This is a genomic window from Gordonia sp. 852002-50395_SCH5434458, assembly GCF_001665905.1.
Taxonomy (GTDB): domain Bacteria; phylum Actinomycetota; class Actinomycetes; order Mycobacteriales; family Mycobacteriaceae; genus Gordonia; species Gordonia jacobaea.
On record NZ_LZTC01000091.1, the window covers coordinates 1 to 43,780 of the forward strand.

Below are 43,780 nucleotides of genomic sequence, written 5' to 3' on the forward strand. Positions count from 1 at the left end.
CCCCCCCCCCCCCCCCCCCCCCCCCCCCCCCCCCCCCCCCCCCCCCCCCCCGCCCCCGCCCCCCCCCCCCCCCCCCCGCCCCCCCCCCCCCCCCCCCCCCCCCCGACTGGATGGATGGTGGGTGGCTACTTGATCTCGAGCAGCACGGTGCCCTGGGTGACGGCTGCGCCCGCCTCGATGGCGAGGCCGGTCACGACACCGTCCTTGTGCGCGGTCACCGGGTTCTCCATCTTCATCGCCTCAAGCACCACGACGAGGTCGCCTGCGGAGACCTCCTGGCCCTCCTCGACGGCAATCTTGACGACGGTGCCCTGCATGGGCGCGGCAACCGAGTCGCCGGACGCGGCAGCACCGGCACCCTTGCTGCGAGTGCGCGGCTTCGGCTTCTTGCGGACAACGCCATTGCTCGACGACCCTCCGCCGAGAGCGAGGTCGCCGGGCAGTGAGACCTCGACGCGGCGGCCACCGACCTCGACGACCACGTTCTGGCGCGGCGCCGAATCGTCCTCTTCGATGGCTGCGCCACCGGTGTAGGGCTCGATCGGGTTGTCCCAGTCGGTCTCGATCCACTTGGTGTAGACGTCGAACGTCTCGACGCCGTTCTCATCGGTGTGGCCGACGAACGCGGGGTTGGTGACGATGTGACGGTCGAAGGGGAGGACCGTTGCGAGTCCCTCGACCTCGAACTCGTCGAGGGCGCGGCGCGCACGCTCGAGTGCCTGCTCGCGGTTCTCGCCGGTGACGATGAGCTTGGCGAGCATCGAATCGAACTGTCCGCCGATGACGTCGCCCTGCTCGACGCCGGAGTCGACGCGCACACCGGGACCCGATGGCTCCTTGTAGACCGTGATCGGGCCGGGGGCGGGCAGGAAGTTGCGGCCGGGGTCTTCGCCGTTGATCCGGAACTCGATGGAATGTCCGCGCGGTGCGGGGTCTTCGGAGAACTCGAGCTTCTCGCCGTTGGCGATGCGGAACTGCTGGCGGACGAGGTCGATGCCCGACGTCTCCTCGGTGACCGGGTGCTCGACCTGCAGGCGGGTGTTGACCTCGAGGAACGAGACCAGGCCGTCGTTGCCGACGAGGAATTCGACGGTGCCCGCACCGTAGTAACCGGCCTCGCGGCAGATGGCCTTCGCCGACGAGTGGATGCGGTTGCGCTGTTCGTCGGTGAGGAACGGTGCGGGTGCCTCCTCGACGAGCTTCTGGAAACGACGCTGCAGCGAGCAGTCGCGGGTACCGGCGACGATCACGTTGCCGTGCTGATCGGCGATGACCTGCGCCTCGACGTGGCGCGCTTTGTCGAGGTAGCGCTCGACGAAGCATTCGCCGCGACCGAACGCGGAGATGGCCTCACGGGTGGCCGACTCGAACAGCTCGGGGATCTCCGCAATGGTGTAGGCCACCTTCATGCCGCGGCCACCGCCGCCGAACGCCGCCTTGATCGCGACCGGCACGCCGTACTCCTCGGCGAATGCGACGACCTCGTCGGCGTTCTTGACCGGGTCCTTGGTGCCCGGAGCCATCGGGGCGTCGGCCTTCAGTGCGATGTGGCGCGCGGTGACCTTGTCGCCGAGGTCGCGGATCGACTGCGGTGACGGTCCGATCCAGATGAGACCGGCGTCGAGCACTGCCTGGGCGAAATCGGCGTTCTCGGACAGGAACCCGTAGCCGGGGTGGATGGCGTTGGCGCCCGACTTCGCGGCGGCGTCGAGGATCTTGTCGAAGACCAGGTACGACTCTGCGGAGGTCTGACCGCCGAGGGCGAAGGCCTCGTCGGCGAGCTTCACGAACTTGGCGTTCGCGTCGGGTTCCGCGTAGACCGCGACACTGGGGATTCCGGCGTCGCGCGCGGCGCGGATGACGCGGACCGCGATCTCTCCTCGATTGGCGATCAGGACCTTGTTGATCGTCGAGTTGGAGCTGATCGTGGAGTTGGGCGCTTGTTCACTGGGCACTTGCTTGATCTCCTGGGCCTGGCTCTGTGCTGAGCTGTCTTCACGGGGTGCTGCCGCCGGTGTGCGACGTCCCCCTCGTCTCACCACTCGTTGTTGATCGTGCGGCTTCGTCGTACCGGTGTCACGCCTGGGCGGTGTTGTCACGTTGACTGTGCTCTCACCTGGCGGGTGTCACCTGGGCGACGTCAACCACTCGAGTCTATCGGGTGGGTTCCGCGGTTCACCCTAGCCCACCGAGCAATCGTTCGGTTGCGGTCGGGGTCACACCGTGGAACCGAATGTGCTTGCGTCACCGACGGACCGGACGAACTCGGCGAAATTATGCAGGTAGGCGTGCACCGGACCCTCCTCGCGCGCGATCACACCCGGCGCAGTACGTGCTTCGGGGTCGGCGATCAGCGTGGGGCCGACGACCTCGCCGACATGGCTTTCTCGGGGGAATCGTGCCGAGAAGCGCATACCTGACGGTGTGCGGTTGATCCAGATGAAGACTTCGTTGCGCGCGTAACTGTGGCTTCTGATCACCGTGGCGCGGCCGCTGTCGGCCTCGGCGGCGCCGGGAGCGTAGCGCGTGTCGATGAACGAGATGACGAACTGCGGTTCACCCCGATAGCCGATGAGATCCGCAACACGCAGGAAGGGCAGCGATGCGCCCTGACGTGCGCGTTTGAGCTCTTCGGTCGCGCGGGACACCGCTTGGTCGAAGGTGGGCGAATCCGACATGTCGAGGCAGAAGGGGGCGACGGCGACGAACCACCCCAGCGCGGTGAGCCATCGCTGCTCGTTTCGTGTGTGCCGCGGCAGGACGCAGCGGAACTCTCGATCACCGGTGCGACGGTGATGGACGATCGCGAACGCGGCGAGTATCCCGGCGGTGAGCGTGCCGCCGGCCTCCGAGCACACCGCCGTGAAGCGGTTCGCCGAGTCGTCGTCGACGATCACACCCGACAGCGACTCCTGCGGGACGTCGACAGCGGGATCGGGCGGCTCGTCGACGGCGGTGTTCGCCGCTGGTGTCTGGAACGCAGGCATGTCGCCTGCGCCTGTCTTCAGAAACGACGTCCAGGTGGACACGCTGGGATGGTCGGCTCCCGTCTGGTCGGCGAGTCGACGCTCCTGGGCGCTGAAGTCGACATAACTACCGACCTCGGGCAGTGCGGGGTCGGTGCGGTCGCGTGCGGCTCGATAGAGCGTGATCAGCTCGTGCTGGGCCATGATCAACGAGTAGCCGTCGACCAACGAGTGGTCGGCGGCGAACAGCAGCGTGAACGACGATTCGCGGCCGACGGTGGCGAACATGTAGGCGGGCCATTGCATCGGCGCGGTCGCGCGGTCGAAGGCGCCCGCGATCTGTTCGAGGAGCGGACCGGACTCGGAATACCACCCGATTCGGCCCATCTTCAGTCGGACGGTGCCCGGCGGCGTGCTCAACCTGTGCAGACCGTCGGCCTTGATGATGACGTGGCTGCGCAGTACCTCGTGGCGATCGATCCACTGCGACAGCGCGGCGCGGATAGCGGGAATCGAGAGCGGTTCGTCGAAGTGGATCGACAGTCCGAGCCACGACTCGCGACCGCCCTCCTTGCGGGTGCGCACGCGGTAGTCGAACGCGTCACGCAGATGTTGCTCGTGGTTGTGTGAGGTCAGCCGCGTGTCGTCGAGCCAGCCTCCGAGTCCGCCGGGAACAGAAGGAACCCACTTGACGAGACCGCCCGGTTCGATCGGCTCCTCGAGGATCTGGATGAACTTCACTGATGGCCGGTCTGACTGCGTACCTGGCTCTTCACCCGGCCGAGCATCCCGGCCATACCGCGAAGACGCAGTGGACTGACCGCGGCGTCGAGTCCGAGGTCGTGGTAGAAGTCGCCGGGCACAGCGAGGATTGCGTCGGCGGATTCGCCGTCGAGCCCCTGGGCGAGGATGGACGCGAAACCGCGGGTCGTCGGGGCCTCCGGCGGGGCGCTGAAATAGAGCCTCACGGCGTCGGCGTCGGCGGCGTCGACCGATAAGAACACCGGAGATTGGCACTCCGGTACCGGTTCCATCGCCTCGGTCGCGAGGTCGTCGGGGAGTGCGGGGAGTTCGCCCGCGAACTCGAGCAGGAGTGTCACCTTGTCCGAATCGCCAAGTGCGGCAAAGTCGTCGACGATCTCGGCGAGGGATGCGGGGAGTGTGCCCATCGGGACTCCTATGCGGGTGCGTCGCCGGGTTCTTCGCCGACCGCGATGGGGACGCGCACGGCGTTACCCCACTCGGTCCACGACCCGTCGTAATTGCGCACGTGTGTGAATCCGAGGAGATGGGTCAGCACGAACCAGGTGTGGCTCGACCGCTCGCCGATGCGGCAGTACGCGATGGTCGGGGTTACGGGGTCGAGGTCGCCGTAGATCTCGTCGAGTTCGGCACGTGAGCGGAATCGGCTGTCGGCGCGTGCGGCCTTGGCCCACGGGATAGAGATCGCCGTCGGGATGTGGCCACCGCGCAGCGCACCCTCTTCGGGGTAGTCGGGCATGTGGGTGCGTTCGCCGGTGTACTCCTGTGGCGAGCGCACGTCGACCAGCGGCTCGGTGCCGAGGGAGTCGCGTACATCGGCCTCGAAGGCGCGGATCAGCGAGTCGTCGCGCTCGACGACGGGGTAGTCCGACCGCGGGTACTCGGGGACGTCGAAGGAGGTGTCGCGATCCTCCGACATCCATGCGTCGCGACCGCCGTCGAGTAGGCGAACGTCCTCGTGACCGAACAACGTGAAGACCCACAGTGCGTACGCGGCCCACCAGTTGCTCTTGTCGCCGTAGATGACGATGGTGTCGTCGCGTTCGATTCCCTTGCTGCGCATCAACTCTGCGAACTGCTCGCCGTCGATGTAGTCGCGCACCACCTGATCGTTGAGGTGAAGGTGCCAGTCGACCTTCTGTGCGGTCGGGATGTGACCGATGTCGTAGAGCAGGACGTCTTCGTCGGACTCGATGATCTTGAGACCCTTGGCCCCCAGATGCGCGGACAGCCACTGCGTGGTGACCAGACGCTCAGGGTGCGCGTAACCGGCGAAGGCCGGGTTCGGATCGGTTTCCACAGTCACGGTGAGATTCTCCAGCTCGGATCGGGCCACGGCGCGGGCGGCGCAGGACGGCGAAATTCAGCCTAGTCGACAACACTCCGTCCGCACGGTTGGGCGGGCGCGGTTCACCAGTCGTTTTGTGACGACCTAGACACGTTTGGGGCACTCGTGTCGGGGACGACTCGTGCCCGGATATCAGTCCGGCGCGGGTGCTAGGAAGACGCGTTGGGAGACCACAGGGCCGCGACCGGGATGTCCAGTCGGCGCAGAAGGTGACGGACGGTGGGCAGTCCTATGCCGATCACCGACGACGGGTCGCCCTCGATACCCGCGATGAACCACCCGCCACGGCCGTCGAGCGTGAACGCGCCCGCGACCTCGAGCGGTTCGCCCGTCGACACATACGCCTCGATCTCGTCGTCGTCGACGTCGGCGAACCGGACCACCGTCGACGCGGACTCCGCCGAACGTCCGACCACATCGAGTCCGCTGATGTGCGCCACGCAGTGGCCCGTCACGAGCTGGGCCTCGTCGCCGCGCACTCGCTTCCACTGCTCGATCGCCACCTGCGCAGAGTGTGGTTTACCCGTCAGCGTGCCTCGATACAGGAGCATCGAGTCGCACGTGAGCACCACGAGGTCGGGGAGGGTCTGCGCGTCGTCGGTGGCGGCGTGGTCGATGCGTTCGGCCAACAGGGTCGCGATCACCGAGTCGGCCTTCGCTTCGGCCAGTCGCGTCACGGCGTCGCCCGGATTCTCGGCAGCCATGGTTTCGAGGAGGTGGTCCTCGTCGACGTCGGCTACGACGACTCTCGGGTCGAGACCCGCATGACGCAGCACCGTCAGGCGCGCGGGCGACGCCGAGCCGAGGATCACCTCGTAGCGTCGACCGGCTCGGGTCGCGTCGGACTCCTCGCTGGACACGTCGGCGTTCCCGTCAGAAGCGCAGGAACGACGACGCCGAACCACACACAGGACGGAGGCGGTCGATCGGACGGCCCCAGTCGTTGCGCGGCTCCGCGCTGTGCGGTTCCGGAGCGCCACCGCCACCGGTGGCGAGCAGTGCCACCAGAACTGCGACGTCCTCGTCGGTCGGATTGCCCTTCACGACACGCAACACGGAGCGGGCCGATTGCTGCCCGGCTTCGGCGTCGGCAGGCGTGTTGTCGTCAGGTGAGCTCACAGCGGAATGTTCCCATGCTTCTTGGGTGGTACGTTGACGACCTTGCGCTCGAGGAGCTTGAGTGCGGTCGCGATCTGGCCGCGTGTGTGGCTCGGCGGGATGACCGCATCGACGTAGCCACGCTCGGCGGCGACGTAGGGGTTGACCAGCGTGTCCTCGTACTCCTCCTGCAGTTGGAGGCGCAGCGCGTCGACGTCCTCGCCGTTGGCCGCGGCCTCCTTGAGGCGCGCACGATAAACGAATCCGACGGCTCCCGATGCGCCCATCACGGCGATCTGAGCGGTCGGCCACGCAAGGTTGACGTCGGCACCCATGTGCTTGGAACCCATGACGTCATACGCACCGCCGTACGCCTTGCGGGTGATGACGGTGATCTTGCCGACGGTCGCCTCGCCGTAGGCGTAGAGCAGCTTGGCCCCACGACGGATGATGCCGTTGTATTCCTGGTCGGTGCCGGGGAGGAAGCCGGGAACGTCGACGAGGGTCACGATCGGGACGTTGAACGCGTCGCAGGTGCGCACGAAACGCGCGGCTTTCTCCGATGCGTTGATGTCGAGGCAGCCCGCGAACTGGGTCGGCTGGTTGGCGACGATGCCGACGCTGCGTCCGTCGACCCGGCCGAAGCCGACGAGGATGTTGGTCGCGTACTCGGCCTGCACCTCGAGGAACTCGTCGTCGTCGAGGATGCGCCGGATGACCTCGTGCATGTCGTACGGCTGGTTGGGTGAGTCGGGGATGAGCGTGTCGAGTTCGAGATCCTCGTCGGTGAGGGTGTCCTCGATCGAACCGGCGGCGGGTTCGTCGACGGGCAGCCGTGGCGGATCTGCGCGGTTATTGCTCGGCAGGTAGGCGAGCAGGTCGCGGACGTACTCGAGTGCGTCTTCCTCGTCAGACGCCACGTAGTGGGCCACACCCGACTTGGTCATGTGGGTGTTGGCGCCGCCGAGCGCCTCCATCGTCACGTCCTCACCGGTGACCGTCTTGATGACGTCGGGACCGGTGATGAACATCTGGCTCTGCTGGTCGACCATCACGACGAAGTCGGTCAGCGCGGGCGAGTAGACGTGGCCGCCGGCAGCAGGTCCCATGATCAGCGAGATCTGGGGGATCACGCCGGATGCGCGCACATTGCGATAGAAGATGTCGGCATAGAGACCGAGGGAGACCACGCCCTCCTGGATGCGGGCGCCCGCACCCTCGTTGATGCCGATCAGTGGGCGGCCGGTCTTGATCGCGAGGTCCATGACCTTGACGATCTTCTCGCCGTAGACCTCGCCGAGGCTGCCGCCGAAGACGGTGACATCCTGGCTGAAGACACAGACCTCGCGGCCGTCGACGGTGCCGTACCCGGTCACGACACCGTCGCCGACGGGGCGGCGTTCTGCGAGACCGAAGTTGGTGCTGCGATGACGGGCGAGCGCGTCGAGTTCGACGAACGACCCCTCGTCGAGAAGATGGGTGATGCGCTCGCGGGCGGTGAGTCTGCCCTTGTCGTGGATCTTCTCGATGGCGGCCTCACCGACCGGATGCAACGTCTCGTCGAGACGCTCGCGCAGGTCGGCGAGTTTGCCTGCGGTGGTGTGAATGTCTGGAGCAGCGTCGGGCTGCTGCGGCGCAGAGGTCATAACAGCCGATGCTATCGAGCGCTCGGTAGCCCGCGTCAACCACCCCAATATGAGACCGCCCTCATCTTTCTCGTGATCGGTGCCACGTCGAGGTGTCGAAGTGTGCCATGACGACACTGCTCGGGTGACTAATCTCGATACCTGTGAGCGACGAGCAGACACCACAGGATTCCCGACCATCTGACGACGCCGACGCGTTGCGCGCTGCCATCGTGGAACGCTACGGCTCGCCCGCAAACGGTGTGGGGTCGACGATCGAGGTCGTCGAGTCGACGGGGTCGACCAACGCCGACCTCGCAGCGCGTGCGGGGGAGCCGGGGATCGTCGGAACGGTGCGCATCACCACCGACCAGACGTCGGGGCGCGGCAGGCACGCGCGGGTGTGGTCGGCTCCCGCGGGAGGACAGGTGGCCATCTCGGTGGCGCTCGACGCGGGCGATCAGACCGAGCAGCTGGGCTGGTTGTCGCTGGCGACAGGGGTGGCCGCGGCGTCGGCCATCGAGTCGGCAACGGGTGTACGCCCCACACTCAAGTGGCCCAACGACGTGCTCGTCGACGGGAAAAAGGTGGCGGGCATCCTCGCCGAGTACATCCCGGCGTCGACGGGCGGGGTGGTGGTGGTCGGGATCGGAATCAACACCGGCATGACCGCCGACGAGCTTCCGGTGCCGACGGCCACGAGCCTGCGGGTGGAAAGCGGCCGCCCGGTCGACGTTGCCGCACTGGTGGCGGAGTACCTGCGGGCGCTGGCCGACGCGCCGTGGCCCGACGACATCGCCGAGGTCGCGCGACGTTATCGAGATCGCTGCGACACGCTCGGGCGTCGTGTTCGGCTCTCGCTGCCGGGGGACCGTGACGTCGAGGGCGTCGCCGACGACATCGATGAGCAGGGGCGGATCACAGTGCGCACCGATGATGGCCAGAAATTCACGGCCGCCGCGGGCGACGTGCTGCACCTGCGTCCCGCGCAGGACTGAGCACAATTCCGACAGTGCCTGCGGGGTTCAGCGCACACGGGGTTCAGCGCTCACGGGTTCAGCGCTGGATGCTCTTCTCGCCCATGGCGGGAATAAGCGACAGTACAGGGAGTCCGATGACGAGATGGACGACGGCCGTACCGATCCCGGTGGATATCTGCGCCGACAGCACAAGCGGGATGATCACCGCTGCGGCGATCAGTAGCCCGACGATCCAGCGGTAGAACTGGTTGGGCGACGGGGTCGTCAGGTAGAGGACGTACCAGAGGGCGCCGCCCGCGAGTGCGCACAGGAATCCGGTGATCGCGAACCAATACTCGTCCTGCGCGAGTGGATTCCAGACGCCGAGATTGCCCGCCTCGTTGACGCGCTGGGCGATGGCCCGGATGATCCACGCCACCAGCCAGGCGGCCAGGCCGGTCACGACGCCCGTCATCACGACGCCGCCCGCGTAGAGACCCGCGTTGATGTTCGGTCGTTGACGCTGCTTGGGCTGATTCCCGTACGAGCCCGCGGCGGCGTATCTCGGGTCGTACTGGCCGGTGTCATAGCGAGGGTCGGCGGGCTGCTGATTGCCGTACTGCTGGTACCGATCGGTCGGCTGGCTGTATGCACGCGACTGCGGCGAGTAGCCGGTCTCGTAGCGCGCCGTTCCCTGATCCCTGGGATCCTGATCGCGGGGGTCGCGGTAGCTCATGGTTCTCCTGACCTGTTGCGCGTCGTGTGCACGCAGTCTACCGAGCGGGCGCCAGGAGCCGGGCCGGGTTGACCGACCGCCCGTTCATCTGCGGATATGCTGAGATTCATGTCGTTTCCCAGGGACAACCTCGCGAGTGGTGAGCGCGTCGTCGTGCATCACCACCCGCACTGGAAGTGTCTGATCGGCCCGTTCTCGATCTTCGTCGTGTGCACAGGACTCGCAGGACTCGCGGCGGGGGCGATCGGGGCGTCGACGATGAACACGACGCTCGCGCTGATTCTCAACATCGTTGTCGCGGCGTGCTGGGTCGCTGCCGCGGTCTGGTTCTTCGTCCGTCCGCTCATCGCATGGAAATCGACTCACTTCGTACTCACCGACCGTCGCGTGATCTTCCGCAGGGGAGTGCTCACCCGCTCGGGTATCGACATTCCCATCCGACGGATCAACACCGTCGAATTTCGACACGGACTCCTCGACCGCATGCTGCGCACCGGCACCCTGGTCATCGAGTCGGCGTCCGATGAACCGCTCCTGTTCGACGACGTGCCGCAGGTCGAACGGGTGCATTCGCTGCTGTATCACGAGGTGCTCGACGAACACGAGGATGACTTCGGCGACCGCTTTGACCTGGCCGACAGACACGAGGGTCGCCGACACGACGGCGACTCCGCGTACTCTCGCCGCGTGGAGGTCGACAGGCGATGACGGACGTATTGCTGGCAGAAGACGACGCGGCGATCGCCGAACCGCTGGCGCGTGCGCTCGCCCGCGAGGGCTACGGATGCGACGTCGTCGGGACGGGATCGGCTGCGCTCGAGCAGGCCCGCGATCAACGCTATGAGTTGCTCATCCTCGACCTCGGGCTTCCGGAGATCGACGGACTCGAGGTGTGTCGGCGCGTGCGCGTCGAACGTCCCGAGCTCGCGGTGTTGATGCTGACCGCGCGCACCGACGAGGTCGATTTCGTCGTCGGACTCGACGCGGGCGCCGACGACTACGTGGGCAAGCCCTTCCGGTTGGCCGAACTGCTCGCGCGGGTGCGCGCGCTGCTGCGGCGACGGCAGACCGTCGACGTCGTGCTCACCGGCGGCGACGTCCAACTCGACGCGCGCGGGCGGCGGGTGCTCGTCAACGGAGAAGACCTGGTGCTCGCGAACCGCGAGTTCGATCTGCTGCGCTTCCTCATGGAGCGTGCCGGTGAGGTGGTGTCGCGCGACGAGATCCTGACCGAGGTGTGGGGTTCTGCGGACCTGCGTTCGTCGAAGACCCTCGACATGCACATCTCCTGGTTGCGTCGCAAGATCGGCGACGACCGTCACGACCGACCGCGCCACATCGTGACGGTGCGCGGCGTCGGCTTTCGGTTCGACGCCTAGGGAGAGACCTTCCAGTGCGCCGTCGAATCCTCTACACGATGATCGCCATGCTCATGGCGGTCGGCGCGCTGCTGGGAATCCCGCTCAGCGTCATCGCATGGTGGTGGGTGGCCGACAGCGCGCACCAGTTGATGGATTCGCGTCTGAAGACGATCTCCGATCAGATCATCCGCCAGGCGGAGATGGGCGAACACCTCAACAACGCGGCCATCGACTCGGAGTCGATTCGGCTCATGCTTCCCGAGGACGGCAGGCTCACCCTGCGCTATCAGGACGCCAACGGTAGGCGGGCCATCACGTCGATCGGCGCCGACATCACCGGCGCGACGATGTCGGATTCGATCGGCCTCGGCGCTGCGGGCACGTTGATTCTCGAGATCCCGATGGACAGCGTCCGCAGCGACCAACTCGCCGCTGTCGGCATCGTCTGCCTCGTGGTCGCGGGATCGATGGCCGCCGGCACCGTCGCGGCTGCGGTGACGGCCGGGCGCATCGCCGACCCTCTCATCGACCTCGCCGACCGTTCGGAGGCCATGGCTCGCGGCGACTTCCGGTCGCGGTGGAAGACCTACGGTATCGACGAGCTCGACCGCGTCTCGCGCGCGCTGGGCGACGCGAACGCCGAGATCGCACTGCGGCTCGAACGCGAGGGCGAGATCGTCGGCGATGTCTCGCATCAGATTCGATCGCGCCTCACCGCGATCCAACTGCGACTCGACGAACTCTCGCTGCACGACGATCCGGCCGTCGTGAGCGAGGCCGAAGCCGCGCTCGGGCAGGTTGAGCGTCTCGCCGCGGAACTCGACGAACTCGTTGCGGCCTCACGCGACGAACCGGTACAACCCCACAGCATCGACGTGTCGTCGCTGATCATGACCCTTGTCGGTGACTTCGATCAGGCCTTCACCGCCGAGGGCCGCACGTTGGCCGCATCATTCTCCGGCGACGCGATTGCGCGCAGCGCCGGTCCCGGTCGGCTGCGGGAAGCGGTCAGCGTGCTCGTCGACAACGCGCTACAGCACGGCAGCGGGGAGTGTCGAATCTCCGTCAGCGACCTCAAAGGCGACATGTTGCGCATCACCGTGTCCGACGAGGGCCCCGGCGTCGCCGACGACGTGGCGACCGACATCTTCCGCCGAGGGTTCTCCGGCGGCGCGGGCAACGGTGTCGGACTCTCACTCGCCCGAGCACTCGTCGAGGCCGACGGCGGACGACTCGAACTCACGTCGCGACGGCCGCCGGTGTTCGCGATCGTGGTGCCCGCGGCCGACCACGAGAACGCCCGACCCCAGGGCGCCGGTGCATCGTCGACGTCGCGCGATGTCGGCGCACGGGTGGGGCTGCGGCGCGACCGGGTACCTCATCGGTGACGTGGGTGGATGCCCATTGCATGGTCGGTGAAGCGGCAGTCACGCCGGCCATGCCACGATGTATCGCGTGACTGCCCGAGATCCAGATACCGGCGCAAACGCCGCGGCACCGCCCGATGCGGCCGCCCGAGCGATTCCCGAACGCGACATCTTGCCGACCGTGACGATGATCGGTGGTGGTCAGCTCGCCCGGATGACTCACCAGGCCTCGATCGCGCTCGGCGAGTGTCTGCGCGTGCTCGCCGCGAGTGCGACAGATCCCGCCGCCCAGGTCAGTGCGGACGTCGTGCTCGGCTCGCACGACGATCTCGACGATCTCCGACGCGCCGCCACTGGTGCGGTGGCGCTGACCTTCGACCACGAGGGGGTGCCCCTCGAGCATCTTCGGGTGCTGGAGTCCGAGGGCGTCGCGGTGCGGCCACCGTCGGCCGCGCTGGTGTTCGCGCAGGACAAGCGGGCGATGCGGGTGAAGCTGAGCGAATTGGGGCTACCTGTACCCGATTTCGCCGACCTCGCAGGTGACCTCGGACTGGCTCGCGGCCGACTCGTCGAATTCGGTGAACGGCACGGCTGGAACATCGTGTTGAAGGCCGTACGCGGCGGATACGACGGACGTGGCGTGTGGATCGTCGACAACGGGCCGGACGCGCTCGCGGTGTTCGACGAGCAGTTCGCTGCCGGCGTCGACCTGATCGCCGAGGAAAAGGTGCAGATGCGCCGCGAACTGTCGGCGATGATCGCGCGCTCGCCGTTCGGGCAGGGTGGCGCATGGCCTGTGGTCGAGACCGTGCAGCGTCGGGGACAGTGCGCGGTGGTCATCGCTCCCGCACCGGATCTGAGTGCCGAGACCGCCGAACGTGCACAGGAGATGTCGCTGCGGCTGGCATCGGAACTCGGCGTCGTCGGTGTGATGGCGATGGAACTCTTCGAGACCACCGACGGCGAGCTGCTGGTCAACGAGCTCGCGATGCGTCCACACAACAGTGGCCACTGGACGATGGACGGGGCTGTGACGTCGCAGTTCGAACAGCACCTCCGGGCCGTTCTCGACTACCCGCTCGGCGACACCTCGCCGCGCGCCGAGGTGACCGTGATGGCCAACATCCTCGGCGCACCACAGGCGCCGGAGATGTCGATGGATGAGCGCACCCACCATCTGATGGCACGCATGCCCGACGCGCGAATTCACCTGTACGGAAAGGGAGAACGCGCCGATCGGAAGATCGGCCATGTCAACATCGTGGGGAAGCCGGGCGAGGATGGCGCTGCGGTTCGCGAGCGTGCCGAGCGCGCGGCGCACTGGATGTCACACGCCGAGTGGACGGACGGTTGGGACCCGCATTCATGAACGACGAATCCGTGAACGACGAGACCGTGAACGACGAAACGACAGGCGACCTGGTGGACCACGAGACAGACACGACCGAGGCTGGGGCAACGGAGACCGCGGCAGCGGAGGCTGGGACAACGGAGACTGGGACGACCCAGGCAGGCGCTACATCTGCGCCGGACGTGGCCGGCGAGTCCGGCGCCGCTCCCGAGTCCGACACCGCCACGGAGGCGGGCGCCGCTTTTGAAACCGGCACCGCTTTTGAAGCCGAGCCGGCGTCGCCGCCGATCCGCAGCCGGGCCCGCGTCGGACTGATCATGGGCAGCGACTCGGACTGGCCGACGATGGAGGCCGCGGCCGAAGCGCTCGCGGAGTTCGACGTCCCGTTCGAGGTCGGTGTCGTGTCGGCGCATCGCACCCCGCAGCGCATGCTCGACTACGCGAAGTCGGCTGCGGGCGAGGGCATCGAGGTCATCATTGCGGGCGCGGGAGGCGCGGCACATCTCCCGGGAATGGTCGCCGCTGCCACCCCGCTGCCCGTCATCGGTGTGCCGGTACCGCTGCGCTACCTCGACGGCATGGACTCGCTGCTGTCCATCGTGCAGATGCCCGCTGGCGTCCCGGTGGCGACCGTGTCGGTGGGCGGCGCGCGCAACGCGGGGCTGCTCGCGGTACGCATCCTCGGTTCATCCGACCCCGTGCTGCGGGCACGCATGGAGGCCTTCCAGCGTGGACTCGAACAACTTGTGCTCGACAAGGACGCCGCCCTGCGTCAGCGGCTGCTCGGCGGCGACTGAGAAGCTGGGCTGACCAGCTACTGATCAGCGGCTACTGATCGTCCGCGACCGGCTTGGTGATCCCGAGCCGCTCGGCGAAGAAGTCGAGTACCGCGACCAGGGCGTCGTGCGTCGGTTCGCCCGGAACGTCGACGAGGTCGTTGGTGAGCGCGGAATGCGGTGTCGGCAACGGTGATTCCGGATTGGCCGCCGAATCGGGCAGTTCGATCGCGAGGAATGCGTCGCCGAGGACTTCGCGTAGGAACCGAAAGCGCGACGGTGGCGACATCCGATCGCCCTCGAATCGCACGCCCATGACGTCGAGTCCGCGTGCGCACCGTCCGACGACCGTTGCGAGGTCGTCGTCGGAGATGTCGAGTGATCGTGCACGACGGGGGCTGATCGCGAACGGCAGCGACGGTTGAGCCAGGACGGGCGCAAGGATGCGTTCGTCGGTGGCCATCGCGAGGGCGAACCCGCCGGTGAAGCACATGCCGATCGCGCCGACACCTGGCCCGCCGCAGCGCTGGTGTTCCTCGGCGGCCAATGCCCGCATCCACTCGACGGCAGGTGAGGTCCTGCCCGTCGCCAGGATCGTGAAATCCCTGCTGATGCAGGCGCGTCCCATCGTGCCGAGCATGTTCGACGCGCCCCGATGACCCCGAGATTCGACGGTGACGGGTCCTGACCGTCGACACCGTAGATCGACGGCATGACCGCGGTTGCTCCGATACCCGCGACCCGTCTGGCGCAGTCGGCGACGGCGGGACTGATACCGGGCATCTCGGTGATGATGATCACGGCGGGTCCCTCGCCGATGCTGTGGACGCGGCGAGGGGTGCCGTGGTGGGTTGCGATCCGTACGTCGAAGTCGGAGAGCGGGTCGTCGGCGGTGTGTCGGGTCACCGCGACGTGCCTGTCGACCACGCCTCGCGTCCGTCAGGGGCGACGAGGGTGCCCTGGAGTGCCCACTCGAACGCGCGGCCTGCGAGACCGGCTGCGAGCGGAAGGTCGGGTGAGTCGGCGGGAATGATGGTGGGCCGGACCAGTGTGTACTGCTTGCCTTTTCGAGTGATCCCGGCCGAGCCCGCGGCGAGCGTGTTACGTACCCAGTCGGTGTCGCGCCCGTAGGTCAGGATGATGTAGATCTTCTTTTCGTCGCCCGTCTCACTGACCCACGCGAGCACCGGGTTCGAGTAGATTCGCCCACTCTTGCGTCCGACGTGATGGATCATTGCCCACGGCGCCAGATAGGGCGCCCAGCGTCGTTGCAGGGGATTGGTGATCTTCTTGTTGGCGCGGGCCAACCAGTCGGGTAGCTGCATGTGGCCCACTCTGCCGCATGAGGCGCCCGCCGTGAACCACTCCGGAACAAGTGTTCACCTCGAGGGCGTCGTGGTCAGTCGAGAACGACGTCTGCGCGCTCGGAGGCCGCACGCGCCGCAAGGTCGGTGTCGGGGGTCGGGGAGACCCACACGAGACTGGCGCCGACGCTCAGCGGCGCGATGAGATTACTCAGAATGCCTGCACCCGTGCGCCATTCACGTGTCGAGAGCACCCGGCTGTGTGCGGAGACCCCGTCGGCGGATGCTGTGGCCGATGCGGTGGCGAGGATGTCGGCCGCAGGGGCGCCGTCGAGCGCAGGCCCCGAATATCGAGGCGGCGAGTATTGATCGCCGTGCACGCGGACCGCCGACGCATAGTCGGTGACCCCCGGTGGAAGGTCGCCGACGCCGAGCGCGAACGGATCGAGCGAGGCGACGACGAGTTCGTCGGCGTCGGGGTGCTCGTCGATTCCCGCGGCGCTGGTGAACGCGACCCGCGGGACGTCGACCTCGGTGGTGACATGCACATGCGCGCCTGCCCACCACGCGCCCAACAGGATTGCGGCGCTCTGCCAGTGTTCGGGCAGATCGACGACGACGTCGTCGCCGGGTGCGAGACCGAGTTCGACGACGAGATAGTTGGCGGTCTTCGCCGCCCAGTTGCCCAGCGTCGCACCCGACAACTCGGTGCGTTCGCCGGTGTGGTCGTCGTAGTAGGTGAGCAGTGGGCGGGCCCAGTCGTCGATACGCCCGAGCAGGGAGGTGGTCAGCGTGTCGTCGGCCATCAGTTCACACACACCGGTCCGTCGGTACCCGCCGTGATCGGTGGGGCGTTGTTGCCCACGCGCTCGCTGGCGGGTGTGTTGTTGGTCTGTGGTCCGGTGTCGTTGATCGATCCCGGACCGGCAAAGGTGTTGGTGAGCACCAACTTCAGGTGATGCTCGTCGAGGTCTGGTTGCGCCTCGACGCGCACCGCACGCAGATCCTTCGCGAGCAACTGTGCGCCGGGGTTGTCGGCGCTGTGTGCGTAGATCACCGAGTCCTTGATGTCGGCGGGCGTGCTGCTGGTCTTGCCCGCCTGGAATCCCTTGTTGGTCAAGATGTTCGAGACGTTGCTCGCCAGTCCGTCGATGGTGCCCGCGTTGTCGACGTCGACGGTGTAGTCGCCGCGTCGTGATTGTGACTTGGACGCACCGTCGTTGAGCAGATTGCTGGTGAAGGTGTGCACGGCATTGGGGTCGACCGTCACGACGCTCTGCTGTCCGTCTTCGCTCCAGCCCTGTTCGTCGAGCACGGGAATGGTCGCGAACTTGACGCGCCCGCCGCTGAGATCCTTGAGCTGCTCGGCGAATTGCACGACGTTCCAGTCGTCGTCGATCACCACGGAGCGCGACACGGCGTTCTCGAGGTCGTCCAACTTCGACGGATCGGTGAGGGTGTGCGCCGAGAGGATCTTCTGCGTCAGCGACGCCATGTAGACCTGCTGGCGGGTGATGCGGTCGAGATCACCGCGGGGGAGCTCGTGGCGTTGGCGGACGAAGCTCAATGCCTGTGGGCCATTGAGGGTTTGGCGTCCGGCCTTGAAACGCGCACCCGAAAGCGGTTCGTTCACAGCATCTTTGAGGCATACCTCGACACCACCGACCGCCTTGGTCAGCAACGCGAAGCCGAGCAATCCGACCTCGGCGTAGTGGTCGACCTTGACGCCGGTGAGGTCGGCAACCGTGTCGATGAGCGCCTTGCGGCCCGCGAGGGTGCCCTCGCGCTCGGCGTCCTCTTCCGGCTTGCCCGCTTCGACCGCTCGTTGGCGCGCACCCTCACGGGTGGTGCCGTACGCGGCGTTGATCTTCGACATCCCGATGCCGGGGACCGACACGTACGAGTCGCGTGGGATCGAGATGGCCGTGGCCGACGATCCGTCGTTGGGGATGCGAATGAGCAGGATGGTGTCGGTGTTGGTGGAGATGTCGTCGCCTGCCCGCAGCCACTTGAGTTCCTCGGACGACAGCGGGTTTCCCTTGGCGTCCGTGCGGGAATCGGTGCCGACGAGCAGGATGTCGGTTGCGCCGTCGTCGCCTCCGCCGAGACCGAGGCCCCCGAGCTGGGTGATCTTCGACGTCAGTCCGTTGACGCTGCTCCACGCGTACCCGGTGCAGACCAGCACGGCGACCGAGACCAGCGCGATCAGTCCGCGCCCCCAGGCTTTGCGTCCGAATCCGCCGACGGCCGCGAGGGTTCCGCGGGCGGGCGTAGGTGGATCCTGGTTCGGGGTCTTCTTGTCGGGAGTCTTCTGGTCCGGTGTGGTGGGGCTCGAGTTGGGAATGGCCGAGCTCTTGGTGTGAATCTCTCCGGAGCGACGCTGCCGAGGCCGTCGCTTCACGCCTGGCTCCGCGGGTGCGCCGACCTTGTCAGCGGCCGCGGCGGACCGGCGTGAGGTCGGTGCTTGCCGAGGCGGTTGCGGCGTACGCGGGCGCTGTCCGTCGGGACCTTGTCGACGAGACGCCTCGGGATTGCCCCGACGCTCGCCGGTCCGCTGACGCTCGGAAGTTCGCTGGCCCGTGCTCCGCTGGCCCGTGCTCCGCTGGCCGGTACTCCGTCGGCGCGGATCTCCCGTGCCTTCGCGCCGCGGCGCGTCTGATGGCGCGCCGTCGGGGCGGGGTCGTTTCGGGCGGGTCGCGCGTTGCTCGTCGTGCGCGTCCTGGGCTGGGCGTCGGGGATGGGCCGCCCGGGACTCGTCGTGCGCGTCCGAGGTTGGGCGTCGAGGGCCGCTGGGCCGCCGACGCGCGCCTTCGGGTCGTGACTCCACGAGTGGTCAGGTCCTTTGCGATCGTCGAATCCGGCGTTCGGCTCCCGGCTCAGGGGATCGCGTCCCGTTCCCCGCGGGACGCATGTGAATGCCGTTATTCAAGAGGTTGACGTTACTGAAGTTGTTGTACTGACGTCAGGCTACTGAAGTGGCGCCCAATATCGCGGTTGCAACGCCGACGCGATCTCGTCGTCGGAGGTCCGCGTGACGTGACGATCGACACCCCGTGTGTCAGGTCACGTGCGCGAGGCTGGGATCAGTGCGGCACGATGAGGCCATGCACAGTGGTGACGACGTCGGTACGAAACCATCGGACAGCGGCAGCGCACCGAAAGCGCGCACGGTGTGGATCGTCGGAGCGGGCGGTCAGCTCGGCGCGGCGCTGCTCGATTCCGCGCACCGACCGCCGCACGTGCGGGCGCTGACGTCGCGCGACATCGACATCTCCGATGCCGCGTCCGTCGGGCGGGCACTCGCCGACCTCGACGTCGGGGACGTCGTGGTCAACTGCGCGGCCTACACCAACGTCGACGCCGCGGAGTCCGATCGCGAACGTGCCGCCGCGGTCAACGCCGGCGGCCCGGCAAATCTGGCGACGCAGACCGCGGGAGCCGGCGCGTGGCTGATCCACATCTCCACCGACTACGTCTTCGGTGGGGTTGCCGCCGGCAGCCCACGCGAGGGCGAGACGCGGCCCGCGCCGCGGACCACGCCATACGAAGCGATCATGATCGACGACGGTCCCGCTCCCGAAACCGTGTACGGCGCAACCAAACTCGAGGGCGAGCGTGCTGCGCGAGCCGCCGATCCGACCGCCACGATCGTCCGCACCGCCTGGGTGTACACAGGAGGCCGCGACAGCCCCGACTTCGTCGGCACGATGCGGCGTCTCGAGGCGACTCGCGATGCGATCACCGTCGTCGACGACCAGACGGGCTCACCGACCTACGCGCGTGACCTCGCCGACGGCCTGTGGGAATTGGCGGCACGCGTCGGCGACGACGCCGTGACCGGGGCAGTGCTGCACGCCACCAACACGGGTGCCGCCACGTGGTTCGACGTCGCGCAGGCCGTCTTCGCGGAAGTGGGCGCCGATCCGGCGCGGGTATCGCCCGTGACCACAGACGAGTTCCCGCGGCCCGCACCGCGGCCGGCCTATTCGGTCCTCGACGCGTCGTCCTGGGCAGGCGCGGGGCTGACTCCGCTGCGGGGATGGCGGGATGCGCTGGCCGCGGCGATCTCGGAACCCGGCGTCGGCGACGAGTGAGGTTCCGCTGATCGGCAGACCACTGTGACGAACGCGGGAGGACGCACCCGGGAGGGACGTCGGGGATCCTGCCTGCCGTTCGTTACCCTGACCGGGTGACTTCTGCCCTCGGTGTCGTGACGGTGACCTACTGGTCCGGCGGCCACGTGGAGACCTTCTTGAAGAGTCTCGACCACGCGACCTCCGCTGTACCCCGCGTCATCATCGCCGACAACGGCTCCGGCGACGGCGCGCCCGAGGCCGCCGCCCGCGACCACGACAACGTGACGTTGGTGCACACCGGCGGCAATATCGGCTACGGCGGAGGCATCAACAGGGCGGTTGCCGAACTCGGCGCCGACGTCGACTTCATCGTGATCGCAAACCCCGACGTCGAGTGGTCGCCGGGTGCGATCGACGAATTGGTCGCAGCCGCCGCACGGTGGCCGCGGGCCGGCGCGCTGGGACCCCTGATCTACGAACCGGACGGTTCGGTGTACCCGTCGGCACGCAGTGTCCCGAGCCTGGTCTCGGGAACGGGTCATGCGCTGCTCGGGACCGTGTGGAAGTCGAATCCGTGGACGGCGGCCTACCGCGCCGACGACGTCGCGCCGAGCGAACGGCCCGTCGGGTGGCTGTCGGGATCGTGCCTGCTGGTGCGCCGCGAGGCGTTCGAGGCGATCGGTGGCTTCGACGAGCGGTACTTCATGTACATGGAAGACGTCGACCTCGGTGATCGGCTCGGCAAAGCCGGATGGCTCAACCTGTACGTGCCGGGCGCCGAGGTCACTCACACCAAGGGCCACAGCGCAGGTCGCGACCCCGGCGCGATGCTGCCCGCACACCATCGCAGCGCTTACATGTTCCAGGCTGATCGCAACCAGGGACTGCTGCGCGCACCGCTGCGCCTCGCCCTGCGGCTCGGACTCGCTGTTCGCTCTCGCCTCGCAGTCCGCGCTGCGGGGCGCGCCCTGATCGATGATGATGATTCGACCCACCCGAGAGGACACGACCAGTGACCGGATTCACCGTGCCGAGCACGGCCACGTCGACTTCCGCGCCCAGTGCCGACGTCGACATGTCGAAGACCCAGGCGGTGATCCTCGTCGGCGGTAAGGGCACACGGCTGCGCCCGCTGACGCTGTCGGCGCCCAAACCGATGCTGCCCGTCGCAGGCCTGCCCTTCCTCACCCATATGTTGTCGCGAATCCGCGCTGCAGGGATCACCGACGTCGTACTCAGCACCTCTTTCAAGGCGAGTGTGTTCTCGGAGTACTACGGCGATGGCTCGAAGCTCGATCTGAGCCTTCGCTACGTGACCGAGGACGAGCCGCTCGGCACCGGCGGTGGCATCCGCAATGTGCTCGATCTGCTCACCGCCCAGGACATCGTGGTGTTCAACGGCGACGTGCTCAGCGGAACCGACATCAGCCAGGTGGTCGCGACACACCAGAGCACCGAGGCCGATGTCACGCTGCATCTTGTGCGCGTCGGTGATCCGCGTGCCTACGGCTCCGTGCCCACCGACGAGAACGGGAGGGTCACGGCGTTCCTGGAGAAGACCCAGGACCCGCCCACCGATCAGATCAACGCGGGCACCTATGTGTTCCGCCGCGAGGTCATCGAGCAGATCCCCGCGGGCCGCGAGGTGTCTGTGGAGCGCGAGGTGTTCCCGCGCCTACTGGCCGAAGGCAAGCGCGTCCAGGCCTACGTCGACAACACCTACTGGCGTGACATGGGTACGCCGGAAGACTTCGTGCGGGGCTCGGCCGACCTCGTGCGCGGAATCGCGCCCTCGCCTGCTCTGGGTGACCGTCACGGTGAGTCGTTGGTCCACGAGGGCGCGGGCGTTGCGCCCGGTGCCGTCCTCGTCGGCGGAACCGTCGTGGGTCGCGGCTGCGAGGTCGGCCCACGTGCCCGACTCGACGGCGCGGTGCTGTTCGACGGCTCGGTCGTCGAAGCGGGTGCGGTCGTCGAGCGCAGCATCGTCGGCAAGGGTGCGCGTATCGGCCCGCGTGCGCTCATCCGCGACACCGTCATCGGCGACGGCGCAGAGGTCGGCGCGCGGTGTGAACTACTGCGCGGCGCGCGCGTGTGGCCGGGAGTGCAACTGCCCGACGGCGGCGTCCGCTTCTCCACCGACGTCTGAGAGTCCGTCGAGTTCGTCAGCGGGCTTTCGCCGCTGCGAGTACCTGTCAGCGGGCTTTCGCCGCTGCGAGTACACCGCCTCCGAGGGGAACGACGACGGGCAGCAACTGATCGTCGTCGGCGATGCGCAACGCGGCGGCTCGTGCTGCGCTCGTCACCGGGTCGGTGCGCGTCGGGTCGCCGACCGCTCCCGACGCCGTGGCGTTGTGTACGACGACCACACCGCCCGGCCGCAACATCCGGACGGCCTCGTCGACGAAGGTCGGGAGGTCGATCAGCGGACCGTCGATGAAGACGAGGTCGTAGGAACCGTCGGACAGCCGCGGCAACACCTCACGCGGAGTGCCGTTGATCAGCCGGGTCCTGCCGGGCGGAATGTCGGCGCCTGCGAAAGACGCGCGCGCAGCTCGGTGGTGTTCGGGTTCAGGGTCGATGGTGGTGAGGACCCCGTCGCCCGACATCCCGTTGAGGAGCCAGAGGCCACTGACCCCCGTACCGGTCCCGATCTCGGCGACGGCGTGTGCGTCGCACGAGCGAGCCAGCAACGCCAGCAGTGCACCCACCGCCGGGCTGACGGGATCGGTCCCCAGTTCCTCTGCGCGTGCCCGCGCGGCGGCCAGCGCGTCGTCTTCGACGATCGCCGATTCGGCGTAGTCGATCAGGGCCGCGGCAGCGGCGTCGGTACCGGTGGGTGCATCGGTCATTCCATGAGATTAGGCCGCGCACCGCCCTCGATGTCAGTGGCACGCCCGATTCCGGTGTTCACGGAGGTCGACGCGCCGCAAACTCGACCCATCCGAATCGTCGCGGGCTCCGACCTACTTCTGTGACGACGTGCTCGGCAGTGAAGACCTATTCGGCCAGCACGTCTCAGCGAAGACTTACTCAGTGAAACCTCAGCCGCCTCACACTGCGACCACACCGCGATGGGAGAAGGTGAGACAACAGCACGGGCGCGGTGGTCGGAATAGCCGGCGATGCGCAGGTGTTCAAGATAGCGAATTCGTGTCGAATCGGACTTGCGCCGCTCGACAGTCAAAGAAGGGAACCGGCCACACGCGATGACTGATCCCCAGGCGTCCACCACCGCAGAACTGAATACGGGAGTCGAGGCGATCGACGTCATCCCCTCGGGGACCGCAGGCTTCGACGCGACCGGCGACGAGTTCTTGATGCCGACGTGGGATGAGTTGGTCCGTGAGCACGCTGACCGCGTGTACCGGCTGGCCTACCGTCTGTCGGGCAATCAGCACGACGCCGAGGATCTGACGCAGGAAACCTTCATCAGGGTGTTCCGGTCGCTGTCGAATTACCGGCCGGGCACGTTCGAGGGCTGGCTGCACCGCATCACCACCAACCTCTTCCTCGACATGGTTCGTCGTCGCAACAAGATCCGTATGGAGGCGCTGCCCGAGGAGTACGACCGTGTCCCCGGCGACACCCCCGATCCTCAGCAGATCTACGCCGACGCCAATCTCGACCCGGACCTCCAGGCGGCACTCGACTCGTTGACCCCCGATTTTCGCGCCGCGGTCGTCCTCTGCGATATCGAGGGACTGTCCTATGAGGAGATTGCCGCGACGCTCGGCGTCAAGCTCGGTACCGTGCGCAGTCGTATCCACCGGGGAAGGCAGACGATCCGTGATCACCTCGCGGCTCGTGGCCACGACAATCGACGCTCGGTAGCCGTCGGAAGCTGACGTTTTCACCCGTTTCGGGAACCCCGGGCACCGTCGTGCCGTTTGGGATTCGGATAGGCTGTGGTGCCGGCACGGGCACGCAGCGCCCTCCGTCTCGCGGACCCGACCGGTTCGCCCACGGAGACCGACCTGTGAAGAGGGGTGAATCACACATGATGGACGGCCGACGGGATCGACGAGATTCCGCAGCGGACGCCGACAAACGAGCGCACGTCGACAACAGCCCGCCTGCCACCGGCGCGCCTGCGGACGATGGGTTTGCTGATGGGGCGTTTGCTGATGGGGCACCTCATGTCGACACCGCGGGGCACGCCGACGGTGTGGTTGCATCGCCGGGCATGCGGGGCCGGAGACGTTCTCCGTGGAACCCCGCCACGTGGTCGCCGGCGACCTCGTCCTTCGCGCCCAACCCCGCTTTCCGACGCCCCCGCCCACGTCGATTCGCATCAACCGAGCATCTCGCACCCGAGGCAGTCGCGGCATTTGTCGACGGCGAGCTGGGCATGACCGCGCATGTGCGGGCGACCCATCACCTCGCGCTGTGCCGTGAATGCATGGATGCCGTCGACGCACAGCTCGATGCCCGTACCCGGCTGCGTGATTCCGGCACCGTGGCCATGCCCGCGGATCTGCTCGGCCAGCTGAGCCAGATCCCCACGCGTGAGATCGACATGACAGGTGTGCGTGACCGCCGTGAACATGGCCGCAGGGAGCAGAGCCATCGCGAGCAGAGTTATCGCGAACAGGGCCCCCGAGAACAGGGTCGTCGCGAACAGAACCGCCGCGAACAGGGTCGCAGTGCCGGCACGCTCGGTCCCAACAACTTTCATGCGAGCCCGTTTCCGGATGGACGTTTCCGCGGGCCGTGTGCCACCCCGGGACCACTCGCAGCATCGGGCCTGCCACCGGTGAATGCACAGGCCGACTTCGGGCACGAGTCATCGCGCCCCGCCACTGCGCCGATCGACGCGGTCAGCGGTGAACCCGCCCGCGGGCGCCGCAACCGCTGGCGCGGGCGCTGAGTACCGGTAACCAACGCGTGGGAGCAGACGACATCGACGAGACCGCTGCCGGCGGATCGGACGGCGGTCAACGCCGTTCGCAGCCGGACGATTCACCGTTCAGCCGAGAGAACGCCGCTGCAACGGGAGGCGATACCCAGCCCGGCAATACACAGCCCGGCGACGCGCAGACCAGCGACGGCACTGCGGCTCGTGGCCAGCAGCGACACGTTCCGGTGTCTCCCGCGACCGCGCAGGTCTTCGGCCGTCCCGCGGGCGTACGTGGTTCCTTCGCGACAACACCGTCGTCGTCGAGGCCCGCTCCGCAGATCGCGCCACCCGACCCGGTGCTGGCCGAGGCTTTCGGCAGGCCGGAGGGTTCCGACGAGACACTGCAACGCGATCCACTCGCCGCGTACGGCGTCTCGACCGACGAGCCCGCTCCCGCAGATCCGTGGCGCGATCCGGAGAGCATTGCGACCCTAGACGCGCCGGCACTCGTCGACGAGGCCGCGAGACAACCGACCGTCGTCGGTCCGAAGCTCGGCGTCAAGGATCTGCTGTTCGGTAAGCGGGTGACGTGGTACGCCCTCGCAACCCTCGCCGTGCTGGCACTGCTGATCGGGTTGGTCGGTGGCCTGATCGGCCGGTTCACCGCAGAGGTCGCGGCGCCGCTGAACAGCAACACGGTGAAACTCTCGACGGGTGACGGCGGAGACGGTGGGGGAGAGCCGAAATCGGACGTCGCGCGCGTCGCCAAGGCTGTCGAGAAATCTGTGGTGTCGGTGGATGTGCGGACCGCGAGCGCCTACGGCACCGGTTCGGGTTTCGTGATCGACTCCGCCGGTTACATCCTCACCAACAACCACGTGATCTCGATGGCTGCGAACGACCGGAGCGCCAAGCTCGAGGTTGTCTTCTCCGATCGCAACCGTGTGCCTGCCCGGATCGTCGGCCGCGACATCCACACCGATCTCGCGGTACTCAAGGTCGACAACGTGGCCAACCTGACGGTTGCCAAGATCGGCAACTCAGACAACCTGCAGATCGGTGAAGAGGTCATCGCATTCGGCTCGCCGCTGGGACTCGACCGCACTGTCACCAGCGGGATCGTCAGCGCGACGCACCGCGCGGTTCCACTCCCACCCGACGCCGAGTCGGACACCGACGCGGTGATCGACGCGATCCAGACCGATGCCGCGATCAACCCGGGCAACTCTGGTGGTCCGCTCGTCAACGAGTCAGCGGAGGTGGTCGGCATCAACACCGCCATCGCCTCGGGTGCCGGCGGCTCGATAGGTCTCGGCTTCGCCATCCCCATCAGCCAGGCCATCCCCATCGCCCAGTCGTTGATCCGTGACGGCAAGGTCAACCATCCGCAGATCGGCGTGAGCGCGAGCTCGGTCCGTAACGACCGTGTACTCGGCGCTGGCGTGCGCAATGTCGTCGCCGACGGACCCGCCGCGCAGGCGGGCGTCAAGGAGAACGACGTCATCACCTCCTTCAACGGCCGCAGCATCGAAAGCGCCGACGAATTGACGGTTGCGGTGCGCACGACGAAGATCGGTGAGCGGGTGCCGTTCACCTACTGGCGTGATGGTCGAACCTTTAACGGGTCGATCACCACTGCCAGCGACTAGCGGCGACGTTTCGGCGACAGAAGTAGGGAAGTGCCATGTTCAGCAGCATCGGTTGGGGTGAGATCCTCGTGCTGCTCGTCGCTGCGTTGGTCATTCTCGGCCCCGAGCGCCTACCCGGAGCCGTGTCGTGGACGATGCAGTCGCTGCGCAAGGCCCGCGAGTACGCGACGGGCGCCACCGATCAGCTGAAGAACGACTTCGGCCCCGAATTCGACGAGCTGCGTAAGCCGCTGTCGCAATTGAACGAGCTACGCGGACTCACTCCGCAGTCGATGATCACCAAGCATCTCTTCGACGGCGACTCGTCGATCTTCACCAGCGGGCCGTCGTCGAACACCGTGGAGCGCGACTCGCAGACCCCGCCGATCAAGCCGGTCTCCGCGCCCGTACCCATGACCAAGGACGCTCCGAGTTCGACGACGAGTGCGTCGAACTCAGACCAGACCCCGCGTCGGCACGACGTCGCCGACTGGGACGCCACCTGACTTCCGATCCCCGCTGATCGCAGCCTCGGGACCGCGTCGGTTGTGGCGCGTTGTGGCCGTCAGCCGTGGCGCGTCGTGTCGATGCCGAGGCTCATGCCCGCGAGGCCACGTCGACGCACCGCGAGCTTGTCGGCGATCGCGCGCAGTGCGCGTCCCGATGCCGAATCCGGCGCCGAGAGCACAACGGGCTCACCGGTATCGCCGCCCTCACGCAGCGCCGTCTCCAGCGGTACCTGACCGAGCAGGTCGACGCTCGACCCCACTGCCCGCGTCAACCGCTCTGCGACCTTCTCACCGCCTCCGGAGCCGAACGGCTCCATCCGCGTACCGTCCGGAAGTTCGAGCCACGACATGTTCTCGACGACGCCGAGGATCTTCTGCCTGGTCTGCAGCGCGATCGCGCCCGCGCGTTCGGCGACCTCGGCGGCGGCCTGCTGCGGGGTGGTCACCACGAGGATCTCCGCACCGGGGATGAGCTGTGCGATCGAGATCGCGACGTCGCCGGTTCCGGGTGGGAGGTCGAGGAGGAGTACGTCGAGATCTCCCCAGTAGACGTCGGAGAGGAACTGTTGAAGCGCGCGGTGCAGCATCGGTCCGCGCCAGGTGACCGGGGTGTTGCCGTCTGTGAACTGCCCGATCGAGATGAACTTCACGTTGTGGCTGATCGGCGGCATGATCATCTTCTCGACCTGCGTCGGCTTGGCGTCGCTGCCGAGCATGCGCGGTACCGAGTGGCCGTAGATGTCTGCGTCGAGTACGCCGACGGACAGCCCGCGTTGCGCGAGGGCCGTCGCCAGATTGACCGTCACCGACGACTTTCCGACGCCGCCTTTACCGGACGCAACGGCATACACCCTGGTCAGCGAACCGGGTTGTGCGAACGGGATGACCGGTTCGGCCTTGTCGCCGCGGAGCTTCTTGCGTAGCTCGGTGCGCTGCTCGTCGTCCATCACGTCGAGATCGACGCGGATCGTGCCGACACCGGGGACGTCGGCGACGGCCTTCTCCACGCGACCCGAGATCTCGGTGCGCATCGGACAACCCGACGTCGTCAGATAGATGGTGACGTCGACGCTCGCGTCGTCGTTGATCTGCACCGACTTGAGCATTCCCAGGTCGGTGATCGGCTTGCCGATCTCGGGATCGTTGACCTTGCTCAGCGCTGAGCGGATCGCGGATTCGGTTGGCTGAACTCCGGTAGTCATCTCCGCCAGCTTAGCGCCGCGATCAGCGCAGGTAGAGAACGGGTGGGGTGCCCACCCGGACACCGATCACGCAGTCGGTCCGACCATCTGGCCGCGACCTCGAGGCACACCTACCTCGGTAGGACCTTGAGTGCGGGGGTGCTCGTCGTCGCTGGTCCTGGCTTGCGCGGCGCGTTCTGCTGGGGTGCGGGCTTGGGCGCGGGCTGGCCGGGGATCGTGATACCCGGAGGCAGGCAGATCGCGCCAAGACACTGCTGCGACGGCGTTGTCGGAGTCGATGGCGTCGACGAATCCGACGACGAGTCGGGTGAACTCGGTTCGCCCGGCTTCGGAGGCTTCGACGGTTTCGACGGCTTGGAACTCGACGACGAGGACGAGGACGGTCGCTTCGGCTCGGGAATGGGGTTGGTCGGCATCACGCCGGTCGCATACGCCCCGGCCCAGGCGAGGACGTTGGTCACGTAATCCATCGAGTGGTTGTACCGGTACACCGCTGCGACCTTGTTCTTGTCGGTCATGATGTCGGTGAATCCCGAGCACAGGTAGCGGCCGGCAGAGTAGGTGGAGTCGAAGATGTTGTTCGGGTCGGCCTTGCCGTCGCCGTTACCGTCGGCTCCCCATGCCGCCCACGTACTGGGAATGAACTGCATCGGTCCCATCGCGCGTGCATAGCCGCCCTGGTGACGAATCACCTCGTTGCCTGCGAGAGAGCCGTCGAGCACGGGCCCTTCAATGGGATTGATGGTGTTGCCGGACTGGTCGACGGACCCGTTGCTCGCGTGATTCGACTCGATCCTGCCGATGCCGGCCAGCAGGAACCACGGGAGCTTGCACTGTGGTTCCTCGGTACCGATGCGGTTCGCGGCAAGTTTGTACGCCTGGAGCACGACGCCCGGTATGCCGAGCGGACCCGATGGCAGGTCAGCGGCGAGACGATACTGCGGAGCGGCCGCGGTCGCCGCAGCGGCGGAACTGGCCGAGACGGTCGGCGGGGGTGCGAATCCCAGCAGCGCGACCGGTTCGGCAGGTGCGACCGCCGCGAGCACCACCGGCTTCTCGGGCTCGGCGCGCACCGCCACCGGAACCCCGCCCTGGGCGCTCGACGTCGCAGCTCCGAGCACCATCACACCGACGAGGGCACCGCCCGCGCCGACGGCGAGAGCTCGTCCGGGGAGTCGGGGGCGCTTGGGGCCGCGACGACGTCGAAAAGGGTGTGGCGCTTTCAATCTCGGACCTTCCCGAGATCGCTGCCACCCAACAGTCGAGTCTGACCCGTCATCGACACTCCATTGCCTCCACAGAAACGCCGGGCGTCACTGTCGACTGATGTCCGACGGCACTCCAGCTGTGACCCACCATACATATGGGTCACGCGTCCGATTGTGGAACCTCCACGAAAGTTCACCATGTGAAAGTCATCGCGTGATCTACCCGTGAAGTTACGCGCAACGCGGTACTAGCGCTCGGGGTGATGCCGCGCCTTCTCGGTCTCGGTCGAGCCATCGAGTCCCTCGAGGCGGGCGACGAGCCGGTCGGTGAGGTCGTCGAGCATGTCGTCGAGTTCTTTTCGCAGGTAGTCGCGGGTGACGGTGTCGCCGACGGCGAGGCGGACCGCGGCGAGCTCTCGGGCGAGGAACTCCGTGTCTGCTTTGGTCTGGGCGGCCCGCGCACGGTCCTCGTCGAGCGCGACCCGGTCGCGATTCTCCTGCCGGTTCTGGGCCAGGAGGATCAGGGGAGCTGCGTAGGCGGCCTGCGTCGAGAACGCCAGGTTGAGCAGGATGAACGGGTACGGGTCGAAGCGCAGCGCAACCCAGCTGAGATTGATGATGATCCACACGATGACGATCACCGTCTGAATCGCCAGGTAGCGGCCGGTACCGAGGAAGCGCGCGATGCGCTCGGCGTACATGCCGATCAGGTCGCTGTCGACGTGGAACGACGGGCGTCGGTTGACGCGGGGGGTGTCGAGGCGGCGGGTGCTCTGCTCGCTCGTCATTCACTCGCTCCTGATGTGCCGCTGGCGTTCGCGGCGCCTGCCGTCGCCGACTCTGGTTCGTCGTCCTCGGGTTCGTTCTCGCGCCAGTCACGCGGGAGCATCTCGTCGAGGAGGTCGTCGACACTGACCGCGCCGAGGAGGTGGTTCTCGTCGTCGACCACCGGTCCACAAACGAGGTTGTAGGTCGCGAAGTAGCGCGTGACCGTCTCGAGTGAATCGTCGGGGTGCAACGACTGCAGGTCCGTGTCGAGGATGCCACCGACGATGTTCGCAGGTGGCTCGCGCAGCAGCGCCTGCAGGTGTACGCATCCCAGATAACGGCCGGTCGGCGTGGCGGTAGGTGGACGCACGACGAAGATCATGCTGGCCGCTGCCGGGGTGACGTCGGGGTCGCGGACTCGTGCGAGCGCCTCGGCGATCGTGGTGGAGGCGGTGACGATCAGCGGCTCCGAGGTCATGAGGCCGCCCGCGGTGTCGGGGGAGTGGGTGAGCAGTCGTCGGACGGGCTCCGACTCCTGGGGATCCATTCGCTCGAGCAGCGACTCCGCCTCGGTGTCCGACAGTTCGCCGAGGAGGTCGGCGGCATCGTCGGGGTCCATCGCCTCGAGCACGTCGGCGGCACGTTCGACGCCGAGGTGTGCGAGCACTTCGGTCTGATCGTCCGGCGGCAGCTCCTGCAGCACGTCGGCGAGCCGCTCGTCGTCGAGGGCTTCGGCGATCTCGTCGCGACGTTTGGGTGGCAACTCGCGCAGGGCGTTCGCGACGTCGGCGGCACGCATCCCCTCGAACTGGGAGAGCGCCTGTGCCACGCCCTGTCCGGGTAGCTCGAGTGCGCTCGCGGTGAGTCCCTGCACCCGATTCCACTCCACCACAATGGTTTCGCCGCGTCGCAGTCCTCGACGTGCCGGACGTGCCGCGACACGCGAGACCACCCAGTCGCGAGTACGGGTGCGCTCGATACCGAGGTCGACGACGATCATGTCGATGCCCTCGAGGTCCTCGTGGTCGGGATCGTCGATTCGCACGCGCGTGTCCAGGATCTGCCCGATCGCGAGTGCTTCGCCGGGGCGCAGGTGCAGTCGCCGCAAACTCACGGTTCCGGTGTTGAGGGTCACCGCGGTGGGGTCGATGGACGTGACCCGGAGCATGGGGACGAAGATCCGTCGGCGCGTGGCCAATTCGACGGCGAGACCGAGCACGCGAGGCTGTTGTCCCGGAAGGCGCACGGCGATGACGGCATCGCGGACACGACCGATCGACTCACCATCAGGACCAAGGACCGCCAATCCGACTAATCTGGCCACGAAGACCTTGCTCACCGACGCCATGTGGGTAAGGGTAGTTGCCGAGTGGAGGACATGACATGACCAACCCGTTGAGTTCCGGTCGGCAGACCCCGGGTCTCCCGACCCCGCCCAAAGGGTGGCCGATCGGCTCGTACTCGACTTACGCTGAGGCGCAACGTGCTGTCGACTATCTCTCCGATGAGAACTTCACCGTCCAGGACGTGACGATCGTCGGCGTCGACCTGATGCAGGTCGAGCGTGTCATCGGCCGACTCACCTGGGGCAAGGTGATCGGCGGCGGTGTGGTCTCGGGGGCATGGCTCGGACTGTTCTTCGGATTGCTGGTCTCACTCGTCGTCAGCGGCAACGCGTTGGTGCCCATCCTGTTCGGTCTCGTCGGCGGCATCGTCTTCGGCGTCATCTCGACGACGATCCCGTACGCGGCGACTCGCGGCCAGCGTGACTTCGCGTCGACGATGCAACTCGTCGCCGGACGCTACGACGTTCTCTGCGACCCGAAGAGTGCCGAAAAGGCCCGCGACATGCTCGCTCGCCTCAATCCCTGACCCACTCTTCGATCCCGTGCGTATGCGCGTGAAACCGGCGTGCGCGAAGAACTTTGGCACGGTCGCGCCGAATGTGTTGCTTGTCACTACCGCGCCGGGCTAGCGTAGCCACCAACGCCATGGCGCGCGGTGACGCTCGCTGTGCTGCGTACGACATCGAGGAGGCTGCGTGCGGAGCGACGGTGACCAAGCCGAAAGCGGCGATCACGACGGGAATACAGGCAACAGGGATCTCGGTAACACGGATATCGGCAACAGGGATACAGGCTTTGGGGTCCAGCGGAATAGGGCCGCAGGCGATGTTGCCGGGCGAGCAGTGGGACGGAGCCGATCGCGACGCATGTCGGTGAAGGCGGCCGTCGCCGCTGCGGCACTGGTCACCGTGCTCCCGATCGTGTCAGCGTGCGGTTCCGGTCATGAACCAGGAGTCCTGAATCTGTACCCGCCTGCCGACGGTGCCGGTTCGATCAAGTCCATGGGCGACAAGTGTTCTCAGGAGTCCGGTGGCAAATATCGCATCGTGACGACGGCCTTGCCCAAGGCTGCCGACGACCAGCGCCTGCAGTTGGCGCGACGGCTTTCCGGCAACGACAAGAGCCTCGACCTGATGGGCATGGACGTCGTGTGGACCGCCGAGTTCGCCGACGCGGGTTGGTTGACGCCGGTGCCCGAGAACATCGTCGGTGAGGTGGAAGGCAGAACGCTCGGTGGTCCGCTCGAGACCGCCAAGTGGAAGACCAAGCACGATGACGCGGAACGCCTTTACGCGATCCCGATCTGGACCAACACCCAATTGCTCTGGTACCGCAAGGATGTTCTGCGCGAGACCCTCGACAAAAGCCAGCCCGCCAAGACGTGGGACGGCATGGTGGCCGACGCAACCCGCAGCCTCGCCAAGGGCGGGCCGAGCTACATCATGGTGCAGGGCAAGCAATATGAAGGCCTGATGGTCTGGTTCAACTCGGTACTCGCGAGCGCGGGCGGCGAGGTGGTCGATCCCAACGACCCGAACAAGGTGACGCTCAACGACACCCCCGAACATCGAGCGGCCACGGTGAAGGCTCTTCGAATTCTGAAGGCCGTTGCGACCGCTCCCGGACACGATCCGTCGTTGACCAACGGCGACGAGACCAGTTCGCGACTGGGCATGGAGACGGGAAAGGCGATCTACCAGGTCAACTGGCCGTTCGTGCTCTCCTCGATGCGCGAGAATGCCGCCGCGGGTAGCGTGCCGTTCCTGACCGAACTGCAGCAGTATTCCGGTCTGTTCGCCGACAAGGACAACACCCCGACAGACGAACAACTGGCGCCGGTGACCCGTGCGGTTCGGCAGAAGTTCGACTTCGCTCCCTATCCCGGTGTGACAGAAGGAATTCCGGCCAAGAGTACGGTCGGCGGACTGAATATCGCAGTGGCGAACACCTCGCAGCAGAAAGACCTGGCGTTCGAGGCGGCGATGTGTCTGACTAATGCGCGGGCGCAGAAGTTCTACTCGATCGACGCGGGTACCCCGCCGGTCATCTCGTCGCTCTACAGCGATCCCGATTTCCGCGCGGCCTATCCGATGGCCGACGACATCAAACTCCAGCTCGAACCCGAGCACGCTGCGCTGCGTCCGAAATCACCTGATTACCAAGCGATCTCGACGCTTCTGCAGGCAAAGCTCTCTCCGGTCGGCTCCTGGGACCCCGAGACCCTTGTCGACGAGCTTGCCGAGCAGGTGCAGAAGGCGATCAACGGGGAGGGACTCATCCCATGACATCCGGCAACGACGGCACGGGCAACGACCCGGCCGAGGAGCGCAGGGGCAGGCACGCAATGCCCGGCGACGGTGACGACACCGGGGGATCGGCGACGACGGACGGGTCGGCAACCGGGCACGGACCCGGATCGTACGGGCGCACAGTGCATTCGGACGCGTGGACGCCGCCGGAGCGTCTCGGGCAGCCCACCGGGGGCGCACCCGAGCACGCCGCTCCGACGTCGAGCAGCTCGTCCGCTGAGGTTCGGTCCTCTGGGGTTCCGTCCTCTGAGGTCCCGTCCTCTGGGGCTCCGTCTTTGAAGAAGTCGGCGCCCCTGACGCCTACCGCCGCGCAAGCGACGGTGGTCGGGGCGGCTTCCCGCTCGGATGCCGCGCGGTCGGTAGGCGGGACTTCCACGGCGACTCTGGAGCGACCCGAGACGTCGTCGAAGCGCGCGAAGCGATCCGGTGAGGTGAGTGAGGGCAAGAAGCAGGAACGTCGACTGGCGTACTGGTTGATCGCTCCGGCAGTGATCCTCATGCTGGTGGTCACCGCGTACCCGATCGTCTACGCATTCTGGTTGTCGCTCAACAAGTCGAGCCTGTCGGCGCCGGGCGAGCGTGAGTTCACCTGGTTCAGCAACTACGGCACGGTGCTCAGTTCCAACTACTGGTGGACGGCGTTCTTCGTCACGCTCGGCATCACCGTGGTCTCGGTCGCCATCGAGTTGGTGCTCGGCATGGCGATCGCAATCGTGATGCACCGCACCATCTTTGGGCGCGGTGTGATCCGGACGGTCGTGCTGATCCCCTACGGCATCGTGACGGTTGCGGCCGCGTTCTCGTGGTACTACGCGTGGACACCCGGAACCGGCTACCTCGCCAATCTCCTGCCGGACGGCAGTGCGCCGTTGACGCAGCAGTGGCCATCACTGGCGATCATCGTGCTCGCCGAGGTCTGGAAGACCACGCCGTTCATGGCGCTGCTGCTGCTCGCCGGTCTCGCGCTGGTACCCGACGAGCTACTCAAGGCCGCAGAGGTCGACGGTGCGGGCGCGTGGACCCGCCTGCGGCGCATCATCATTCCGATGATGAAGCCCGCGATCCTGGTCGCGCTGCTCTTCCGTACGCTCGACGCGTTCCGCATCTTCGACAACATCTATGTGTTGACGGCGGGCAACAACAACACCTACTCGGTGTCGATGCTCGGCTACGACAACCTGTTCAAGGCGTTCAATCTGGGTGTGGGATCAGCGATTTCGATACTCATCTTCGTGTGTGTCGCGATCATCGCCTTCATCTTCATCAAGGGCTTCGGCACCGCCGCGCCCGGTTCCGACAACGAGGGGAGGTAGGACGCCATGAACCGCACCGCCAAATCTCGGGTCGGCTGGCTGATCGCCGACATCCTGGTCGTGCTCTACGCGATCATTCCGCTGCTGTGGATCATCAGCCTGTCGTTCAAGCCGGCCAGCAGCGTGACCGACGGCAATTTCTTCCCGACGCACTTCACACTGGAGAACTACTCGGGGATCTTCCAGACGAGCGCGTTCACCTCTGCGCTGCGCAACTCGCTCGGAATCGGTCTCATCACCACGCTCATCGCCGTCGCGATCGGCACGATGGCCGCCTATGCGGTTGCGCGACTCGACTTTCCCGGCAAGAAGCTGCTCGTCGGTGCCGCACTGCTGATCGCGATGTTCCCCCAGATCTCCCTGGTCACACCGCTGTTCAACATCGAGCGCAGTATCGGACTCTTCGACACCTGGCTCGGCCTGATCCTCCCGTACATCACGTTCGCTCTGCCGCTGGCCATCTACACGCTGTCGGCGTTCTTCCGGGAGATCCCATGGGAGTTGGAGAAGGCGGCAAAGATGGACGGCGCCACGCCGTTTCAGGCGTTTCGTAAGGTCATCGCACCGCTTGCCGCGCCCGGTGTCGTGACCGCGGCGATTCTGGTGTTCATCTTCGCCTGGAACGACCTGCTCCTCGCACTGTCGTTGACTTCGACAGAGCGGGCGATCACCGCTCCCGTCGCGATCGCCAACTTCACCGGCAGTTCGCAATTCGAGGAGCCGACCGGCTCCATCGCTGCCGCGGCGGTGGTCATCACCATCCCCATCATCATCTTTGTGCTCTTCTTCCAACGTCGAATCGTCGCCGGCTTGACCTCCGGCGCGGTGAAGGGATAGTCCCCATGGCAGAGATCGTGCTCGACAACGTCAGCAAGAAATACGCGGACGGCACTGTCGCCGTCCACGACTTCACCCTCACGATCGCCGACGGCGAGTTCATCATCCTCGTGGGGCCGTCGGGTTGCGGAAAGTCGACGACCCTCAACATGATCGCGGGTCTCGAGGACATCAGCAGCGGCGACCTGTACATCGGTGGGGAGCGGGTCAACGACAAGTCGCCCAAGGACCGCGACATCGCCATGGTGTTCCAGAGCTACGCGCTCTACCCGCACATGACGGTCCGACAGAACATCGCGTTCCCGCTCACCCTGGCGAAGTTGCCGAAGGACGAGGTCAACAAGAAGGTCGACGAGGCCGCCAAGATCCTCGATCTGACTCAGTACCTCGACCGCAAGCCGTCGAATTTGTCCGGTGGCCAGCGCCAGCGCGTCGCCATGGGGCGCGCGATCGTGCGGTCGCCCAAGGCATTTCTCATGGATGAGCCGCTGTCGAACCTCGACGCCAAGCTCCGTGTCCAGATGCGCACCGAGATCTCGCGTCTGCAGACGCGACTGAGCACGACGACCGTCTACGTCACGCACGATCAGACCGAGGCGATGACCCTCGGTGATCGTGTGGTGGTGATGCGCAACGGATATGTCCAGCAGGTCGGCGCACCCAACGAGCTCTACGACAATCCGGTCAACGTGTTCGTCGCCGGGTTCATCGGTTCGCCGTCGATGAACTTCCTGCCCGGCACGCTGAGCGCGGACGCGATCGATACGCCGCTGGGACGATTGGTGCTCAGCGACCACGATGTCATTGCAGCCGAGGCGAAGAAGGAAGGCAGCAACGGCGAGGTGCTGATCGGTATCCGGCCCGAGCAGATCGAGGACGCTTCGCTCATCGATCCGGCGGTCAAGGCACGTGGCACGACGTTCACCGCCGATATCGATGTGCTCGAGTCGATGGGTTCGGACAAGTACGCCTACTTCACCATTGACTCGGGCCGCGCAGCCAACGACGCCCTGGCTGAACTGGCGGCGGACTCGGGTTCAGACCTCGGTACCGGCGAGATGGTCGCCAGGCTCTCGCCGGAGTCGGCGGTGACGAAGAACTCGCGCGCCGAGTTGGTGTTCGACACCGACAAGATCGCCGTGTTCGACCAGCAGTCGGGAGTGAGCCTGCGCCGCAGGTGATCTCGACACGGGTACTCGCTTCGCTCGTGCCCTGCTCGATCAGCGGGGTTTTCCGCTGGTCGCGCGTCCACCGCTGGTCGAGCGTCAGCCCGCTGGTCGAGCTTGTCGAGTCCACCGCTGCTCGAGCGCCGACCCGCTGGTCGAGCTTGTCGAGACCACTACCGCCGGCGGCGGCGCGACTGCTCGCGGAGCTCCTCGATGATCTCGTCGTCCCAGATGTGCCTGCGCACAAGGCGATAGCGCTCGCCCGCGACCCACATGTAGAGCTCGGCGTCGTCGGTGATGTCCGGCCGGACCTCGGCGCGGCGTGCCATTCGGACGACCGGTAGAAACTCCTCACCGAACCACCGGCGCGCGACTTCCGGTCTGCTCAGGAACTCTCCGACCTCCTGGCTGAGCCGAAAACCCCACGCCTCGACCGCCTCTGCGAGTTCGGCGTAGGCGAACGGGTCGGACAGGCGCACGGCATCGGCCTGCGCTCCCGTGAGGGGAACGCGCGCGAGAAAGAGTCGGCGGTGGTCTTTGAGTACGAGGTCCGACGGCGCGTTGATGCCGTCAGGTGTGATGCGCGTGTGGATTTCGGTGACGTAGGCGTCGATCGTCTCGACATGGTGGGCGATCGCGATCGAGACGCGGTGATGGCCGTCGATGACGAAGTACATCGACCCGATCTTGTACAGCAGTACCGGCGGGACCGACTCTCCCCGACGCTGCGCGGCGGCAAGACGTTGCCAACGTTGCCGGATGCGCGACGACGTCGGCCGGAAGTACTTGTCGAAATCCTTTGTCCGGTCGACACTTCCGACGATGTCACGCACGTTGACCTGCTGCAGACCCAGGTTGGTCTCGCCGGTTCTGCCGAGTGCGCGCACGACTTCGTCGAACGGCAGGATCGTGTTGACGTCGGCGGGTTGGCGGGTGAACCAGTGTGTGAGACGGGCGAGTTCGGCCTGACGTCGCATGCGGGCGAAGTCGTTCTCGGCGTCGGCGTCGGGAAATCCGGTGTCACGCGCCATATCGTCGCCTCACGATCGTGAAGTCGCGGCTCTCGGGCTCGATGTCGAACTGGCAGTATCCGACCACGTTCATCGACACGGTGTCCTTGCCGACGATCTTGTCCTGAGGATGTGCGCCGAACGGATGGACATGGCCGTGGACGAGTAGTGCCGGATGAAGGTCCGACACCAGGCTGTTGAGGCACTCGAAACCGCGATGCGGCGGGTCGTCGCCGTCGCCGACGCCACGGGCAGGACTGTGGGTCAAGACGATATCGGGTCGACGCCGCCGCAGGTGGGCGCCGATACGGACTCGCCAACTGCGCCATCGCTGTTGCGCTTCGGTGTACTGATTGGGGCCGCCGTTGTAGCGGATGGAGCCGCCGAGTCCACTGATACGCAGCCCGGCGGCTTCGACGGTGCGGCCGTCGGCGTTGATCGCTCCGAGCGGGCCGGGATCGCGTGCCGGTAGCCCAGCGCGCACCCAGCCGGTTCTGGATTGTCGGTAACCACTGAGATCTGGGTCGTGGTTACCCGGAACGAAAACGCACGGCGCGTCGCAGAGCATCATGAGAGAGTCCAGATAATCGAAGGGAAGGTCCCCGGCGCCGAGGATGAGGTCGGGTTTTCCCTCAATGCCGACCCCGAAAGTGAGTGAGTCCACCACCTCGTCGGCGACAGCCAGGACACGCACCATGTGTGTCAGGGTAGGCCAACCGGCGCGCGGTGCATGTGGCCGAGCCCTTTAGAAGCTGGCGTGCGGAGCGCCGATTCCCGGGTCGATCCGCACCGGGCCGTCCTTGGAGGGCGCGACCGGAAAGTCGAAGATCGCGGTCGGAATGTACACGGTCGCACAGGAATTGGGAATGTCGACGACCCCGGACAACCGTCCCTCGATCGGCGCCGAACCGAGAAGCAGATACGCCTGCTCGGGGCTGTATCCGAACTTCGTGAGGTACTCGATCGCGTGCAGACATGCCCGCTGGTATGCGAGGTCGGAGTCGAGGTAGCGCTGCTCACCGTCGAGCGTGACCGATGTACCCGAGAACGCGATCCACTCCGAGTACTGCGGATCGGTGTTGCCGGGCATGAAGATCGCGTTCTCGGTGACGCCATAGGTCTCCATGCCGCCCTTGATCAGGTCGACGTGCAGATCGATGAAACCGCCCATCTCGATGGCCCCGCAGAAGGTGATCTCGCCGTCGCCCTGCGAGAAATGCAGGTCGCCGAAGGACAGGTTGGCGCCCGGCACGAAGACGGGATAGAAGACGCGACTGCCCTTGGTGAGATTCTTGATGTCCTGGTTGCCGCCATTCTCGCGAGGCGGTGCCGTTCGCGCAGCCTCCGCGGCGACGCGACCGAAGTCGGCACCGCTCAGCGATCCGAGGATGGCGCCGTCGGGTTCGGGTGGAAGTGCCAGTGGCGGAACACGTTCGGGATCTGTGGCGATCAGCGCGCCCTCCCGCGCATTCCAGGTTGCCAGCAACTGTGGGCTCGGGGCCGTGCCCATCAGGCCGGGATGCACGATTCCGGTGTACTTCACATGCGGCACATGGCGACTCGTCGCACTCTGCCCGGCGAAATCCCAGATCGCCTTGTACGCGTCGGGGAACTGTTCGGTGAGAAACCCTCCGCCGTTGAGCTTGGCGAAGATGCCCGTATAACCCCAGCCCTGACCTGCTAGCGGACCCGAATCCTCCTGGGGGATGGGCCCGACGTCGAGAATGTCGACGATCAGCAGGTCGCCGGGTTGTGCGCCCTCAATCGCGAACGGTCCGGACAGTGTGTGCACGTTGTTCAGCGGGGCGTTGAGGATGTCGTCGGCCGAATCGTCGTTGTGGATCGCGCCGTCGAACCACTCGCGGCAATGTGCGCGGAAGGTGTCTCCCGGCTTCACTGTGACAGCAGGCGGAATATCGGGATGCCACCGGTTGTGTCCGACGATCTGCTGCGCGGTGAACGGCTTCGATGAGTCCAACGGGAAGAGCAACTCCGGCATGACGGCCTCCTGATGTCGCGACGGTGCAGTGCCTTTCAAGATTCCGCGACGCACAGGTCGCGCTATGGTCTGCACATGCCAACCTACGTCTTCCGGTGCCCGCAGGCATGCGATGACGTCGAACAGGTGCACTCGATGCTCACCGTTCCCGACGACGTGGAGTGCCCGGTCTGCGCGGAGCGCGCTCGACGAATAGTCACCGCCGCGCGACTCGGCGTCGGCGACAGTGCTGCCATGCGGGCTCACGACGCGACGCGCGCGACCGCGGACGCACCGGCCGTTGTGTCGTCGGTCCCCGGTTCGCAGCGACGTTCGACGCCGGTGACCACCAATCCGCTGCACCGGCGGTTACCGCGTCCCTGAACCGCCCGGCTACCGTTGAGTGCCGTGAGTCCTTCCGTCACCGACACCGTGCACGAATACGTCGTCTCCGAACTCGGCGTCGAACCACAGCGGGCGTCGGTGACCTTCCTGGGCGTCGAGCCCATTGACGTCGAACGATTCGCGCTCGACGACGACGTGGTGTTCGTGACCGTCGGATGCGCCCGTCATCCGATGACCGATCCGAGCGACCTGCATGCCGACCCGCTGCGCGGCCCGCGCGCCGAACTTGTGGTGCGGATGCACAACCGGGTCCCGATGCCCGGACTGCACCGGCGATTGGCGACCGTTGCCGCGGCGCCCGCGGTCGAAGGACTCATCCTCGCGCCGGACGCACTGGTCGATCTCGGTGAGCCCCTGTGGGATGGCGCGCCGTTCACCGCTTTACTGACGGTGGCCGACGATCTGGGCGAGCTCGCACTACCCGAACCGATGGAACCGGTGCGGTTCCTGCGAACGATCCCGATCACCGCGAACGAAGCCGCCTGGGTGCGACTCAAGGGAGCCGACGCATTGCGCGAGGCGTGGGCAGAAGCGGGCATCGACATCGCCGACCCGAGGCGTTCGCCCGCCACCATGTGATCCGGTGCGGCACGCCCCGCGCGGGCCGTCCACGCGGGTTGTCCACGCAGCCAGGTACGTCGCCGTTTACAGCCAGTGACTTCGACGGAACGTCGCCCACAGGCCGCCGCAGATGAGGAACATGACCAGGCACAGAATGCCGAAGCCCTGTCGGTCGTGCATGCCGGGCAGAATGTCGAAGTTCATCCCGTAGAGGCCTGCGACCATTGTCGGCACCGCGGCGATGGCCACCCATGCCGAGATCTTGCGCATGTCGCTGTTCTGCTGAATGCTCACCTTCGTCGCGGCGGCGTCGAGCAGGGAACTGAGGACTTCGTCGTATTCGACGACGTGCTCGATCACGGTGCTGAGGTGGTCGGACACGTCGCGGAACTGGCGTCGAATCTCCTTGGGCACCAACGTGTTGTCGGAAGCCAGCCGCGACAGCGGGCCCGCAAGCGGTGTAACCGCACGGCGCAGTTCGAGCACCTCGCGCCGGAGTAGGTAGACCGGCTCGATGTTGAGCCAGCGCTGTTGCCGCGAGAAGACGGTGCTCTCGATCGACACCACGTCGTCCTCCATCCGTTCGGAAACGGCGAGGTAGGAGTCGACGACCTTGTCGGCGATGGCGTGCAGTACGGCGGTGGGACCCAGCGCGAGGCGTTCCGGTCGGGCTTCGAGTCGTCGACGCAGATTGTGTAGGTGGGTGTGGTCGCCGTGGCGGACGGTGATGACGAAGTCGCGACCCGCGAAGACCATGATCTCGCCGGTTTCGACCACCTCGCTGGCCTTCTCCATCGACTCGTGCTCGACGTACTTGACCGTCCGCAGCACAAGGAACTGCGTGTCGTCGTAGACCTCGAGCTTCGGACGTTGGTGGGCATGCACCGCATCCTCGACGACGAGTTCGTGTAGGCCGAACACCTCGCCGACGCCGGTCATCTGCGCGTCGTCGGGGGCGACGAGCCCGAGCCATACGAATCCCTCGCCGCTCTCGCGTACCTGCGCAAACGCGTCGGCGTAGGTGATGCGCCCCGGTTGTCTGATCCCGTCGACATACACCGCGCAGTCGACGACCGCCCGTGCGACGGGGACCGGAATCCGGGGGAGCGGACGCGCGTTCCGAGCACCGGGGCGGAGGTTGGGCATGGGCACGAGGTGGATGCTACTCGCGGAAGGGCATCGTTATACCGTGAGAGCCGTGCGGAATCGTGTGTGGGCCACCGCTGTCGTCGTTGCGGTTGCGATGGTTGTCACCGGGGTGCTCGCGGGATGTTCGGATTCGTCGCGCGACTCCGCGTCGTCGAGTCGCCTGCTGCATCTCGGCTCGGCCGACGACCCGGCGCTACGGGTGATGGCCGAGATCTACGCCGGAGCATTGCGCGACGTCGGTGCACCCGTTGCAGATGACATGCTCCGCGGCGACGACACCGCACTGCTCGACGAGATGGATCGCGGGAAGGTCGACCTGTTTCCCTCATTCAGTGGCGAACTGCTCACCTCGCTGGCACCGAAGGCGACCGTAACGTCGTCGGACGAGGTCTACGACGAGCTCAATCGATCTCTGCCGCAGGGTGTTTCGGTGGGTGACGCGACGCCGGTGAGTGCAACACCCCAGGTCTTTGTCGCGACGTCGCTGGCGCAGTCGAGCAATGTCACGGATCTATCGGAGTGTGGGCGACTGCCCGAAGGGCTTCCCGTCGTGGTCGTGGGACGTCCGCAACCCGCCGACATGGCTGCGTTCGCCGCACAGGGTTGTCGCTTCGGTGCGGTGGAGTCGGTCGGATCGGCACGCGAGGTGATCGCACGGGTCGGCACGGCGCAGGCTGTCGGCGTCGTGACAGCGCTCGACGCCGCGGTCGCCCTCGACCCTGCAGCACCCCAGATCCAGGCGCTGAGGGTTCCCGCACGCACGCAGCAGGACGTAGGACAGACTCCGTCCACCCCGGCTACTCCGGTTACCCCATCCACCCCGTCGAGTCCGTCGCCGCAGAGCGGTCCGCGGGCGCAGAATCTCGTGCCGGTGTATCGGACCGCCGCCCTGACCCGCAGCGAGGTCAAGCAGATCAATCGTGTCGCGGGGGAGATCACCACCGCCGATCTCGCCGAACTCGCACGACGCGTAGACGCGGGCGCCAAGCCACGCGACCTCGCGGCCGGGTGGCTCGGCGAGCACGGCCTCTAGCTGGAGCGGGGCAGGAGGCTTCGTCGCCCCCAACCGCGTTGCCCAACCACGTCTGCCCCGCCACCGGGGTGTGGTGGCGGGGTGTGGACGGGTTGCGGCACAACCGGATTCGACGGCCCGGCCAGTTCGTCGGGCTAGCGTGTTGGCCGGGTTGGCGTGGCCGATCAGCTTGCCCGGTTTGTTGGGCTAGCGTGTTGGCCGGGTTGGCGTGGCCGATCAGCTTGCCCGGTTTGTTGGGCTAGCGTGTTGGCCGGGTTGGCGTGGCCGATCAGCTTGCCCGGTTTGTTGGGCTAGCGTGTTGGCCGGGTTGGCGCGCCGGTCAGCTGGCGCGGTGGGTCAGGCTGCGTCGGCCAGCGGTGGGTCGACGCCTCCTGGTGGGTCGATGCCGCCGAGCCACCAGGGGCTGGCTGGTGGGGCGGGGCCTGTTGGCGCGTCTGGGTCTGTGGACGGCTCGGGGTCGGGTGGATCAGTGAGGTTCCATTGGATGTCGACCCGCGCGCTGAGCGGTGGGGCGCCGGTCGGGCGCATCGAACCCGCCAACGCGAGCTCGATGCCGGTTAACGTCGGCTCATTCGCCCTCGGCGTACCGGGCGTCGAGGGCGGCGACACCATCCAGGCACCGACCGCGTCCGCGACCACCATCTCGGCACCCACTGCGTCCGCGACGATCTCGGCGTCGGCTGTGCCCGAGGCTCGCGCGCCGATCTCAGTAACCGTCGCGTCTGTGCCTGTCCAGCCCGCGCGGGCTGCGGCTGCGGCTTGGTTGCTCGTGTGTTCGGCGGTGAGGTAGTC

Annotated in this window: 40 protein-coding genes and 3 pseudogenes; 21 read left to right on the forward strand and 22 right to left on the reverse strand. The window is 66.7% G+C overall.

From position 1 onward, the window contains the following. Window positions 1-125: 125 nt before the first annotated feature. The 7 genes from A5785_RS19270 to A5785_RS19300 all read right to left on the reverse strand — a co-directional run bounded on the left by A5785_RS19270 (window position 126) and on the right by A5785_RS19300 (window position 7,820). The gene (locus A5785_RS19270; RefSeq protein WP_005205819.1) at window positions 126-1,955 is read right to left on the reverse strand and encodes an acetyl/propionyl/methylcrotonyl-CoA carboxylase subunit alpha; all 1,830 of its coding nucleotides are present in this window, start codon (window positions 1,953-1,955) and stop codon (window positions 126-128) included. Between the two features lie 261 nt (window positions 1,956-2,216). Then, window positions 2,217-3,707: a condensation domain-containing protein gene (locus A5785_RS19275; protein ID WP_064868445.1), complete on the reverse strand. Its 1,491-nt coding sequence runs from the start codon at window positions 3,705-3,707 to the stop codon at window positions 2,217-2,219. Next, complete coding sequence (locus A5785_RS19280; RefSeq protein ID WP_005205817.1) at window positions 3,704-4,135, reverse strand: SufE family protein; 432 nt, start codon at window positions 4,133-4,135, stop codon at window positions 3,704-3,706. Before A5785_RS19280 ends, A5785_RS19275 begins: the two co-directional genes overlap by 4 nt. 8 nt (window positions 4,136-4,143) lie before the next feature. Further along, window positions 4,144-5,034 (reverse strand): sulfurtransferase, encoded by an 891-nt coding sequence (locus A5785_RS19285; RefSeq protein ID WP_064868488.1) that lies wholly within the window; start codon window positions 5,032-5,034, stop codon window positions 4,144-4,146. 191 nt (window positions 5,035-5,225) lie between these two features. After that, complete coding sequence (locus tag A5785_RS19290) at window positions 5,226-5,936, reverse strand: Maf family protein (RefSeq protein WP_005205815.1); 711 nt, start codon at window positions 5,934-5,936, stop codon at window positions 5,226-5,228. 13 nt (window positions 5,937-5,949) lie between these two features. Continuing rightward, window positions 5,950-6,195 carry an acyl-CoA carboxylase subunit epsilon gene (locus A5785_RS19295; protein WP_005205814.1) on the reverse strand — a complete coding sequence of 82 codons (246 nt, stop codon included), beginning with the start codon at window positions 6,193-6,195 and terminating at the stop codon, window positions 5,950-5,952. Further along, complete coding sequence (locus A5785_RS19300) at window positions 6,192-7,820, reverse strand: acyl-CoA carboxylase subunit beta (RefSeq protein WP_064868448.1); 1,629 nt, start codon at window positions 7,818-7,820, stop codon at window positions 6,192-6,194. The genes A5785_RS19295 and A5785_RS19300 overlap by 4 nt, the downstream gene beginning before the upstream one ends. 197 nt (window positions 7,821-8,017) lie before the next feature. On the opposite strand from A5785_RS19300, the gene A5785_RS19305 reads away from it, so the two are divergent. Continuing rightward, window positions 8,018-8,797, forward strand: coding sequence for a biotin--[acetyl-CoA-carboxylase] ligase (locus tag A5785_RS19305; protein WP_064868491.1), 780 nt, complete (start codon window positions 8,018-8,020; stop codon window positions 8,795-8,797). Window positions 8,798-8,855: 58 nt separating this feature from the next. Here A5785_RS19305 and A5785_RS19310 read toward each other — a convergent pair whose 3' ends face one another. Next, window positions 8,856-9,494, reverse strand: a complete 639-nt coding sequence (locus A5785_RS19310) for a DUF6069 family protein (protein WP_064868451.1) — start codon at window positions 9,492-9,494, stop codon at window positions 8,856-8,858. 108 nt (window positions 9,495-9,602) lie between these two features. Here A5785_RS19310 and A5785_RS19315 point away from each other — a divergent pair, with 108 nt between their 5' ends. The 5 genes from A5785_RS19315 to purE all read left to right on the forward strand — a co-directional run bounded on the left by A5785_RS19315 (window position 9,603) and on the right by purE (window position 14,370). Beyond that, a complete protein-coding gene (locus A5785_RS19315) occupies window positions 9,603-10,202 on the forward strand; it encodes a PH domain-containing protein (RefSeq protein ID WP_156528156.1) in 600 nt (199 codons plus the stop codon). Further along, window positions 10,199-10,873 (forward strand): response regulator transcription factor, encoded by a 675-nt coding sequence (locus A5785_RS19320; RefSeq protein WP_005205809.1) that lies wholly within the window; start codon window positions 10,199-10,201, stop codon window positions 10,871-10,873. Before A5785_RS19315 ends, A5785_RS19320 begins: the two co-directional genes overlap by 4 nt. A gap of 14 nt (window positions 10,874-10,887) precedes the next feature. Next, window positions 10,888-12,243: a sensor histidine kinase gene (locus A5785_RS19325; RefSeq protein ID WP_005205808.1), complete on the forward strand. Its 1,356-nt coding sequence runs from the start codon at window positions 10,888-10,890 to the stop codon at window positions 12,241-12,243. A gap of 58 nt (window positions 12,244-12,301) precedes the next feature. Next, window positions 12,302-13,591, forward strand: a complete 1,290-nt coding sequence (locus A5785_RS19330) for a 5-(carboxyamino)imidazole ribonucleotide synthase (protein WP_005205807.1) — start codon at window positions 12,302-12,304, stop codon at window positions 13,589-13,591. Window positions 13,592-13,860: 269 nt separating this feature from the next. Then, window positions 13,861-14,370 (forward strand): 5-(carboxyamino)imidazole ribonucleotide mutase, encoded by a 510-nt coding sequence (gene purE / locus A5785_RS19335; protein ID WP_039855548.1) that lies wholly within the window; start codon window positions 13,861-13,863, stop codon window positions 14,368-14,370. 31 nt (window positions 14,371-14,401) lie between these two features. Here the strand turns inward: purE and A5785_RS19340 are convergent. The 4 genes and pseudogenes from A5785_RS19340 to A5785_RS19355 all read right to left on the reverse strand — a co-directional run bounded on the left by A5785_RS19340 (window position 14,402) and on the right by A5785_RS19355 (window position 18,054). After that, window positions 14,402-15,255 (reverse strand): annotated as a pseudogene (locus A5785_RS19340) (dienelactone hydrolase family protein). Then, window positions 15,252-15,674: a nitroreductase family deazaflavin-dependent oxidoreductase gene (locus A5785_RS19345; RefSeq protein WP_064861537.1), complete on the reverse strand. Its 423-nt coding sequence runs from the start codon at window positions 15,672-15,674 to the stop codon at window positions 15,252-15,254. Before A5785_RS19345 ends, A5785_RS19340 begins: the two are co-directional and overlap by 4 nt. A 74-nt stretch (window positions 15,675-15,748) precedes the next feature. Continuing rightward, on the reverse strand, window positions 15,749-16,459 hold the full coding sequence (locus A5785_RS19350) for a TIGR03089 family protein (protein ID WP_064861536.1): 711 nt from the start codon (window positions 16,457-16,459) through the stop codon (window positions 15,749-15,751). Next, window positions 16,459-18,054, reverse strand: a complete 1,596-nt coding sequence (locus A5785_RS19355; RefSeq protein ID WP_064868457.1) for an LCP family protein — start codon at window positions 18,052-18,054, stop codon at window positions 16,459-16,461. The genes A5785_RS19350 and A5785_RS19355 overlap by 1 nt, the downstream gene beginning before the upstream one ends. A 703-nt stretch (window positions 18,055-18,757) precedes the next feature. On the opposite strand from A5785_RS19355, the gene rfbD reads away from it, so the two are divergent. The 3 genes from rfbD to A5785_RS19370 all read left to right on the forward strand — a co-directional run bounded on the left by rfbD (window position 18,758) and on the right by A5785_RS19370 (window position 21,875). Beyond that, the gene (gene rfbD, locus A5785_RS19360; protein ID WP_197500848.1) at window positions 18,758-19,747 is read left to right on the forward strand and encodes a dTDP-4-dehydrorhamnose reductase; all 990 of its coding nucleotides are present in this window, start codon (window positions 18,758-18,760) and stop codon (window positions 19,745-19,747) included. 95 nt (window positions 19,748-19,842) lie between these two features. Continuing rightward, window positions 19,843-20,745: a glycosyltransferase family 2 protein gene (locus A5785_RS19365; RefSeq protein ID WP_005205800.1), complete on the forward strand. Its 903-nt coding sequence runs from the start codon at window positions 19,843-19,845 to the stop codon at window positions 20,743-20,745. A gap of 59 nt (window positions 20,746-20,804) precedes the next feature. After that, window positions 20,805-21,875, forward strand: a complete 1,071-nt coding sequence (locus A5785_RS19370) for a sugar phosphate nucleotidyltransferase (RefSeq protein ID WP_210734924.1) — start codon at window positions 20,805-20,807, stop codon at window positions 21,873-21,875. 46 nt (window positions 21,876-21,921) lie between these two features. Here A5785_RS19370 and A5785_RS19375 read toward each other — a convergent pair whose 3' ends face one another. Beyond that, complete coding sequence (locus A5785_RS19375) at window positions 21,922-22,578, reverse strand: O-methyltransferase (protein ID WP_005205798.1); 657 nt, start codon at window positions 22,576-22,578, stop codon at window positions 21,922-21,924. Window positions 22,579-22,935: 357 nt separating this feature from the next. Between A5785_RS19375 and sigE the strand changes: the two genes are divergently transcribed. The 4 genes and pseudogenes from sigE (at window position 22,936) to tatB (ending at window position 26,700) form a co-directional block, all read left to right on the forward strand. Further along, entirely contained in the window at window positions 22,936-23,574 is a 639-nt protein-coding gene (gene sigE / locus A5785_RS19380; RefSeq protein WP_064868460.1) for an RNA polymerase sigma factor SigE, read from the forward strand. A 338-nt stretch (window positions 23,575-23,912) separates the two neighbouring features. Then, window positions 23,913-24,248 (forward strand): annotated as a pseudogene (locus A5785_RS23835) (hypothetical protein); the annotation flags it as partial. A 365-nt stretch (window positions 24,249-24,613) separates the two neighbouring features. Further along, a complete protein-coding gene (locus A5785_RS19390; RefSeq protein ID WP_064868465.1) occupies window positions 24,614-26,215 on the forward strand; it encodes a trypsin-like peptidase domain-containing protein in 1,602 nt (533 codons plus the stop codon). 35 nt (window positions 26,216-26,250) lie between these two features. Then, window positions 26,251-26,700, forward strand: a complete 450-nt coding sequence (gene tatB / locus A5785_RS19395; protein ID WP_005205794.1) for a Sec-independent protein translocase protein TatB — start codon at window positions 26,251-26,253, stop codon at window positions 26,698-26,700. A 59-nt stretch (window positions 26,701-26,759) separates the two neighbouring features. Here the strand turns inward: tatB and A5785_RS19400 are convergent, their stop codons facing one another. The 4 genes from A5785_RS19400 to A5785_RS19415 all read right to left on the reverse strand — a co-directional run bounded on the left by A5785_RS19400 (window position 26,760) and on the right by A5785_RS19415 (window position 31,229). Next, window positions 26,760-27,905: an Mrp/NBP35 family ATP-binding protein gene (locus A5785_RS19400; RefSeq protein WP_005205793.1), complete on the reverse strand. Its 1,146-nt coding sequence runs from the start codon at window positions 27,903-27,905 to the stop codon at window positions 26,760-26,762. Between the two features lie 110 nt (window positions 27,906-28,015). Continuing rightward, window positions 28,016-29,131, reverse strand: a complete 1,116-nt coding sequence (locus A5785_RS19405; RefSeq protein ID WP_064868468.1) for a lytic transglycosylase domain-containing protein — start codon at window positions 29,129-29,131, stop codon at window positions 28,016-28,018. A 230-nt stretch (window positions 29,132-29,361) separates the two neighbouring features. Continuing rightward, a complete protein-coding gene (locus A5785_RS19410; protein ID WP_005205791.1) occupies window positions 29,362-29,901 on the reverse strand; it encodes a DUF1003 domain-containing protein in 540 nt (179 codons plus the stop codon). Then, window positions 29,898-31,229 (reverse strand): magnesium transporter MgtE N-terminal domain-containing protein, encoded by a 1,332-nt coding sequence (locus tag A5785_RS19415; protein ID WP_039855526.1) that lies wholly within the window; start codon window positions 31,227-31,229, stop codon window positions 29,898-29,900. The genes A5785_RS19410 and A5785_RS19415 overlap by 4 nt, the downstream gene beginning before the upstream one ends. 35 nt (window positions 31,230-31,264) lie before the next feature. Between A5785_RS19415 and A5785_RS19420 the strand changes: the two genes are divergently transcribed. The 5 genes from A5785_RS19420 to A5785_RS19440 all read left to right on the forward strand — a co-directional run bounded on the left by A5785_RS19420 (window position 31,265) and on the right by A5785_RS19440 (window position 36,867). Further along, window positions 31,265-31,753 carry a general stress protein gene (locus A5785_RS19420; RefSeq protein WP_005205789.1) on the forward strand — a complete coding sequence of 163 codons (489 nt, stop codon included), beginning with the start codon at window positions 31,265-31,267 and terminating at the stop codon, window positions 31,751-31,753. Between the two features lie 340 nt (window positions 31,754-32,093). Next, a complete protein-coding gene (locus tag A5785_RS19425) occupies window positions 32,094-33,512 on the forward strand; it encodes an extracellular solute-binding protein (RefSeq protein ID WP_064868471.1) in 1,419 nt (472 codons plus the stop codon). Then, window positions 33,509-34,849, forward strand: coding sequence for a carbohydrate ABC transporter permease (locus tag A5785_RS19430; protein WP_082946620.1), 1,341 nt, complete (start codon window positions 33,509-33,511; stop codon window positions 34,847-34,849). The genes A5785_RS19425 and A5785_RS19430 overlap by 4 nt, the downstream gene beginning before the upstream one ends. A gap of 6 nt (window positions 34,850-34,855) precedes the next feature. Further along, window positions 34,856-35,686, forward strand: a complete 831-nt coding sequence (locus A5785_RS19435; RefSeq protein WP_005205785.1) for a carbohydrate ABC transporter permease — start codon at window positions 34,856-34,858, stop codon at window positions 35,684-35,686. 5 nt (window positions 35,687-35,691) lie between these two features. Further along, window positions 35,692-36,867, forward strand: a complete 1,176-nt coding sequence (locus tag A5785_RS19440; RefSeq protein WP_005205784.1) for an ABC transporter ATP-binding protein — start codon at window positions 35,692-35,694, stop codon at window positions 36,865-36,867. A gap of 158 nt (window positions 36,868-37,025) precedes the next feature. Here A5785_RS19440 and A5785_RS19445 read toward each other — a convergent pair whose 3' ends face one another. The 3 genes from A5785_RS19445 to fmdA are packed head-to-tail and all read right to left on the reverse strand — an operon-like array spanning window position 37,026 to window position 39,861. Further along, window positions 37,026-37,883, reverse strand: coding sequence for a ParB N-terminal domain-containing protein (locus A5785_RS19445; protein ID WP_064868474.1), 858 nt, complete (start codon window positions 37,881-37,883; stop codon window positions 37,026-37,028). Beyond that, window positions 37,873-38,559, reverse strand: a complete 687-nt coding sequence (locus A5785_RS19450) for a metallophosphoesterase family protein (protein ID WP_064868476.1) — start codon at window positions 38,557-38,559, stop codon at window positions 37,873-37,875. The genes A5785_RS19445 and A5785_RS19450 overlap by 11 nt, the downstream gene beginning before the upstream one ends. Before the next feature lie 48 nt (window positions 38,560-38,607). Next, window positions 38,608-39,861: a formamidase gene (gene fmdA / locus A5785_RS19455; RefSeq protein WP_005205781.1), complete on the reverse strand. Its 1,254-nt coding sequence runs from the start codon at window positions 39,859-39,861 to the stop codon at window positions 38,608-38,610. 75 nt (window positions 39,862-39,936) lie between these two features. On the opposite strand from fmdA, the gene A5785_RS19460 reads away from it, so the two are divergent. Then, window positions 39,937-40,224, forward strand: a complete 288-nt coding sequence (locus A5785_RS19460; RefSeq protein ID WP_197500849.1) for an FmdB family zinc ribbon protein — start codon at window positions 39,937-39,939, stop codon at window positions 40,222-40,224. Between the two features lie 24 nt (window positions 40,225-40,248). Continuing rightward, complete coding sequence (locus A5785_RS19465; protein WP_197500850.1) at window positions 40,249-40,824, forward strand: suppressor of fused domain protein; 576 nt, start codon at window positions 40,249-40,251, stop codon at window positions 40,822-40,824. A 66-nt stretch (window positions 40,825-40,890) separates the two neighbouring features. Here the strand turns inward: A5785_RS19465 and A5785_RS19470 are convergent, their stop codons facing one another. Continuing rightward, window positions 40,891-41,952, reverse strand: coding sequence for a magnesium and cobalt transport protein CorA (locus A5785_RS19470; protein WP_064868485.1), 1,062 nt, complete (start codon window positions 41,950-41,952; stop codon window positions 40,891-40,893). 13 nt (window positions 41,953-41,965) lie between these two features. On the opposite strand from A5785_RS19470, the gene A5785_RS19475 reads away from it, so the two are divergent. Continuing rightward, a complete protein-coding gene (locus A5785_RS19475; protein WP_064868500.1) occupies window positions 41,966-42,988 on the forward strand; it encodes a glycine betaine ABC transporter substrate-binding protein in 1,023 nt (340 codons plus the stop codon). 336 nt (window positions 42,989-43,324) lie between these two features. Here the strand turns inward: A5785_RS19475 and A5785_RS23565 are convergent. After that, window positions 43,325-43,780: pseudogene (locus A5785_RS23565) on the reverse strand (HNH endonuclease); the annotation flags it as partial.

What these genes read in the sequence shown, in the direction of transcription:
- A5785_RS19320 (WP_005205809.1), top strand. Translation starts at nt 10,199, where the DNA reads ATGACGGACGTATTGCTGGCAGAAGACGACGCGGCGATCGCCGAACCG.
- A5785_RS19315 (WP_156528156.1), top strand. Translation starts at nt 9,603, where the DNA reads ATGTCGTTTCCCAGGGACAACCTCGCGAGTGGTGAGCGCGTCGTCGTG.
- A5785_RS19350 (WP_064861536.1), bottom strand. Translation starts at nt 16,459, where the DNA reads ATGGCCGACGACACGCTGACCACCTCCCTGCTCGGGCGTATCGACGAC.
- rfbD (WP_197500848.1), top strand. Translation starts at nt 18,758, where the DNA reads ATGCACAGTGGTGACGACGTCGGTACGAAACCATCGGACAGCGGCAGC.
- tatB (WP_005205794.1), top strand. Translation starts at nt 26,251, where the DNA reads ATGTTCAGCAGCATCGGTTGGGGTGAGATCCTCGTGCTGCTCGTCGCT.
- A5785_RS19330 (WP_005205807.1), top strand. Translation starts at nt 12,302, where the DNA reads ATGTATCGCGTGACTGCCCGAGATCCAGATACCGGCGCAAACGCCGCG.
- A5785_RS19450 (WP_064868476.1), bottom strand. Translation starts at nt 38,559, where the DNA reads ATGGTGCGTGTCCTGGCTGTCGCCGACGAGGTGGTGGACTCACTCACT.
- A5785_RS19470 (WP_064868485.1), bottom strand. Translation starts at nt 41,952, where the DNA reads ATGCCCAACCTCCGCCCCGGTGCTCGGAACGCGCGTCCGCTCCCCCGG.
- A5785_RS19280 (WP_005205817.1), bottom strand. Translation starts at nt 4,135, where the DNA reads ATGGGCACACTCCCCGCATCCCTCGCCGAGATCGTCGACGACTTTGCC.
- A5785_RS19415 (WP_039855526.1), bottom strand. Translation starts at nt 31,229, where the DNA reads ATGGCGTCGGTGAGCAAGGTCTTCGTGGCCAGATTAGTCGGATTGGCG.
- A5785_RS19430 (WP_082946620.1), top strand. Translation starts at nt 33,509, where the DNA reads ATGACATCCGGCAACGACGGCACGGGCAACGACCCGGCCGAGGAGCGC.
- A5785_RS19425 (WP_064868471.1), top strand. Translation starts at nt 32,094, where the DNA reads ATGTCGGTGAAGGCGGCCGTCGCCGCTGCGGCACTGGTCACCGTGCTC.
- A5785_RS19300 (WP_064868448.1), bottom strand. Translation starts at nt 7,820, where the DNA reads ATGACCTCTGCGCCGCAGCAGCCCGACGCTGCTCCAGACATTCACACC.
- A5785_RS19435 (WP_005205785.1), top strand. Translation starts at nt 34,856, where the DNA reads ATGAACCGCACCGCCAAATCTCGGGTCGGCTGGCTGATCGCCGACATC.
- A5785_RS19460 (WP_197500849.1), top strand. Translation starts at nt 39,937, where the DNA reads ATGCCAACCTACGTCTTCCGGTGCCCGCAGGCATGCGATGACGTCGAA.
- sigE (WP_064868460.1), top strand. Translation starts at nt 22,936, where the DNA reads ATGACTGATCCCCAGGCGTCCACCACCGCAGAACTGAATACGGGAGTC.
- A5785_RS19345 (WP_064861537.1), bottom strand. Translation starts at nt 15,674, where the DNA reads ATGCAGCTACCCGACTGGTTGGCCCGCGCCAACAAGAAGATCACCAAT.
- A5785_RS19420 (WP_005205789.1), top strand. Translation starts at nt 31,265, where the DNA reads ATGACCAACCCGTTGAGTTCCGGTCGGCAGACCCCGGGTCTCCCGACC.
- fmdA (WP_005205781.1), bottom strand. Translation starts at nt 39,861, where the DNA reads ATGCCGGAGTTGCTCTTCCCGTTGGACTCATCGAAGCCGTTCACCGCG.
- A5785_RS19440 (WP_005205784.1), top strand. Translation starts at nt 35,692, where the DNA reads ATGGCAGAGATCGTGCTCGACAACGTCAGCAAGAAATACGCGGACGGC.
- A5785_RS19475 (WP_064868500.1), top strand. Translation starts at nt 41,966, where the DNA reads ATGCTACTCGCGGAAGGGCATCGTTATACCGTGAGAGCCGTGCGGAAT.
- A5785_RS19370 (WP_210734924.1), top strand. Translation starts at nt 20,805, where the DNA reads ATGTCGAAGACCCAGGCGGTGATCCTCGTCGGCGGTAAGGGCACACGG.
- A5785_RS19400 (WP_005205793.1), bottom strand. Translation starts at nt 27,905, where the DNA reads ATGACTACCGGAGTTCAGCCAACCGAATCCGCGATCCGCTCAGCGCTG.
- A5785_RS19445 (WP_064868474.1), bottom strand. Translation starts at nt 37,883, where the DNA reads ATGGCGCGTGACACCGGATTTCCCGACGCCGACGCCGAGAACGACTTC.
- A5785_RS19375 (WP_005205798.1), bottom strand. Translation starts at nt 22,578, where the DNA reads ATGACCGATGCACCCACCGGTACCGACGCCGCTGCCGCGGCCCTGATC.
- A5785_RS19310 (WP_064868451.1), bottom strand. Translation starts at nt 9,494, where the DNA reads ATGAGCTACCGCGACCCCCGCGATCAGGATCCCAGGGATCAGGGAACG.
- A5785_RS19410 (WP_005205791.1), bottom strand. Translation starts at nt 29,901, where the DNA reads ATGACGAGCGAGCAGAGCACCCGCCGCCTCGACACCCCCCGCGTCAAC.